This is a genomic window from Halomonas marinisediminis, from assembly GCF_004347715.1.
Classification (GTDB): Bacteria; Pseudomonadota; Gammaproteobacteria; order Pseudomonadales; family Halomonadaceae; genus Halomonas; species Halomonas icarae.
Map to the genome: position 1 here is coordinate 56,943 of NZ_SLTR01000011.1, position 57,310 is coordinate 114,252.

The following is a 57,310-nucleotide window of genomic DNA, read 5'->3' on the forward strand; positions in this document are numbered from 1 at the left end:
GGGCGCCGACATCATGACGACTGATATTCTGTCGGGCCACCGCCAGCGCCTCCTGACTGATATCGGCGAGGTCCACCTCACTGGTGGGCAGATGCAGCGCCGTGGCGATGCCGATACAGCCGGAGCCGGCGCACAGGTCGAGCACTCGGTGTGGCGGCTCCTCGGGGAACCAGGCGTCGAAGCCCGACTCCACCAGTTCGGCAATGGGCGAACGTGGAATCAGCACCCGCTCGTCGACATCGAAGGGCAGGCCGGCGAACCACGCCTCTCCCAGCAGATAGGGCAGCGGCCGCCGATGAACGATGCGGCTGCGTACCAGGGCGACGATACGACTGCGCTCCATGGGTAGCAGGCGAGCGTCGAGCACCGCCGGGTCGACATTCCAGGGGAGATGCAGCGCGCCCAGGGTCAGGGCCACCGCCTCGTCCCAGGGCGAATCACTGCCATGGCCATGAAACAGCCCGGCCAGATGGAACTCGCTGGCCGCCCAGCGCAGGCAGTCGCGCAGGGTCAGGAGCTCGGCGGCGAGCCGGTCATCGGTGAGCGTCAGAGTGGAAGTCGCGCGCGGGGCGTGCTGATCGGCCAAGGGGGCACCTGAACGTCGTGAAATAATGGGTCAATGATTGTAACCCGGCCCACCGGTTCACAGCCACGCCACGCCGGGTATACTGGTCGCCCTTCGCTACCCAGCCGATACTGCCCATGAGCCCTGCCCCTTGAGCCCTGCCCCATGAACCAAAACCGCCACCACCTGGACGATGACGAGATCAGCGCCTTCCGCCAGGCCCTGCAGCAGGCCGGCGTCAAGCCGATCAAGCGCAATCGCGCCGACCCGGGTCGCCCGCGCCGCGAGGAGGCCGCCGCCGCCGCACGGCGAGCAGCCGCCCAGTCAGCGGGTGACGACAGCGCCAGCGGGCGAACCTCGGACGGCCGCGTGGAAGCGGTGCGCCCCTCGGAATATCTCGACTTCGCCCTTCCCGACCTGCCGTGGCGTACCCGCAGCCGTCTCAAGCGCGGCGAGATGGCCTGGGAGGCGGGGCTCGACCTCCACGGCTACACCCTGGAAGAAGCCCGCGAGCAGCTGGAGGGGTTTCTGCGCGATGCTGCCGTGGAACGACGCCGCTGTCTGCTGGTGGTGCATGGCAAGGCGTGGGGCACGGACGGCAACTACCCGGTGCTCAAGAGCCACGTCAATGCGTGGCTGCGCGAGTGGCCCGGTGTGCTGGCGTTCTGCTCGGCCGTGGAGGCCGAAGGCGGCACCGGTGCCGTCTATGTGCTGCTGCGCCGGCGGGGCGAGCGCTGAAGGTTATTCGGACGACCGCGTGTCGCCCGGCAGGCGTGGCCCGACGATGATGCCACGCCCCCCCCACCCCGGGTGGCTACGTCCTTCGTAGCGATCCAGGGCCTCCACCGCCAGCTGGCGCCCCAGGGTGATCAGCGCCTCGGCGCGATGAAACTCATAGGCGCCACATACCGTCTTGGGCACTTCGATCAGCACATCCGGTGGATACCCCGCAACCTTGTACTTGGCCAACGCCGCCTGGGAGATATCGAAGGAGGCCAGCGCCATGTCCAGGCGCCCCCACTGACGGCGGCGGCTGCTCTCTTCACTCTGTTCCCCCTGCTCGCCCTCCTCCCACTCAGAGCCATTCGAGCCTCCTCCCAGACCATCGATCCAGCGCCCGGCGGCACGTTTCACCTCCTCGATCCAGGCGCCGAACTCCTTCCCCGAAGCCGTTTCGGCGACCTCGCGCTCCAGACGCGCCGCCTCGGGAGGAAGCAACTCCTCCAGGGTCACCGGTCGCGGACTGTGGGCCGTCACGTTCACCGCCAATACCAGGTCCGCCGCCGCCGAGACGGAGGGGGTGATCGGCAGCGGGTTGAGCAGTCCCCCGTCGACCAGCACCTGTTGGCCACGATGGACCGGCGTGATCACCCCGGGGACGGCGATGGAGGCGCGGATCGCCTCGAGCAGTGGGCCGCTCTGGAACCACACCTCGCGCTGGTGGGTCATGTCGGTGGCCACGGTCGTCATCTGAATCGCCAGATCCTCGATGCGGGTATCCCCCACCAGGCTCTCCAGCTTGCTCATCACCTTGTTGGCCTTCATGGCGCCCATGGCACTCCAGGAGACATCCACCAGCCGCAGCACATCGAAGTAGTCCAGGCGACAGACCCAGTCGCGATAGGCAGGCAACTGCCCCGCGGCATAGACCCCCCCGACCAGCGCTCCCATGGAGCAACCGGAGACCGCCACGACTTCGTAGCCGCGACGCTCGACCTCCTCGATCACGCCGATATGGGCATAGCCGCGCGCCCCGCCACTGCCCAGCACCAGCGCCACGCGTTTCGGTTCACCGGAGGCTGCCGCCCTGTCGTTCATATCCTTGCGTCTCCTCATCTGTCCGACGGCTCCCTGCCGCTCACCGCCCAGCTAGCAATGGTCTCGGCCACCGCCGATACCGCCTCCGGCTCCAGGTGCAGGTGGTGACCACCCGTCAATACTCGGCGCTCGAGCCCAGGCAGCGCCGCACGAGCTGAACGCGCCCGCTCCGTCTCGCCCAGGATGCCGTCCTCCCCTTCGATCAGCAGCGTCGGGCAGGCGATCTCGGCCAGGCAGGCCACCACCTGCTCGGGGGTCAGTCGCACCGGCGAGGGGCGCGCCAGACGGGGATCGGTTCGCCACCCCAGCCGCCCGTCCTCCGACTCCTCCAGGTTACGGAGCACCACGGGACGGATGGCCTCTGCACGCACCGGTGTGGCTCCCCCTTTGACGCGCGCGAACACGGCCTCCTCTTCGTCAGCATAGCGCGCCGGACGCGAGGGTGAGCGACGGTGTCCCAAGAGGCCTCGGCGCAGCTGCCGCGGGGCCTCCTCGGCCCCAGTGGTCACCGCCCCGAGCCCATCGATCAGCGCCAGCCGCGCCACCCGCTCCGGCAGGGCGGCGGCCAGCAGGCAGGCCACCCCGGCCCCCATGGAGTGAGCCAGCAGGGTCGGGCGCGTGGCGCCCAGGGCGTCCGCCGCATCGAGCACATCGTCGCAGTAGTCCCAGATGGCATAGTCACCGGGGGTATGCCATGAGTGACCGTGGCCGGCGAAGTCGATGGCGACGATGTGCACCCCCAGCTGGCTGGCAAGCACGGGGGCCAGGCGCGAGAAGCTGGCGGCACTGTCCAGCCAGCCGTGCAGGGCCAGCCACAGAGGGGCCTCCGGCTCGCCCCAGGCCAGTCCTGCCAGACGCCCTTCGGCCAGGCTCAGGATCCGTGGCGAGATCATGATGCCTTCTCCAGCAACTCGTCCAGCGCGGCAAGCAGTTCCTGGCGCACCTCGACAGGGTGCTCCATGGGAAACATATGGGTGCCAGGCACCAGCCGCAGCTTGACCCCATGGCGAATCAGCCGGCGTCGGCGGCGCGGGGTCAGCAGATCGGAATCCTCACCAGCCAGGATGGCGTGGGGCACCCGCAGCCGCCGCGGCAGGTCGCCCAGATGGTCCGGCAGGTGGCGGAAGATCTCCACCTCGATATCGGGGTCGTAGGTCAGTAGAGCCCGGCCGTCATCGAGCAGTCGAGTCCCACCCTCGATGTAGTCGTCCAGGGCCTGCTCGGTGAACCGTCGAAACAGGCCTCGTCGGCGCAGATAGTGGCGCATCGCCTTCCGGTCGGGCCAGCTGGTGCGGCGACCCAGGCTCTTGCCAGCCGGCGTCACCCGATCCACCAGCCCCATCCGCTTGGCAGCCTTCATTCCCCAGGCGTCGATACCCAGCATCAGCGGCGGGTCGAGCATCACCACACAGCGAAAGCATTCCGGCGCCGCCTCGGCGGCCATGGCCATCAGCACGCCGCCCATGGAGTGGCCCACCCCGATCACCGGGGCGGCGAACCGGGCCACGACGCTCAGCAGCTCATCACGCAGTGCCTGCCAGTTATGCCCCACCGGAAAGTCGGGATGGTGGCCGAGGCGATCCACGGGATGGAGGTCGAAACGCTCCCCCAGCGGCGCCAGGAAGCTGTGATAGCAGGCCCCGGGGAAGCCATTGGCATGGGCGAACAGCAACGTGGGTCGGTCGGTGTTGGTGGACATGGTCTCTTTCCTGTGACGGGGCAGTTCAGGCACGGATGGCGGTAGCAGGCTAACGGGATTACCATGTTTCGCCAAGTCGACATCCCTCTACCAGGAGCGCCCGTGACCGCCCGCAAGCCCCGTGATACCCGCCTTCGCAATCGACTCTTCTTCGCTACCGTGCTCGCCGCCATGCTGGTCGGCTTCTGGTTGCTACGGTGATGGAAGCCCTGGCGACCTTCCAGGCCACCCTGGAGATCACCCTGCCGGTCTTCGCCATGGTGTTTATCGGCCTGGGACTCAAACGCGCCCGCTGGATCGATTCGGCCTTCGTCACCACCGCCTCACAGCTGGTGTTCAAGGCGACCCTGCCCACGCTGATCTTCTTGAGCATCATCCGCGCCGATCTCGAGGCGACCCTCAACCCGCGGATGCTCGGGGTGTTTGCCCTGGCCACCCTGGGCAGCTTCCTCCTCGCCTGGGGCTGGGCCTGGCTTCGCGTTCCCCTGGCCGACCGCGGCAGTTATATCCAGGGCGCCTTTCGCGGCAACTGCGGCATTGTCGGCCTGGCCCTGGCGGCGGGGATGTACGGCGACTACGGTCTCTCCGCCGGCGGCCTGCTGCTGGGTGTGGTGATCCTGACCTACAACGCCTTCTCGGTGATCGCTCTGGCCACCCATCAGGAGGAGGTCACGACCGACTGGCGCCAGATGCTGATGCAGATCGTGCGCAACCCGCTGATCCTGGCGGTCGTCCTGGCCATGCCGGTGGCACTGTCGGGGCTGGGTCTGCCCGACTGGGTGATCACCTCAGGGGAGTACTTCGCCTCCCTGACCCTGCCGCTGGCACTGATCTGTGTCGGTGCCACCCTCTCGCTGGAGGCCATTCGCCGCTCGGGGAGCCTGGCGGCCGATGCCAGCATGATGAAGATGGTGACGATCCCCGTGGTTTCCACCACGATGGCCTGGCTGGCCGGCTTCGAGGGGCGCGAGCTGGGGGTGATGTTCCTGTTCTTCGCAAGCCCCACCGCGGCGGCGGCCTTCGTGATGGCCAAGGCCATGGGCGGCAACGCCGTGCTTACCGCCAATATCATCGCCCTGACCACCCTGATGGCCAGCGTCACCATCACCCTGGGCGTGTTCGGCCTACAGATGGCCGGGCTGATATAGCCTTAGCCCCTGAGCGCCAAGGGCTCCATCGCTGGGAGCCGGCTTCTCGGAAAGCCCCGGCTCCCCTCGCGTTCTGCCAAGCCCTGCCCTGTCCCCAACTCAGTCCAGTTCGGCCGGCGTGACAAACCTTGCCAGCCGCGCACAGCCCGCCGCCCAGACATCGGCCTCGAGCTCGGCCACCGCGGCGGTGGGGAAGCCCAGGCCGCCATCCTCGCGCCCCTCCACGAGCACGCCGGCCAGCGCCCCCACCAGCGGCATATGGCTGACCAGCATCAGCGGCCGCCCCTGGGGCAGCTCGAGCAGCCAGTCGGCCACCGCGTGGGGCGAGTCATCCGGCGTGATGATCGACAGGGTCTCGACCTCGACACCCAGCGACTCCCCCAACACCGCGGCGCTCTGGCGGGCGCGCCGATAGGGGCTGGCCAGCAGGCGCAGGCACGCCAGGTCGTCGCGGCGACTTAGCCACTGCGCCACGCGCCGCACCTGCTGCAGCCCCCGAGGGGTCAGTTCGCGCTCGGCGTCGGGACTCCCTGGCCCCGCCTCGCCGTGGCGCATGACCAGCAGCCGCTCAGCCATGTTCACCACTCCCCGCATCACGTTTCGGTCCACTCTGCTCGCGGTGGGCGCGCTGTACATCCTCCCGGGCCAGCACGAACTCCACGTCGCTGCTCTGCTCACCCAGCATCAACAGTCGCGCCATCTCCTGGGCCGGCACTCCCTTGAACAGTACCTGATAGAGCCCCTCGGCCAGCGGCATGTAGATCCCTTCCTCCCGGGCCTTGTCGCGCACCAGGCGTACGCTGTTGACCCCTTCGGCTACCTGCCCCAGGGCCTCCACCGCCTGGTCCAGGCTGCGTCCCTCGCCCAGGGCGTAGCCGACTCGGTAGTTGCGCGACAGCTGCGATGAACAGGTGACAATCAGATCCCCCACCCCGGCCAGCCCCAGGAAGGTCATGGGGTTGGCGCCCTGGGAGACGGCGAAGCGGCTCATCTCGGCCAGCGCCCGGGTCATCAGCATGCTGCGCGTGTTCTCGCCCATGCCCAGGGCCGCGGCCATGCCGGCGGCGATGGCGTAGAGGTTCTTCAGTGCCCCACCCAGCTCAACGCCATAACGGTCGTTGCTGGCATAGACCCGGAAGTAGTCACAGCCAAGCGCCGCCTGTACCCGGGTACGGGTCTCGGGATCGTCGCTGGCGATCACCGTGGCGGTGAGCTGCTTGTCGGCCACCTCGGAGGCGAGATTGGGCCCCGAGATCACCCCGATATGGGGGAAACCGGTCTCCTCCTCGAGAATCTGGCTCATCAGCTTGAAGCCCTCTTCCTGGATCCCCTTGGTGGTGCTGACCAGGATCTGATCGGGGCTCAGATGCGTGCGTGCCTGTCGCACCACCTCGCCGAATGCCTTGGAGGGAATCGCCACCAGCACCAGGCCGGCGCCCGGCAGCACCTCGGCCATCTCGGTGGAGGCCACCACCGCTGGATTGATGGCATAGCCGGGCAGGTAGCGTCCGTTGACATGCTCTTGGTTGATCTGCTCGGCCAGCGCCGGGTCGCGCAGCCATTGACGCACCTCGGCCCCATTGTCGGCGGCGATGCTGGCCAGGGCGGTGCCGAAGCTGCCCCCCCCGAGCACCGCCACCCGCATGCGTTCTTCTGCCATGATGCACTCCGCAGGAGTTGATTGAGTGGGGGGATTGTAGCGAAAAAGACGCCCGGACCGTGACCGGTCCGGGCGTCTCGGGATGCGGCCCAAGACGGGCCGCGGAGGGGGAACGTGTCAGTCAACCAGATGCAGCAGCGAGTCGATGCTCTCACGCGCATCGCCGTAGAACATCCGGGTGTTCTCCTTGAAGAACAGCGGGTTCTCGATACCGGAATAGCCGGTACCCTGGCCACGCTTGCTGACGAACACCTGCTTGGCCTCCCACACCTTGAGCACCGGCATGCCGGCGATCGGGCTGTTGGGATCCTCTTCGGCGGCCGGATTGACGATATCGTTGGAGCCGATGACGATCACCACATCGGTGGAGGCGAAGTCATCGTTGATCTCGTCCATCTCCAGCACGATGTCATAGGGCACCTTGGCCTCGGCCAGCAGCACGTTCATGTGCCCGGGCAGGCGGCCTGCCACCGGGTGGATACCGAAGCGGACACTCTTGCCCGCGGCGCGCAGCTTGCGGGTCAGCTCGCTCACCGCATTCTGGGCCTGGGCCACCGCCATGCCGTAGCCCGGCACGATGATCACGCTGTCGGCATCGTTGAGCGCACTGGCCACGCCGCCCGCGTCGATGGCGACCTGCTCGCCCTCGATCTCCGCCGCCGGCCCCTGGGTACCACCGAAGCCGCCGAGGATGACATTGAGGAAGTTGCGGTTCATCGCCTTGCACATGATGTACGACAGGATGGCACCGGAGGAGCCCACCAGGGCACCGGTGACGATCAGCAGGTCGTTGGAGAGCGTGAAGCCGATGGCCGCCGCGGCCCAGCCGGAGTAGCTGTTGAGCATCGATACCACCACCGGCATATCGGCACCGCCGATGCCCATGATCAGGTGGTAGCCGATGAAGAACGCCAGGGCGGCGATCAGCAGCAGGGTCCAGAAGCCGGCACCGTTGAGGTAGAGGATGGCGAGCAGCAGCGAGAGCGCCGCGGCGCCGGCATTGAGCATATGGCCGCCGGGCAGCTGCCGCGGCTTGCCGTCGATCTTGCCAGCCAGCTTGCCGAAGGCGATGATCGAGCCGGTGAAGGTCACCGCACCGATAAACACGCCCAGCACGACCTCGATCTGCAGGAACATCAGCTCGTCCGGCGCCTTGGTGGCCACCAGGCCGGCAAAGGCCGAGAACTGGTCGGTGCTCGCCTCGATGGCGCGAGCCGCCAGCACACGGCGGCGCTCCAGGTCGGCGCTCCAGCCGACGAACACCGCGGCCAGACCGACGAAGCTATGCAGCGCCGCCACCAGCTGCGGCATCTCGGTCATGTCGACCTTCTTGGCCACATAGACACCGATGCCGGCGCCGATGACCATCATCGGAATCATCCAGCCATAGGCGCCGATCCCCGGCCCGAAGGCGGTAAAGAACACCGCCACGGCCATGCCGACGATGCCGTACCACACCGCCCGCTTGGCCTTCTCCTGATTGCTCAACCCTCCCAGGGAGAGGATGAACAGCACACTTGCCGCGATCGCCGCGGCAGACACGAATCCTTGACTCAGCATGGGTTGTCTCCGCGGATCACGATTTCTGGAACATGGCCAGCATCCGGCGTGTCACCAGGAAGCCGCCCACGATATTGATGGTCGCCACCAGCACCGAGATGGCCGCCATCAGCGTTACCAGCCCGCTACCCGAACCGATCTGCAGGAGCGCCCCCAGGATGATGATCCCGGAGATGGCATTGGTCACCGCCATCAGCGGTGTATGCAGCGAGTGGCTGACGCCCCAGATCACCTGGAAGCCCACGAAGCAGGCCAGCGCGAAGACGATGAAGTGCTGCATGAAGGAGGCCGGTGCCACCTGGCCGAGCAGCAGCATCAGCGCTCCCCCGACGCCCAACAGTGTCACCTGACGCTTGGTCTGCGCCTTGAAGGCAGCATGTTCGGCGGCCTTCTTCTCCTCCGGCGTCGGCTCCTTCTCCTTGGGCTTGGGCTTGGCCGCGGCGATCGCCTTCACCTTGGGCGGCGGAGGCGGGAAGGTGACTTCACTGGCGTGAACCACCGTCGCACCACGGATGACATCATCCTCCATGTCATGATGGATCTGACCATCCTTCTCGGGGGTCAGATCGGTCAGCATATGGCGGATATTGGTGGCATAGAGCAGCGACGACTGGGTCGCCATGCGTGACGGGAAGTCGGTATAGCCGACCACCGTCACTCCGTTGTCGGAGACCACTTTCTCGTCGGCCCGGGTCAGGTCGCAGTTGCCACCCTTCTCCGCGGCCAGGTCGATGACTACCGAGCCCGGCTTCATGGCCTGGACCATATCCTCCAGCCACAGCTTGGGCGCGGGCCTCCCGGGGATCAGTGCCGTGGTGATGACGATATCGATGTCGGGGGCTTGCTCGCGGAAGCACTCGAGCTGCTTCTCGCGGAACTCAGGGCTTGAAGGCGCCGCGTAGCCGCCCGTCTCGGAGCCATCCTGGCTCTCGTCGAAGTCGAGAAACAGGAACTCGGCGCCCATGGATTCGATCTGCTCGGCGACCTCGGGACGCACGTCGAAGGCGCGCACCACGGCCCCCAGGCTGGTGGCCGTGCCGATGGCAGCCAGACCCGCCACCCCGGCGCCGATCACCAGCACCTTGGCCGGCGGCACCTTGCCGGCGGCCGTCACCTGACCGGTGAAGAAGCGCCCGAAGTTGTTGCCCGCCTCGATTACCGCGCGATAGCCGGCGATATTGGCCATCGACGATAGGGCGTCCATCTTCTGGGCCCGCGAGATACGCGGCACCATGTCCATGGCCACCACGGTGGCGCCCTGGGCGCGACACTTCTCGAGCAGCGCCTCGTTCTGGGCCGGCCAGAAGAAGCTGATCAGGGTCTGGCCCTCGCGCAGGCGCTCGGCCTCCGTCTCCTCGGGCTCACGGACCTTGATCACCACCTCGGCCTCGCTCCACAGCGCATCGGCACCGTCGACCACGGTGACGCCGGCATTGTGATAGGCCTCGTCATCGAAGCCGGCGGCCACGCCGGCGCCGCTCTCGATCAGGCAGTCGTGTCCAAGCTTCTGGATGAACTTCGCGCTGTCAGGGGTCAGCGCGACGCGCGCCTCGCCCTTGGCGAGCTCCCTGGGTGCACCAATCTTCACGTTGGATCTCCCGGTTGGTTATTGAATTCGTGCATAGGTCAGGCTTTTTATTCATACCGTACAATGCCGCATTGCACAACCGTCGATTCAACGTCGAAGGCAAGGAGTAACGCAGCATCGGAGTGACAATTGGAGAAGTGCCACGCTGACCGGAAACAGACGAAAAGGCAAGTACCCAACAGCGGTGTCCAACGCAAGCAGGCCGCCCGGAGGCGGCCTGAAGATTGGTCATTCAATGCAGAGGAATCAGGCGCTCAGCAGGGCATTGAGGCGCTTGACGTAAGCGGCGGGGTCGTCGAGATGCCCCCCCTCGGCAATGATCGCCTGGTCGAGCAGGATGCGCGCCAGGTCCTCGAAGCCGTCGCCCTCGACGCCCTCAAGGCGGGCCACCAGGGCATGCTCGGGGTTGAGCTCGAGGATCGGCTTGACCTCGGGCATCGCCTGGCCGGCGGCCTCCATGATGCGACGCATCTGGAAGCCCATCTCGTGCTCGGGCAGCACCACACATGCCGGCGAGTCGGTCAGGCGATGGGTCACCTTGACCTCCTGGACCTCGTCGCCCAGTGCCTCCTTGACACGCTTGACCAGGTCCTCCTTGGCCTTGGCGGTCTCCTCCTGGGCCTTCTTCTCCTCCTCGTCCTCGATCTCGCCGAGGTCGAGCTCGCCCTTGGCGACGTCGACGAAGGCCTTGCCCTCGAACTCGGTGAGGTGGCTCATCAGCCACTCGTCGATGCGGTCGTGGAGCAGCAGCACCTCGATGCCCTTCTTGCGGAAGATCTCCAGGTGCGGGCTGTTCTTCGCCGCATTGAAGCCATCGGCGACGATGTAGTAGATCTTCTCCTGGCCCTCCTTCATGCGCGACACGTAGTCGGCCAGCGACTGGTCCTGGGTGGCGCTGTCGGTGTGGGTGGTGGAGAAGCGCAGCAGGCCGGCGATCTTCTCGCGGTTGGCGAAGTCCTCCGCCGGGCCCTCCTTGAGCACGCTGCCGAAGGTGTTCCAGAAGGTCTGGTAGGCATCACTGTCCTTGGTCAGCTTCTTGAGCATGTCCAGGGAGCGCTTGGTCAGCGCGCTCTTGATCTTGTCGACCTGCGGGTCCTGCTGCAGCAGCTCCCGGGAGACGTTGAGCGACAGGTCGCGGGTGTCCAGCACGCCCTTGATGAAGCGCAGGTAGAGCGGCAGGAACTGTTCGGCGTCGTCCATGATGAAGACGCGCTGCACATAGAGCTTCACCCCGCGGGCGCCGTCGCGCTCGTAGAGGTCGAAGGGCGCGCGGCCCGGCACGTAGAGTAGACTGGTGTACTCGAGCTTGCCCTCGACCTTGTTATGGCTCCAGGTCAGCGGGTCGCTGAAGTCGTGAGCGACGTGCTTGTAGAAGGCCTTGTACTCGTCGTCGGTGAGCTCGCTCTTGGGGCGCACCCACAGGGCGGTGGCCTCGTTGACGGTCTCCCAGCTGACAGTCTCGCTGCCCTCGATGTCGTTGCCGTCCTCGTCCTTGGCCGTCTCGACCTTGGGCATCCGCACCGGCACCTCGATGTGGTCGGAGTACTTGCGCACCAGGCTCTGCAGGCGGAAGTCGTCGGCAAACTCAGCGGCGTCCTCCTTGAGGTGCAGCACGATTTCGGTGCCGTGGGTCTCGCGCTCGACGTCGGCGACAGTGAACTCGCCTTCGCCCCTGGAGCGCCACTCGACGCCTTCCCCCTGTTCGGTGCCCGCCTTGCGGGTGCGCACCGTGACCTCGTCAGCGACGATAAAGCCGGAGTAGAAGCCGACGCCGAACTGGCCGATCAGCCGGGCGTCCTTCTGCTGCTCACCGGAGAGCTGCTTGAGGAACTCCGCGGTGCCGCTTCTGGCGATGGTGCCGAGGTTCGCGATCACCTCGTCGCGACTCATGCCGATGCCGTTGTCGCGCACGGTGACGGTGCGCGCCTCGGCGTCGTGCTCGATCTCGATGCGCAGCTCGCTGTCGCCTTCGTAGAGGGCATCGTTGTCCAGGGCCGCATAGCGCAACTTGTCGCAGGCGTCGGCGGCATTGGAGATAAGCTCGCGCAGGAAGATCTCCCGGTTGGAATACAGGGAGTGGATCATCAGGTGCAGCAGCTGCTTCACCTCGGTCTGGAAGCCAAGGGTCTCTTCATGTTGCGTGGCAGTGGTCATGTGGCGTGAACCCCCTCTTTCGACATGACGACGGTGGACGGGCCACCGACTCGGAACTGGCAATCGATATGGGGTTTCCGCAGGGGTTTTCAAGCCCCTGGGTGGCTCACGCCTGCCCTCCTTCGGGATCATCCAGCACAAAGTGCAGCCTGGCGGTGGCCACCGGTGTGGCTTCCTCCTTCTGCCAGGCACTGACCGTGACATTGGCCAGGCGTCGCCCCTCGCGCAGCAGCGAACAGCGCGCATGGGTCGGCACCAGCCGGGCGGTACGCAGATAGTCGATGGAGATATCGACGATGCGCGGCAAGCGCGGCTCACGGGTGGCCAGCATCAGGTCCAGGGTCGCCGCGGTCTCCATAAAGGCCGCCACCACACCACCATGCAATGCCGGCAGCATCACGTTGCCGACATTGCCCGCGCGAGGGTCGAGACGGAACAGCAGGCCATCCCCCTTTGGGTCCGGAGACGTCGTGACGCCGATGCGCCGCGCATAGGGCATCAGCTCGAGCCAGGCCGACAGATCACCCGCGTCACGGGTCCTGGTCAGCCACTCCACTCCATGAATGCCTTCAGGCATGGTCGTCCTCCTCCTGGGCAAACAGCGCCTCGGCAAATGCCGGCGGGGTGTTGCGCGACCCCAGCCGCACGAAGTTGCCGACGGCACGCGCCACTTCTCCCTCGGCCGACTGCCAGACGCGCCCCTCGGTGAATACCACCGAGGCGGTAACTCGCACGACCCGGGCCTCCACCAGCAGGTCCTGGCCGGCCACCGCCGGGCGGAAGTGATCGATGCGCAGATCGAGGGTCGGGCAGACCTCCGGCGCCGGCAATGCCGGCAGGACCGCCGAGCCACAGGCGGTGTCCAGCAGCATGGTCAGCACTCCCCCATGGACCAGCCCGCGTCTGCTGTCGCCCAGCAGCTCCGCGTGCCAGGGCAGGCGCATGCGAGTGAGCCGTGGCGAGGCCTCGAGCACCTCGAGGCCCAGCTCACGCGTATGGGGGATCACGTTGACGAAACGGGTCAGGGCACGCCGCCAGTCGGCGGCGTCGGGACGGGAGTCGGCGTGCATGGGGGGCTCGGCTTGGCGTGTTGTGATAAACAGCTGACAATCAAACGATCGTATCAAACTCCGCTGGAGTTATCCTTGCTCCTGTCAACGCTCTCCTCCCGCCAGGCACGATAGGGACCCAGGGAACTATCCACCCGGGTCAGCAACCAGCCGACGATCACCGCATCATCGAGCACGCCCACCAGCACCAGAAAATCGGGAATCAGATCCAGAGGCGAGATCAGGTAGACTAGCGCCGCCAGCATCCACAGGATGGCCATCCAGGGCACCGGACGATAGCCGCCACGCAGCACATCGCCGAGCATCGGCACGAACAGTCGCAGGGCCCGGGTAATCTGGCCGATCACACGGGAACGCCCGCGCAGCCGGGTCTTCAACTTGTCGCCCTTGCCTGCCATGGGCCTCTCCTTGCCATTTGCGAAAAAAAGTCATATACGCAAAAAGGTCATGTGTGCGAAGAAGGTCATGCGCGCGAGCGCGTGACCAGGTCGTACGCGAGAATAGAACGCCACGATAAGCGATTCGATGAGACGACGACAGCCTCGACGACGCTGTCGTGGTCGGGCGACACTATCCCCTAATCATCTCATCGGCGACGATGGGGGTTTACACTCGAATCGACGCTGGAGGGTTCCCCATGTCGTTGCGCCTCTCCGTACCCTGGCGTGCCCTGGCCGCCGCCACCCTGTGCTGCCTGCCGCTGCTGGGGCAGGCCGACGACCGCAGCATGCGCGAGGCCCTGCAGGCCGCCCGAGCCGGTGACTGGCAGCGGGTCGACGAAGCCGCCATTGCCGATCATGAACTGGCCGGTTACGTGACCTATCACCGCCTGCGCGACCGCCTGCCCGATGTGGCACCCCGGAGTGTACTCGACTTTATCGAGCGTCACGCCGACTCGCCCCTCGCCGAGTGGATGCGCGGCCAGGCGATCGATCGCTACGGCCGGGCCGGGCGCCATGCAGACCTGCTCCAGGTCGCCGCCGGAGAGCCCGAGGGCACCGCTCGGCGCTGTCACTACTACACCGCCCTGCTCGACCGCGCCCCCGCCATGGCGGCCGCAGGAGGTCGCCGGCTCTGGCGAGTCGGGCGCTCCCAGCCCGAGGCCTGCGACACTCTCTTCGACACCCTGAGACGCCGCGGCGAGATCGGCGAGGAGCAGATCTGGGAGCGCCAGATGCTCGCCTGGCAGGCCGGGCAGAGTGGCCTTGCAAGCTATCTGAGGGGCCTGCTGGGCAGTCGCTGGCACTCCGCCCAGCAGGCCATGGCTCGCGTCCAGGCGGACCCCGACGCGATCACCCGAATACCCGACTGCCTGGGTCCCGAGTGCCGCGGCAGCGGCCCCTTCTTCGCTGCCGCCATGCATGACCATGTGCGCGCCGACACCGCAGCAGCTCTTGAGGCGTGGCGCAGGATTGCCCCAGGCTTGAGAATCGCGGCCGAGCATCGTCAGACGATCGAGCATGACCTGATCTTCTACTCCCTGGTCCGAGACGTACGCTCCAATCGCGCCTGGGTGGATACCACCCTTCCCCAGCTCGTCTCACCGGACCTGCTCGAGCTTCGGATACGCACGGCCCTGGCCGATCGCGACTGGCGTGGCGTGCTCGACTGGATCCAGCGCATGCCCGAAGCCACCCGCGGGGACGAACGCTGGCAGTATTGGCGGGCACGCGCCCTTGAGCAGCTGGGTGACAAGGCCGCCGCCGAGCGCGCCTATGCCGTCGCCGCCGAGGAGCGCAGCTTCTATGGCTTTGCCGCCGCCGACCGGCTGGGGCGGCCCTATGCGCTCAATATGGAGCGCAACCAGATCGACGCCGCCTACCGAGACCGGGTGTCGCGCTGGCCGGCCGTAAGGCGTACCGAAGCCCTGCTACGCATCAACGAGCCGGGACTCGCCGCCAGCGAATGGTACGCCGCGGTGCGCCGTGCCTCTCCACAGGATGCTCGAGCGCTGGGCGACTACGCCCGCCGGCGAGGCTGGCATGCCAAGCTGGTTCAGACCACCATCGTCGGCCAGCTATGGGATGCCCTAGAGTGGCGCTTCCCCGAGGCTTATCGAGAGGACTTCCTGACATGGGGTCGCCGTACCGGAGTCGACCCCTACCTACTGATGGGCATTGCCCGACGCGAGAGCGCCTACAATCCCGAGGCGGTATCGCCGGCCGGCGCTCGCGGGCTGATGCAGGTGATGCCGGCCACTGCCACCCAGCTGGCTCGCCAGATGGGCATCGCCGACCCGGGCGCCTATGGTGTCCTCGACCCCCAGACCAACATCCGTCTGGGCAGCACCTATATTCGCGATATGCTCGAACGCTACCGTGGCAATCGACTGGCCGCCACGGCGGCCTACAACGCCGGCCCCGGCCGCGTGGACCACTGGCTACAGAGCAGCGCGACAGAGGCCTTCGACCTGTTCGTCGAAGGCATTCCGTTTCGCGAGACGCGCCACTATGTGCAGGCGGTGCTGACCTACCGGGCAATCTTCGAAAGCCTGGCCAACGGGGGCAGCAGCGAGGGTGTCTCGATGCTCACCCCCGCCGAGAAGCGGGTGCGCTACGACGGCTCGCTGCTAGCCCGGCAGTAAGCTGGAAGTCAGCATGTGACCTCCAGTACCCGCGTCAAGCTTTTCTTACAGCTTCAAGCTTAAGCCCGCGAAGCGGGCGTTCTTGCAGCTTAACGCCCGGCCTTAGCCGGGCTGGCGCTCCAGCGCCAGCCTGATGCCGAAGAGGATCAATACCGAGCCAGTCAGCCCGTTGAGCCAGCGTGCGAAGAGGGGGCTGGCCAGCCACCGACCTGCCCCACCCACCATCAAGGCCACCCCGATCTGCCACAGGTTGGCGATCACGAAGTGGACGCCCGCCAGGAACAGCGACTTGGCCAGTGCCGGGTCGCCCGGGGCGATGAACTGCGGCAGGAAGGCCATATAGAAGACCACGGTCTTGGGGTTGAGCACATTGGAGAGCAGCCCCTCTCGCAGGGGCTTCCAGGCCGGAAGCACACGCCGCTCGGCGCTCACCCCGGCCACCGGCAGCCCCTGGCCGCGCCGTGCCGCCAGAAGCGCCTGAGCCCCCAGCCAGACCAGATAGATGGCCCCGGCCAGCTTGAGCACACCGTAGGCCCAGGCCGACTGCAACAAGATCAGCGAGATTCCCAGGGCCGAGACGGCGGCGTGCACGAAGAGACCGCAGCAGATCGCCAGGCTGGTGAGCACCCCATCTCGCACTCCGCCACGCGCGGTGTTGCGGATCACCAGCAGGGTATCCACTCCGGGGGTGATCGAGAGCAGGGTGATGGCCACCAGGAAGGGCCAGAACTGGGCATCGATCCACATGATGGCTGGCCTACTCCGCGCGGCGAGCGTGGCGCATGGAGATCTGGTCGTTGAGGGTCCAGAAGTCGTAGAGCACCCCCAGCCCGAACAGACCGAAGGTCAGCAGATAGACGATGCCGCTCAGCCACTTGCCTTGATAGAAACGATGCAGGCCGAAGACACCGAGGAAGGTGAGCAGCAACCAGGCGAGCGAGTAGTTGATGGGCCCCGAAGTGAAGCGCAGGTCCGCCTGACGGTCCATGGCGGGAATCAGGAAGAGATCGATGAGCCAGCCGATGCCGAGCAGGCCAAGGGTGAAGAACCAGATGGTACCGGTCACCGGCTTGCCATAGTAGAAGCGGTGGGCACCGAGGAAGCCGAACAGCCACAGCAGGTAGCCGAGCAGCATGCTGTGGGTGTCGCGGGAGGTAAGGGGCTGGGCGGTCATGACGCTCTCGAATCTGGTGGGAGAGTGGCTCCGGGCGTGCTGGACGCCTCGGGGGTTTCCAACTAGAGTGATCTTGCGGGCTCGACATAGTCTCCCTGCGTCACACAGCGTGCGCAAGCCTTGTCGGGGCACCGCAATCGATGCACTGGCAGGCGAACGGTCGACATGACCGTCCCCGCCGGGCACCGCGGCAAGAGGCGATCCACGCGCTCGCGCCGGCAACACTATCCGTATGTTAAGGAAATTGATAAATGGCAACTGGCACTGTCAAGTGGTTCAACGACACCAAGGGCTACGGCTTCATCTCCCCGGACGACGGTGGCGATGACCTGTTCGCGCACTTCTCCGAGATTCAGGCTGAAGGCTTCAAGTCCCTGCAGGATGGCCAGAAGGTTACCTTCGAGGTGACTCAGGGCAAGAAGGGCCTTCAGGCCTCCAATATTCGCGCCGCTGACTAAGCGTCGACTCGACGGAACGGCATCGCCGAACCAACGATCAAGGCCCACCGTTCGGTGGGCCTTCTTGTTCTCGTTGGTGATGGTGAAATTGCCTTTGGGCAGCAGCATGTCGAATGGACCGCCCGCTACTCCTGGCGGGTTTCTTCAGCGGGTGCCGACACTTCGCTGTCCACCGGCTCGCCGTCGAAGCCATCGAATTCGGGAACTTCCCGCTCTATCTCCTCGAACTGCTGCTCCAGTTCCCGCTGCGCCTCCTCGAAGCGGCGCTCCTGCTCCTCGATGATCGCATCGATGTCCGACCTGGCGGCTTCCTCGCCGGCCCGCGGGTCCTCACCGAGGGAGGCGTCGATATCGATACTACTCTCGATGTCGCCATCCGCCATGGGCTCGGGTGTCCCCCTTTCCTGCTCGGCTTGCTGGAACTGCTCGTCGATGCGCCGCTGGGCCTCCTCAAAACGCCGCTCATTCTCCTCGATGATGGCATCGACATCCTCACGCGTCGCCTCTCCAGGCAGGGCGGCGCCGCCCTCCAGAGGCGTGGAGGGTGACTCGGCAAGGGTCTCGGTGTCGGCGGAAACCGTCGCATCGTCAGGGGTGGCTGTGCCAGACTCATCCGGCGCCGCCGGCTCCTCACCCTGGCCCGCAGTGGACGCCCCCTCCTGATTCAGCTCATCCGGTACTGGCGCTTCCTCCGTCTCTCCCGAAGCTTCCATGCCATCTGTCTCGTCGACGGCCGGGGCCGTTTCGCTCTCGACGTCCTGCGCCGGCCGGGACGCATCGGCATCGGGCGCCTGCTCATCACCGTCACCGCAACCGGCCAGGCCCAGCGTCAACAGCATGGCCAGCAGGGCCGGTTTCCAGAGTGTGGGGTTCATCCAACGTCTCCATCACGAAAAGGCCACATTGCAGCAGAGCGCCCCACTCCTCGCAAGACGACTGAAACCACAATGATGGCGAATACGAGTCGTTGGCCCGTTGCCTCGAGGTGGCGCCAGGGACACCCACTTCAGGCAACGGCGACTGTTGCTCTCTTCACCTCTTATAACACTCTCTTCCAACACCTTCTTCTCTCACTCTCGCCTATCCCCCGCTCCCATCACCTCCTACCCTGATCTCCCCATCACCGAGGCTCCCCAGTGGCAGTGGAACCCCCAGCGTCCAGGCCACCGCACGCAGCAGCTCGGCTTCCTCCGGGTCGACCCGGCCATCCTGCTCCACGCAGCAGACCATGGCAGCCAGCAGAGGGCCACGCTCCTGGTTGCGCAGCCGCGCCAGGCGGCCCAGCGCCCAGTCCAGCTCCCGGGGATTGGCAGGCTCGCTGACCAGATCCAACGCCACGCCCAGCACCGCAGCGACTCGTTCCAGTGCCGCCCGGGCCGCATCGGGATCGGGGTGGCCAGCCAAGGCCAGCGTCGACAGCAGCCGCGACAACGGTCCGGCCAGGTCAGCAAGGCGCCGATCCCGCAGGGCTCGCCGCTCACCCTCCAGACCCGCCCTTACCAGCCGATGCAGCGCCCACTGCAGTGCCCCCGGAGCCTGCTCGGCACTCATCAGCCCATCCAGACAGGTGCGAAAGCGCGCCCCCTCAGCGGGGTTCAATGCGCGCAGCGCGGGCAACGAAAGCTCGATCAGCGGCAGTCGGTCACCGGCCGTGAGACTCGCCAGTGGCTCGGCCAGGGCGTCAAGCTCAGTCAATACCTCGGGTAGTGCCTGGCGCTGGAGTAGCTCACGCTGGGCATCACGACTCTTCGGGTCGACCCCCATCAGGATGGCATAGACCAGCGCACGGGCCCCGAAGGGGTCATGGGCCGACTCCATCAACCGCTTGTCGATGCCCGCCAGGCGGCGGCGAGCGCTGGCCAGTGCCTTATCGTCGAGACGGCCGACACTGGCCACGGCGGCGGCGGCAACGCCGGTTCCGGCAGTGATCTCCTCATTTACCACCTTGCTCGCCTCTCCGCTCGCCCCTGCGCTCACTGCCTCACTCACGGCGCTTATGGACGGCGCCACAGATGGCCTCCGTTGCGAGGCGTGCTGACGCGGGGTCGGCGCGAAGGGCTCGGGCAAGCGACCGTCCCAGCGTGGCAGCACGCGGCGAATGCGCGTCTCAAGCGGAGGATGTGTTGAGGTCCATCGGCTCAGACTGCGCACCCCGCTGCCGAAGTAGAGATGGCTGAATTCGGCGGCATTTACCGCCAGCAGGCGCGAGCCGAGACGGTAGGCGGCCAGGGTCTGGAGCGCCCCCCCGATGCCCTCGGGATTGCGGGTGTATTGCACGGCGCTGGCGTCGGCCAGGAACTCGCGCTGGCGACTCACCGCGGCCTTGATCAGATTGCCGCACAGGGTGCCGGCATACCCCACCACCATCAGCGCCACTCCCAAGCCCAGCAGCGCCACATGCCCGCCGCCTCGGCGCGAGTCTCGCCGCTGCCCCCCGGCCATGCTCCGCAGCAGAAAGCGCCCTGCCAGGCCGATCACCAGGATCCCATGCAGCAAGGTCACCAGGCGCAGGTTGAGCCGCATGTCGCCATGCAGGATATGACTGAACTCGTGGGCGATGACGCCCTGCAGCTGGTCGCGATCGAGATGCTCGATGGCGCCACGCGTGATGCCGATGACGGCATCGTTAGGATCATGACCGGCGGCGAAGGCGTTGATGGCATCGTCATCCAGCAGATAGACCGGCGGCACGGGCAGCCCCGAGGCGATGGCCATCTCCTCCACCACGTGAAGCAGGCGGCGCTCACCCGCATCACGGGTGTCCAGTGCCAGTGGCCGCCCGCCCAGCGCCTCGGCCACCGCATAGCCGCCCACGCGCAGCTGCAGATGACGCACCAGGCCGCCGAGGATCACCACCGTCATCACTCCACCGGCCACCATGGCGAGAAGACTCGGTTCGAGCGCCGCCGTCAACGGATCGCCGGTGTGCATTCCTGTCGTATCCAGCATGACCACCGCCAGCGACACCAGCATGCAGGTCAATGCCACCAGCGCCACGACGGCGAGCAGAAGCAGCAGGACAAGTCGTCCGGAGAGGCGCCGGGCGCGATCCTGGGCCGTAAAGAAGTCCATGCGCCCCCCGCTCAGAAGCTGATGCGCGGGGCGGTCTGGATCTCGGCGCTGTCCTCGAACTCGAGCAGTGCAGCATCCTGCTTGTGGCCGAAGGAAGCCGCCAGGACCACCGGGGGGAAGCTCTGCTTGTAGGTGTTGTACTGCATGACGGCATCGTTGAACGCCTGGCGGGCAAAGGCGACACGGTTCTCGGTGCTCGTCAGGGTCTCGGAGAGCTGCCGCATGTTCTCCGAGGCCTTGAGATCGGGATAGGCCTCCATCACCACATTGAGACGGCCAAGAGCGGCTCCCAGCGCTCCCTCGGCTCCGGCCAGCTCGGCCATGGCGGCGGCGTTGCCGGGGGCAGCGGCGGCGTGCTTCAGGCCAACCTCTGCGGCATTGCGGGCCTCGGTCACCGCAGCCAGTGTCTCACGCTCGTGGCTCATGTAGGCCCGGGCTGTCTCCACCAGGTTGGGGATCAGGTCGTGGCGCCGCTTGAGCTGTACCTCGATCTGGGCGAAGGCATTCTGGAAGCGGTTCTTCAACGCCACCAGGCGATTGTAGATGCTGACGGCATAGATCAGCAGGGCAGCCAGCAGCACGACTGGCAGGATCATCGAGAGGTCCATGGCATCCTCGAGTGGCGAACAGGGAGTGGGGTAGCAGCGCTTACCGGCGCCCTGCTGCTACCTTAACCGCTGCCGGGGCCGTTGACGATTTCTCTCACCCAGCGCTTTCGGCGGCGGACAGGCCGCATCACTCGACCCCGCCACGAAGTCGTGCCATTCCTCGACCGTCTTCCGTAGACTATCGTCAACGCGTGACTGAACGAACACGGAGCGTGCATGATCGAACCGGCCTTTCTTCTCGCCGCCTTCCTGGGCGGCGTTGCCGCCCTGGCCATTCGGCTACCACCGCTGGTCGGCTTCCTTGCCGCCGGCTTCGTGCTCAACGCGATAGGCTACGACAAGACCCCCTTGCTCGCGCTGGTTTCCGAGGTTGGCGTCACCCTGCTGCTGTTCACCATTGGCCTGAAGCTCGACGTACGCACCCTGCTGCGCCGTGAGGTCTGGGGCGGGACCAGCCTGCACATGCTCGGCTCATCGCTGCTGTTCTGCGGGTTGCTGGTCGGGCTCAAGGGGCTCGGCCTGTCGCTGCTGGTCGATAGTCAGTGGCATACGCTGCTGCTCCTGGGCTTCGCCTTCTCCTTCTCCAGTACGGTCTTCGTGATCAAGGTACTGGAGAAGCGCAGCGAGACGCAGACCGCCTATGGCCGACTGGCCATCGGTGTGCTGATCATGCAGGACATCTTCGCCGTGCTGTTCATCACCGCCTCAACCGGCAAGCTGCCTAGCCCCTGGGCGCTGGGTCTGGTGCTGCTGATTCCGCTGGCCCCCTTGCTGCGCCAGTTGCTGGATCGACTGGGCCACGGCGAGATGCAGATCCTGTTCGGCATGCTGCTGGCCCTGGTACTGGGTTATGCGCTGTTCGAGGCGCTGGGCGTCAAGGGGGATCTCGGCGCGCTGATTATCGGCCTGCTGCTGGCTCCCCACCCAGCCGCCCAGACCCTTTCGCGCTCGATGTTCAATATCAAGGAGTTGCTGCTGGTCGGCTTCTTCCTGAGCATCGGCCTCACCGCCATGCCGAACGCCAGCCACGTCCAGATGGCGCTGCTGCTGGTCGCTCTGTTGCCACTCAAGAGTCTGCTCTATCTGCTGGTGTTCATGCGCTTTCCGATGCGTAACCGCACCGCGGTCCTGGCCACCCTGAGCCTCTCCAACTACTCCGAGTTCGGGTTGATCGTCGGAGCCATCGCGGTATCAGGCGGCCTGCTCGACGAAAACTGGCTGGTCGTCATCTCGCTGGCGGTCGCCCTCAGCTTCGGTCTCTCCTCAATGCTCAACGCCGTCAGCGAGGGCATCTACCGCTGGCTGGAGCCGCGCCTGCCCGAGCGTGACCCAAGCCAGTTGTATCTCAGCGACCGGCCCATCGAGGTCGGTGATGCCGAAGCGGTAGTGCTGGGCATGGGCCGGATCGGGCGCAGCGTCTATCGCCGCCTGCAGAAGCAGTATGGCCTGCGTGTACTCGGCATCGACAGCAACCCGGCCAGCGTCAAGATGCTGGTCGAGCGTGGGTTCAATATCGTTGAGGGCGATGCCCTGGACTCCGACTTCTGGGACAAGCTGCTGATGTCTCCCGACGTGCGCATGGTGGTGCTGTCGATGCCTCACCATGCCGGTAATCTCTTCGCCCTCAAGCAGCTGCGCTCACGCCAGTTCGATGGCAGGATCACCGCCGTGGTCGAGTTCCCCGAGGAGATCGAACCCATTCGTGAGCTGGGCGCCAGCGCCGTCTTTCATGTTTATGACAAGGCCGGCCGGGCCCTGGCGGACAGCGCCGCCGAGGAGTCGGGGATCGAGCCGATCTCAAGCCAGCTTGGATGAGACACCATGCATGCCGTTGATGACAACCGTCGCCGGCATGCTACCTTTGGCACCTTACCGAACCACGAGGGAACCTGAACATGGAAGAGTTCTTCGCCTGGATCGGCCGCACCCTCGGCGAAGTCATCCGCTTCGTCGTCGACCTGCTGACCGGTTTCTTCGCCAACCTCGGCGCCTCCGCAAGGAGCTTCCTGCAGGAACTGGCCGGCTCGCTTGGAATCTCCACATCGATCGTCAGTCTGCTGATCCTGGTGGTGGGCCTGTGGATGCTGTGGAAGGCCTTCCGTGCCCTGACCCGCCGGGCCATCGTCGCCACCCTGGTCTGGCTATTGCTGGGCTTCGCCGTGTTGAGCTGGCTGATCTACTGACTCCCTGCAACGTAAAAGCGCCGCCCTGAAGGGCGGCGCTTTCCGTTGGTGAAGCGGGCGGATGATCAGGCCAGGGCCTTTTCCACCACCTCATAGACGTTGGGCGAGAGCTTCTCGGCACGGATGCGCTCGAGCTCCCCCTTCATCAATGCCTGACGCTGCTCGTCGAAGCGCGCCCAACGTGTCAGCGGGATAATCAGGCGAGCCGCGATCTCCGGGTTCAGACGATCTAGCTCGATCACGGTGTCGGTCAACAGGCGATAGCCCTCCCCGTCCAGACGGTGGAAATTGATGCGATTCTGACCGACGAAGGTGCCGATCAGGGCACGCACCTTGTTGGGGTTCTTCAGCGAGAAGGCGGGGTGCTCCATCAGGAAGCGGACGCGCTCGAGCACGTCGGGCTGTGGGCGACCGACCTGGATGGCGAACCACTGATCCATCACCAGCGGGTCATGCGCCCAGCGCTCACCGAAGGCCTTGAGCGCCGGCTCGCTGAGCTCATCGCGGCTGCTGTGGGTCAGCAGGGTCAGGGCATGACGCACATCGGTCATGTTGTGATCGGCCTCGAATTGTTCACGGGCCAGCACCACGCCCTCCTCGTCCTCGATCGCCATCAGGTAGGCGAGCGCCACGTTCTTCAGGCTGCGTCGGGCGATCTGCTCGGGTGTCGGCGCATAGGGCTCATCGAGCTGGTTCTCGCGGTAGACGCGCAGGAAGTCGTCGCGCAGGGAGGCCGCCAGCCCCTGGCGCATGAACTCCCGCGCCGCATGGATGGCGTCGACATCCACCAGCGGCTGCTGCTCGGCGATATAGGCCTCGCTGGGCAGGACAAGCATCTCGGCCAGCACCGCACGATCCTCGGGCTCCCCCTCGAGCAACCCGCGGAAGGCCTCGACGACCCGCGAATCCATCACCTTCTCGACCCCGTTGCGGTGGGCGGCGATCAGGTCGTCCAGGGCCAGCATGGCCAGGCGTTGACCGGCCTCCCAGCGGTTGAAGCCATCCGAGTCGTTGGCCAGCAGGAAGGCCAGATCCTCGCGGCCATAAGGGAATCGCAGCTTCACCGGCGCCGAGAAGCCGCGCAGCAGCGACGGCACCGGGGCCTCTGAGACATCGGTGAACACGAGCTCCTGCTCCGCCTCGCACAGGTGGATGACGGCGTCACTGCCAAGCGCTTCACCATCCAGTGTCAGCGGCAGGTCACGGCCGCTCTTGGTACCCACCAGCCCCAGACGGATCGGAATATGCAGCGGCAGCTTGTGGGGCTGGCCGGGGGTGGCTGGCGTGCGCTGGCGCAGGATCAGTCGATACTCGCATTTGGCATAGTCATACTCGCCGAAGGCGTCGATCTCCGGCGTACCGGCCTGGGAGTACCAGCGCATGAACTGGGAGAGATCCAGGCCCGAGGCTTCGGCCATGCACTCCACGAAGTCCTCGATGGTCACCGCCTGGCCATCGAACCGCTCGAAGTAGCGATCACTGCCCCGGCGGAAGGCCTCCTCGCCCACCAGGTTGGCCAGCATGCGCACCACCTCGGCGCCCTTCTCGTAGATGGTCAGGGTGTAGAAGTTGCCGATCTCGATATAGTGATCAGGGCGCACCGGGTGCGCGGTAGGCCCGGCATCCTCGGCGAACTGGGCGGTGCGGAAGAAGGCAACATCCTCGATGCGCTTGACCGCCGGGGAGTTGGTATCGGCCGAGAAGCACTGATCACGGAATACCGTGAAACCCTCCTTGAGAGAGAGCTGGAACCAGTCGCGGCAGGTCACCCGGTTGCCCGACCAGTTATGGAAGTACTCATGGGCGACGATGCTCTCGACCCGCTGGAAGGCGGTATCGGTGGCGGTCTGAGAATGGGTCAGCACCGCCGCGGAGTTGAAGATATTGAGCCCCTTGTTCTCCATGGCGCCCATATTGAAGTCATTGACCGCCACGATCATGAACAGGTCGAGGTCATACTCGCGACCATAGGCCTGTTCGTCCCAGCGCATGGCGCGCTTGAGCGAGGCCATGGCATGGTCGGTCTTGTCGAGGTTCTCCTCCTCGACCCAGATCTGCAGAGCCACCTCGCGGCCACTCATGGTGGTGAAGTCATCCTCGACCTTCTTCAGGTCGCCGGCCACCAGGGCGAACAGATAGCTGGGCTTGGGATGGGGGTCCTGCCAGGTGACGAAATGCCGGCCACCCGGCAGGCTACCCCGCTCCGCCGCATTGCCGTTGGAGAGCAGTACCGGCTCACGCTCGTCATCACCGATCACGGTGGTGGAGAAGGTCGCCATGACATCCGGGCGATCCGGATAGTAGGTAATTCGCCGGAAGCCTTCAGCCTCGCACTGGGTGCAGTACATGCCATTCGAGAGATAGAGCCCCTCCAGGGCGGTATTAGCCTCGGGGGCGATCTCCACCTCGGTATCCAGGAGAAAGGCCTCGGGCACTCGGTGCACCGTCAGGCTGCTGTCGCCCACCGCATACTCGTCAGCCTCCAACGGCTCGCCATCGACGGCAATCGCCTTGAGGACGAGGCCTTCGCCGTCGAGTACCAGCGGCTCGCCCGCCTCACGCTCCGGATGGCGCTCCAGATGCAGGCGCGCCTTGACTCGCGTGGCACCGGGGTCGAGATCAAAGGTGAGGTCGGTATGGGTAACGCGGTAGGCCGGGGGGCAGTAGTCGCTCAGGTAGGTCGCCTGGGGGTCGGACATGCGTGATGCTCCTGTCGAGAATTGCGACCATTGTACGGCGCCTCGCCCGCCGAGCTCAAAGCACCCTCACAACGCCGGCTCGGGACGCGTGACGATCCAGGCGCCGAGCAGCGTCAGCCCGGCGATCAGGGCAAGCTTGAGCCATAGCAGGCTGACGGTCAGCGCCAGCACCAGCATGGAGAGGACCAGCATGCCGGCGGCCAGCCACTTGGCGTGACGCGGAATGGCCCGCTCGCCCTCCCAGGCCACCACGGCTGGTCCGAAGCGGGGATGCTCACGTATCCAGCCGGCCAGGCGTGGCGAGCTTCTCGATGCCGCCCACACCGCCAGCAGCAGAAAGCAGGTGGTGGGCATCAGCGGGAGGAACATGCCGACAATACCCAGCACGAGGCTGATGCCGGCGATCGCTATCAAGACAAGGCGCTTCAACTCTGACATCCCGCGCTCCTTTCCCGTTGATACTGGTATTGAAGCGCAGCCTGCCCCGGCACGCCAATCAGAGGTGACCATGGTGACCTTGGACGAGCAGGTGCCGGATGGCGTCAGTCGCGAAAGTTATCGAACTGCAGCGGCAGATCGGGGCCCTGCTCGCCTCGCAGCAGCGCCATCACCGCCTGAAGATCATCGCGCTTCTTGCCGGTGACACGCACCTTCTCGCCCTGAATCTGTGCCTGCACCTTGAGCTTGGACTCCTTGATGCGCTTGACGATGTCCTTGGCCTCCTTCTGGTCGAGGCCCTGCTTGAGCTGCGCCTCCTGACGAGCACGCACACCGGAAAGCACCGGCTCCTGAACGTCGAGGCAGCGGGCATCGATACCGCGGGCGATCAGCTTGTTGCGCAGCACGTCGAGCATCTGCTTGAGCTGGAAGTCGACTTCAGCCTCGAGGCTAACGCTGTCACCCTCGAGGCTGAAACTGGCATCGACGCCCTTGAAGTCGAAGCGCGTCTGGATTTCGCGATTGGCCTGGTCGACGGCATTGCTGGCCTCGTGCTTGTCAAACTCGGAGACGATATCGAAGGAAGGCATGGCGGCTCCTGGCAAAGGGGATAGAAGCGGGGATTCTATCAGCCCTCTTCTTTTAGTACCTCCGTCTCCAGCGACTTCAGCATCTGCCAGGCAGCGCAACCATCCTCGTAGTACCCTGGCAGGCAGCGCTCGAGCCGAAACCCCATGCGCCGGTACAGAGCCTTCGCCACACCATTATCGGCGCGTACCTCCAACCCCAGGCGGGTGCAGCCTCGCGAGCGGGCTGCCCCCTCCAGAGTCTCGAGAAGTTGACGCCCCAGGCCGGAGCCACGGGACTCGGGGTGTACGCAGAAGGAATATAGCCGGGCTCGGGAACTGCCGAGGCGGAACAGCAGGGTACCGTAGCCCAGCAATTTCGCCGGCATAGGCGCCTCGGCGTCGCACTCCAGCGCCCACGTCTCGGCATGAGCGCGATTGAGTAGGTACCAGAGCTGGCGACGGTTGAAGCAATCACCGGTGAAGGCGCTCTGCTCCAGGCGAAAGAGAGCGTTGAGGTCATCGCCAGTGGCCCGACGCAGCTGAATGGTCATGAGGCTCTCCAGAAGACAGTTGGATGATTCTGAGCTCGCTTTAGGGTCACTGTCAGCGCCACGCCAACATGAAATCTTTTCAATCAGCCTCCACCTTGTCGTGCCCAAGAGCCAGGTGCATCCTGACCACTGTCCGGTCCCCAGCGGCCGCCCCTTGCCTGGTAGCCCCCATGTGCCCCTTGCGAATCGTTGTCGACCGCCTCGCCGACTGGCAGCCCTACTATCCTAGTGACGATCTGATCAGCGCCGAGGACTACCTGTCGCTGGACCAGCGCCAGCGTGATGCCGCCGAAACAGAGCGAACCACCCACGTGATCAACCTGTGTGGTGAGCTCGACTACCTGGGCACCGGTTACTACGTCTCGCTGCTAGCACAGGCTCGCGGCCAGCGAGTATTGCCTACGGTGGAGACGCTCAACGAACTGTCGCGCAAGGCGCTGATCGACCTGCAGCTTGATACGCTGGCACCGCTGCTCGGTCAACTAGATCGGCGCGGCCAACTGGCAGGCGATGCCGTGACCCTGCGCGTATTGTTCGGCGAATGCCATCAGCCCGGTCTCGAACGCCTGGCACGCAAGCTCTTCGAGCGCCTGCCCTGCCCACTACTGGAGGCCAGGCTAGTGCGTCGCCACGAGCAATGGCGGCTTTCCCGCCTCAGGCCGCTACGCCTGCGCGACCTGGCCATGGAAGAGCAGGACCTCTTCGCCCGTGCCCTCAACCGTCATTCACGCCAGATATGGCGAACACCGCGCGCCAGGCGTCGTTACCGCTTCGACCTGGCGATGCTGATCGATCCCGAGGAAGCGTTGCCCCCCAGCAACCGCAGCGCCCTCAAGGCCTTTATCCGCGCTGGACGTCGGCTCGGTATCGATGTCTCGCTGATCACCCGGCGCGATGCCGGACGTCTCGCCGAGTTTGACGCCCTGTTCATTCGTGAAACCACCGCACTTGACCATCATACCTATCGCATGGCGCGGCGCGCCGAGCACCAAGGGCTGGTGGTGCTCGACTCACCACGGGATATCCTGCGCTGTACCAACAAGGTCTACCTGCACGCCCTGCTCCGAGCCCGCGGGGTGCCGGCACCGGAAGGTGCTCTGCTCAAGCGAGGCGATCGCCGTCCGTTGGCCGAACGCCTCGCCAATCTTGCCTTCCCACTGGTGCTCAAGGTGCCTGATGGCTCGTTCTCCCGGGGAGTGGTCAAGGTCAGCGACCTGCAGCAACTGGAGCTCGAGGCGAGCCGTCTGTTCAAAGACTCGGCCCTGCTGCTGCTCCAGGAGTGGCTACCCACCGAATACGACTGGCGGATCGGTGTGCTCGATGGTCAGGTACTCTTTGCCAGTCGCTACTACATGGCCCGCGGACACTGGCAGATCTACGATCACTCTGCAGCCGGAGTGAGGAGCGGCGGCTTCACCACCCATGCCCCCGAGGAGGTCCCCCCCGCGGTAATCAAGGCGGCCCTCAAGGCGTGCCGCCTGATTGGCGATGGTCTCTATGGGGTTGATCTCAAGCAGGCTGGTGAGCGTGTGGTGGTGATCGAGGTCAATGACAATCCCAATATCGATGCCGGTATCGAGGACGCCGTGCTCGGCCGTGGCCTCTATGAGCGCATCATGGGCGTGTTCCTGTCACGCATGGAGGCGCTGGTACACCGGGAAGGCTGACGCCTTGCCATGGCTCGCGTATGCTATGACGCACCTTGACAAGCCTTGTACAGAATTGGAGCCCCGATGAGCGATCGCGATACCCGCCACAAGCAGTCGATGCAGAAACTCAAGAGCCACGTCGACGACAAGGTCGCCGCCGCCACCGAGCAGCGCGGCCTGATGATGGTCTTCACCGGCAACGGCAAGGGCAAGACCACCGCTGCCTGGGGCACCGTCACCCGTGCCCTGGGCTATGGCTACCGAGTCGGGGTGATCCAGTTCATCAAGGGCCAGTGGGAGTGTGGCGAGCGCGAGCGACTGATCGAGGACCCCAACCTCGAGGTCGCCATCATGGGCACCGGCTTCACCTGGGAGACCCAGAACCGCGAGACGGATACCACCGCCTGCCGTGAAGTATGGGTCGAGGCGGAGCGCATGCTGGCCGACCCCGAGGTCTATCTGGTCGTGCTCGACGAGATCACCTACATGCTCAAGTTCGGCTACCTGGATATCGAGACCGTCAGGCGTGCCATCGAGAACCGCCCCGCCGAGCAGAGCGTGATCATCACCGGTCGCAATGCTCACCGCGACCTGCTGGCCATGGCCGATACCGTCACCGAGATGCAGGAGGTGCGCCACGCCTTCAACGCGGGGGTGCAGGCACGCCGCGGCATCGACTACTGAGCCGACTAAACAAGCCGCTGAAAACGCAGAAGGCCCCGCACAAGCGGGGCCTTCTGCATATCGCCGCGGCGTGTCGCTCAGTCGTCGAACGGATTGCGCAGCACGATGGTCTCGTTGCGGTCGGGACCGGTAGAGATGATATCGATGCTGACCCCGGTCTTCTCCTCGAGGTAGCTGATATAGGCGCGCGCGTTGGCCGGCAGGTCCTCCACGCGCTTGGCGCCCAGGGTCGACTCGCTCCAGCCCGGCAGGTCCTCGTAGATGGGCTCCACGGCCTCGTAGCCCTCGGAGTCCACCGGGTTATCCAACAGCTCACCATCCTTGCTGCGATAGCCGACACAGACGCGGATGTTTTCCAGACCGTCGAGGACGTCGAGCTTGGTCAGGCAGATCCCCGAGACGGAGTTGACCTGTACGGCATGGCGAAGTGCCACGGCGTCGAACCAGCCGCAACGGCGGGCGCGTCCGGTGGTGGCGCCGAATTCGTGGCCCTTCTCGGCCAGATGGCGACCATGGTCGTCGAACAGCTCGGTGGGGAACGGGCCGGAACCGACACGGGTGGTATAGGCCTTGGTGATGCCCAGCACGTAGTCCAGATAGAGCGGACCGACGCCGGAACCGGTGGCGGTTCCCCCCGCGGTAGTGTTGGAGCTGGTCACGTAGGGGTAGGTGCCGTGGTCGATATCGAGCAGCGAGCCCTGGGCCCCCTCGAAGAGGATATTCTCGCGCTCACGACGCACGCCATGCACCAGGCTGACGGTATCGGTCACCATCGGACGCAGCTCTTCGGCCATCTGCATGGCGCTGTCGAGCACTTCCTGGAAGTCCACCGCCGGCTCGCCGTGATACTGGGTCAGCACGAAGTTATGGTAATCCAGCACCTCGCCGAGCTTGGCGGCAAAGCGCTCGCGATGGAGCATGTCGCCCAGTCTCAGGCCACGACGCGCCACCTTGTCCTCATAGGCCGGACCGATGCCACGCCCGGTGGTGCCGATCTTGGCGATGCCACGGGCCTTCTCGCGGGCCTGATCGAGGCGCACATGATAGGGCAGGATCAGCGGGCAGGCCGGCGACAGACGCAGACGATCGCGTACCGGCACGCCCTTCTCTTCCAGCTTGCGGATCTCGGAGATCAGTGCCTCAGGTGACAGCACCACGCCGTTGCCGATGACGCACATCTTGCCGGGCCACAGGATGCCGGAAGGGATCAGGTGGAGAACGGTCTTCTCGCCATCGATCACCAGCGTGTGGCCGGCGTTGTGACCGCCCTGGAAACGCACCACGGTGGAAGCGGATTCGGTGAGCAGGTCGACGACCTTGCCCTTGCCCTCATCACCCCACTGGGTGCCCAATACGACTACATTCTTGCCCATTGCTCTCTCGTCTCTCGTTGCCGCGCGGCGGCGGGCCGTCGCGCCAAGGTGGTAACCCAGTCTACAGTGTCACGGCTTGCCAGTGGCCATCATCGAGCACCAGCTGACGATCGCAGCGGTGTTCTGTGGGCCCGGTACGTTGTCCCGGCAGCGCCTGCACCACACGCTCGCCTCGAGCGCGCAGCGCCATCACGGCGTCTACCAGTCCCTCTCCCTCGGCCGGCGCCCAGATGCCATCACGGGGCGGTTCGGCGGGCGACAGCGTGGCCAGCTGCTTGAGGTCCATGGAGAAGCCGGTCGCGGGGCGAGCCCGGCCAAAGGCACGCCCGGTGTCATCATAGCGCCCACCCTTGGCCAGCGGTTGCCCGTAACCGGGCACATAGGCGGCAAACAACATGCCGGTATGGTAGGCATAGCCGCGCAGCTCCCCCAGGTCGAGGTAGAGCGATACCCCGGGGTGGGCGGCCTGTACACCGCTCAACAGGGCACGCAGCTGCTCCAGGGCGGCAGTGACGGCGGCAGGTGCCTCGGCGAAGGCTTCCTGAGCCTCGTCGAGCACCTCAACGCCACCATGCAGGCGGCCCAGCGCCATGAACATCTCGGCCAGGCCAGGATCGCCGACACTCGCCTCGACCTGGGCGGCCAGCTCGCCTGGTGACTTCCGCTCCAGGGCCGCGAACATGGCGCGCTCGGCATCCCCCTCGAGACCGGACGCTTCCACCAGACTACGGTAGATGCCGATGTGGCCCAGCGCCAGGTGAATCTCGCGGGCGCCGGCGGCGCTCAGCGAGGCCAGGGCCAGGTTGAGGATCTCCAGGTCGGCCTCGCGACCGGCGTGGCCGAACAGCTCCACCCCGACCTGCACGGGACTGCGACCGCACTGATGCTGGTCGGGCGTGGCGCGCAGCACGTTGGTGCAGTAGCAGAGTCGCACCGGCCCCTGGCGCTTGAGGGAGTGGGCATCCATGCGCGCCACCTGGGGGGTGACGTCGGCGCTGATGCCCATCATGCGGCCGGTGAGCTGGTCGGTCAGCTTGACGGTCTGTAGGGCCAGATCGGAGCCGGTACCGGTAAGCAGGGAGTCGAGAAACTCTGCGATAGGCGGCATCACCTGGTCGTAGCCCCAGCGGTGATAGAGGTCGAGCAACCCTCGGCGCAGCTCTTCCATGCGGCTTGCCTGGGGCGGCAGCACTTCGTCCATGCCGTCGGGCAGCAGCCAGCGGTCAGCGATGGTCATGTCAATCATCCTGCAAGGCAATGAATGGCCGTGTTGGAGACACTGCCGAGAGCTCGGCGAGCGTCTGACTGATGTCAGGGCTTGCGGTCAGGGCTTGCGATAGACGGCCACAAAAAAACCGGGCCACGCCCGGTTACAGGAGTCTATCACGTTTGGGCCCGGGATGAACCCCGACCGGACCCGCAGGCCCGGTCGGTCGTTCTACTCCGCGCCGGATGGCGTGGGGCTCTTCAGGTACTGGAAGAAGTCGCTGGAGGGGTCGAGGACCAGCATGTTGCCATCACTGGCGAAGCTGTCGCGATAGGCGTTCAGGCTGCGCCAGAAGGTGAAGAACTCCTCATCCTTGCCATAGGCCTCGGCGAAGATGGCTGCCGCCTCGGCATCGCCCTCACCCCTCAGGGTCTCGGCGCGCTCATTGGCCTGGGCCAGCAGCACCTGGCGCCGACGATCGGCATTGGCACGAATACGCTCGGCCTCCTCCTGACCCTGGGCACGCCACTCGCGGGCCTCACGCTCACGCTCGGAGCGCATCCGCTCGTAGACCGCCGAGGAGACATCCTCGGGAAGATCGATGCGCTTGACCCGGATATCCCGAATGGCCACCCCCAGCTCGTCGCGCAGCAGTGCGTCGAGCTCCTCGGTCGGCCCTGTCATCAGATCATCGCGACGCTCGGCGATGATCTCCTGCAGGTCGAGACGGCCGAAGGCGTTACGCAGGCTCTCGTCGACCCGCGGCTGGATCAGGCGACTGGCCATCAGCTCGTCGCCGGCCGTGGCCTCATAGTACTGGGTCGGATTGACCACCTGCCACTTGACGTAGGAGTCGACGATCACCGCCTTCTGCTCCAGGGTCAGGTAACGGCTGGGATCGGTATCCAGGGTCAGCAGCCGGGTATCGAAGGTACGCACCGTCTGGGTGATCGGCATCTTGAAGTGCAGTCCGGGCTGGATGTCCTCCTCGATGATCTCACCGAAGCGCAGCTTGACCGCACGCTCGGTCTCGTCGACCACATACAGGCTGTTGCTGGCCAACCAGGCGATGGCCGCCAGGCCGCCGACAATGAGCAGGGAACGATTATTGATCATTTAGCGGCCCTCCCTGCGGATACCACCGGTGTTGCTGCTGTTGCTGGTGTTGCTGGAAGATGACGCGGCGCCCTGCGAGCTCCGCAGGCGCTCCAGCACTCGCGGATCGAGCTCACCCTGTTCGCCCTGCGGCTCTGCGCTGCGGGGGCCGCTCTTGCCCATCTGATCCAGGGGCAGATACATCAGCGGCGAGTCATCGGCGACATCCACCATCACCTTCGGTGTGCTGCCGAAGACCTCGCTGATGGCATCCAGGTAGAGGCGCTCACGCATGATCGAGGGCGCCTCCTCATACTGGCCCAGCAGGGCGTTGAAACGGCTCGCCTGACCTCGCGCCTCGGCGACCACCGATTCGCGATAGCCCTGGCCCTGCTCGACGATACGCTGCGCCTGACCCTGGGCCTCGGGGATGATGGCGTTGGCGTAGGCCATGCCCTGGTTGATGGTGCGCTGACGATCCTCACGGGCCCGGATGACGTCATCGAAGGCATCGATGACCTGATCAGGCGCCGAGGTCGACTCGATGTTGATGGTCTGCAGACGGATACCGGTACCGTAGATGTCCTGATAGGACTGCAGGCGACTGGCCACCGAGCTGCCGAGAATCTCACGCCCAGAGGTCAGGATATCGATCATGTCGGTGCCACCGACCACGTGGCGCAGGGCACTGTCGAGCGCATTCTCGATGGAGAGCTGCGGGTTGCGCACGTTAAGCACGAAGTCACGCGGATCGGCGACCTGGTACTGAGCCGAGATCTCGACCTCGACGATGTTCTCGTCGCGGGTCAGCATCGACTGGGTCTGGGTCAGCGAGCGCACGCGGGTCACATTGACCATGCGCACGTCGTCGATCAGCGGCGGGTTCCACTGCAGACCCGGGGTGACCACTTCCTGGAACTTGCCGAAGCGCAGCACCACGCCCCGCTCGGACTGGTCGACCAGATAGAAGCCCGACGCCGCCCAGATGGCCAGGGCAACCAGCAGCAGCAGACCCGGCAGGGTGAAGGCATTGCGTGGCTTGCCACCGCCGCCCTTGCTCCCGGAACCGCCCTTCTTGCCACCGCGGCCACCCAGCATGCCGTTAAGCTTGTCCTGAAACTTCTTCAGGGCCTCATCCAGATCCGGCGGCTGGTTGCCACCGCCCTTGCCACCGCCGCCGTTTCCACCGCCACGGCGACCGCCCCCACTCCAGGGGTCGTGCTGGTTGCCACCACCACCAGGCTCATTCCAGGCCATAGGTCTTCTCCACTATGCGTTGCTGCCCCGACCGGAAGTGCCGGCGGGGGCCTCGGTTGCGATCCTGTCTTGTGCTTGTCCCGCCTACGGGGATTCTTCCCACGCCTCACGCTCGCTTAGTGACGCCGGCAGGTAGTCATCGGCCCGCTCACCGAGCCGCGCCATCAGCTGCAGGAAGTCGCGGCGCGGCAGACGTACCTGCAGGCGCGTCTGGCCCTCTTCACAGAAGCTCTCTTCACGAACCGCACCCAGCTCGTGCAGGCCGGCACGCAGCCGCCCCTGCTCGGGCTCGAGGGTCAGCGTGAAGTCGATGACATCCTCGGCCAGACACTCCGAGAGCGCCTGCTCCAGCAGCTCGATGCCTCTGCCTTCCCGGGCCGATAGCCAGACCACCTCGGGGCGCCCCTCGCCATCACGCTCGATGCGCGGCGCGCTATCGAGCAGATCGATCTTGTTCATCACCCTGAGCGTCGGCACCTCCAGGGCACCAATCTCGTCGAGCACCGTCTCGACCTGCTCGACGTTGAGCTCACGGTCGGGATCGGCGGCATCGATGACGTGCACCAGCAGGCTGGCCTCGGCGGCTTCCTGGAGGGTCGCCTGGAAGGCCTCCACCAGCTTGTGCGGCAGATGGCGGATGAAACCGACGGTATCGGCCATCACCACCGGCCCCACATCCTCGATCCCCAGTCGCCGCAGCGTCGGGTCGAGGGTAGCGAAGAGCTGGTCGGCCGCATAGACCTGCGACTCGGTAATCGAATTGAACAGCGTCGACTTGCCGGCGTTGGTGTACCCCACCAACGAGACGCTGGGGATCTCGGCACGGGCCCGCGAGCGACGGTTCTGATCCCGCTGGCCGCGCACCTTGTCGAGGCGCTTGTGGATCGACTTGATGCGACCACGCAGCAGCCGTCGGTCGGTCTCCAGCTGGGTCTCACCCGGGCCGCGCAGACCGATACCGCCCTTCTGGCGTTCCAGGTGGGTCCAGCCCCGCACCAGGCGGGTCGACATGTACTCCAGCTGAGCCAGCTCGACCTGCAGCTTGCCCTCGTGAGTCCGCGCCCGCTGGGCGAAGATGTCGAGAATCAGGCCGGTACGGTCGAGCACGCGACACTTGAGCTCACGCTCGAGGTTGCGCTCCTGGGAGGGGCTCAGGCCGTGGTTGAAGATCACCAGTTCGGCCGAGTGAACGGCGAGTGCTTCGCGCAGTTCCTCGAGCTTGCCCGAGCCGACGAAGGTGCGCGAATCGGGACGCTTGCGACTGCCGGTCAGCAGGGTCGCCGGCTCGGCGCCGGCAGAGCGCACGAGTTCCAGGAACTCTCCCGGATCCTCGCGCTCTTGCTCATCCTGAAAGTCGACATGGACGAGTACCGCCGTCTCACCGGCGTCGGGGCGTTCAAAAAACAATCACTACCTCACTCATCATCCTGCGCGGCGGCAGGGTCCTGGGCCGGAAGACGCACGTTGCGCGACGGCACCACGGTGGAAATGGCATGCTTGTAGACCATCTGGCTGACGGTATTACGCAGCAGGATCACGAACTGGTCGAAGGACTCGATCTGGCCCTGCAGCTTGATGCCGTTGACCAGGAAGATCGATACCGGGATACGCTCCTTGCGCAGGATGTTCAGGTACGGATCTTGAAGCGACTGCCCTTTTGACATTTTACTCTCCCTGGATGTGTCTCTGGAGTTGGGTTGTTGGGGTGTTATGGGGCCTTTTCAAGCGGCCCGGCCAGCGGCCAGCGGAAATCGGTATCTTACGCTAAGTGCCGAAATGGCGCACGAGTTTCAGCACCTCTGCCAGGGGGGCGCCCTCCAGGGTATCCACCCAGTGCAGTGCCTCCCAGCTGCGCATCCAGGTCAGCTGCCGCTTGGCCAGCTGCCGAGTCGCCACGATACCGCGCTGTTCGAGACCCGCACGATCGACCTCACCGTCGAGATACTCCCAGACCTGACGGTAGCCGACGCTCTTCATCGAGGGCAGCGTCGGGGTCAGGTCTCCTCGTGAACGCAGACCGGCGACCTCATCGATCAGCCCGCCCTCGAGCATGGCGGCAAAGCGCGTGGCGATACGCTCATGAAGCACCTGCCGTTGACCGGGGGCGAGCCCTATCGACAGCGTGCGCCAGGGAAAGGTTTCAGGACGCTGTTCGGCCCACAGCTCGCTAAGCGTGCGACCACTGAGTCGAAACACCTCCAGGGCGCGCAACAGCCGCTGGGGATCGTTGGGGTGAATCCGCGCCGCGGCGCCCGGATCGACGCGTTCTAGCTCCATATGCAGCGCGGCCAGGCCGCGCTGCTCGAGCTCGGCCTGAAGCTCGGCACGTGTCCCCGGGTCGGAGCTCGGCAGGTTGGCCACACCATGCAGCAGCTGGCGGAGGTACATCATGGTACCGCCCACCAGCAGCGGCACACGGCCACGGGCCGTGATCTCACGCATCTGGCGCAGGGCATCCTCACGAAACTCCGCCGCCGAGTAGGGCTCGGCCGGATCGCGAATATCGATCAGGCGGTGCGGCGCCCGAGCCAGCTCCTGCGCCGTGGGCTTGGCACTGCCGATATCCAGGCCACGGTAGACCATGGTGGAGTCGACACTGATCAGCTCCACACCGAGGCGCTCATGAAGCTCGATGGCAAGATCGGTCTTGCCGGCGGCGGTGGGGCCCACCAGCAGAATGGCGGGCGGACGCTTATCGATCATGGGTCTACTGCCCCCGCATAAAGAGGCGGTCGAGCTGCTTCATGCTCATCTCGGTCCAGGTGGGACGCCCATGATTGCACTGACCACTTCGCTCGGTGCGCTCCATGTCGCGCAGCAGGGCATTCATCTCCGCCAGGGTCAGGCGGCGGTTGGCGCGCACGCTGCCGTGGCAGGCCATGGTGGAGAGCAGCTCGTTGATATGCGCCTCGAGGTGGTCGGAACGTCCGTAGCGCTCCAGGTCGGCGAGCATCTGGCGAATCAGCGGCTCCACATCGGCATCGGCCAGCAGCACCGGTACCTGCCGTACCAGCAGGGTCTCGGGCCCGGCGACATCGAGCTCGACCCCCAGGCGGGCAAAGGCCTCCTGCTCACCCTCGGCGGTGGCCACCTCGGCGGGACTCGCCGCAAGCGATACCGGCACCAGCAGTGGCTGGGCCTCGAGTCGCCCCCCGTGGACCTGGGTCTTCATGCGCTCGTAGACGATGCGTTCATGGGCGGCATGCATATCCACCAGGATCAGGCCACGCTCACTCTGGGAGAGAATATAGACACCGTGCAGCTGGGCCACGGCGAAGCCCAGCGGCGGGGCCCGGGTATCATCCTGCTCGGGCAGCGGCTCGGGACGCGGGGCTTGTGTCGCCTGGTGCTCCGCCAGGGCCAGGCCCGCTGCACCACCTCCGGCACCGGGCGCGGCCGGCTGCGGCGTCAGCAGCGCCTCCTCGTGATCCGGGTGCAGGCGACGATAACCCTCCATGAAGGCCCTGACCCGATCCGGTGTGACCCGCTCGCCCTCGTCGCGCTCGGGCAGCGACATCGGCTGCTGCTGCCAGCGCCCGGCGGGCTCGGCCACCTGGCGAGACACGGCGTCCGCTTCGTTGCGCTCGCTCTCCTCCTCGCCAGGCTCCTCCTCCGCCTGGCCGCCGGCACGCGCCTCGCCGAGCGCCCGGTGCAGACTGGAGAACAGGAAGTCGTGGACCAGGCGACCGTCGCGGAAGCGCACCTCATGCTTGGTGGGATGAACATTGACGTCGACCACCGTCGGATCGACCTCGAGATAGAGCACGAACACCGGATGGCGGCCGTTGAAGAGCACGTCGCGGTAGGCCTGGCGCACCGCATGGGCCACCAGGCGGTCGCGCACCACACGACCATTGACGAAGAAGTACTGCTGATCGGCCTGGGCACGAGAGTGGGTGGGCAGACCCACCCAGCCCCACAGCCGCAGCCCGGAGGCCTCGATATTCAGATGCAGGGCATGCTCGAGAAACGCCTTGCCAAGCAGCGCGGCGATGCGCCGCTCGCGACTGGTCGGATCCTCCCCCGCCCGCAGCTGATGAACGGTCTTGTGGTTATGACGCAGGGTCCAGCCGATGTCATAGCGCGACAGCGCCTGGCGGCGGAAGGCCTCCTCGACATGACCGAACTCGGTCTTCTCCTTGCGCAGGAACTTGCGCCTGGCCGGGGTGTTGAAGAACAGGTCACGCACCGTCACCGAGGTGCCGCGGGGGTGCGGCGCCGGCGAGACCCGCGGCTCCATGTTGCGCCCCTCGGCCACCACCCGCCATCCGGCGGTGGGGTCATCACCGGGGTTGGAGACCAGCTCCAGACGCGATACCGAACTGATCGAGGCCAGCGCCTCGCCGCGAAAGCCCAGGCTCGCCACACCCTCGAGCTCCTCCAGGGAGGCGATCTTGCTGGTGGCGTGGCGCGACAGTGCCAGCGGCAGGTCATCCTCACCGATGCCGCTGCCATCGTCGCGCACCCGGATCAGTCGGGCACCACCGGCCTCCAGCTCCACCTCGATGCGCGAGCTGCCGGCATCGATGGCGTTCTCGAGCAGCTCCTTGACCACCGAGGCGGGGCGCTCGACCACCTCGCCGGCGGCGATCTGGTTGGCCAGGCGTGGGTCAAGGGTTCGAATGCGACGTTGTTCTGACATATCACTCCACGAAACGAAAGCCGCAAGCCGAGCTTATGAGCGGGGGATGCGCAGCACCTGGCCGACCCGGATCACATCGCCATTGAGCTCGTTGGCCTGCTTGAGGCGGCGCACCGGCACATCATGGCGGGAGGCGATCTCGGAGAGAGTATCACCCGGTTGGATGCGATACTCGTTGCCGGCGGTGCTTCGCCCGTTGTCACGCTGCCAGGCCAGCAGGCTGGCCGGGGGCGGATTGGTGCGGAAATGCTCCTCCACGCCGGCGAAGATGGCCTGGGCCATCTTCTCCTGATGGGCAGGGTCGAGCAGGCGACGCTCCTCCTGGGGGTTGGAGATAAAGCCGGTCTCGACCAGCAGCGACGGGATATCCGGCGACTTGAGCACCACGAAACCGGCCTGTTCCACTCGCGGCTTGTGCAGACGGTTGACGCGCCCCATGCGATCCAGCACTCGTCCGCCTATGGAGAGGGAGTCGTTGAGGGTCGCGGTCATGGTCAGGTCGAGCAGCACGCCGCGCAGCACCTCGTCCTTGTCCTTGAGCGAGAGGTTGCCATCCACACCGCCTATCAGGTCGGCCTTGTTCTCACTCGCGGCCAGCCACTGGGCGGTCTCGGAGGTGGCGCCACGCTGGGAGAGCGCAAAGACCGAACTGCCGTTGGGTCGCGGACTATGGAAGGCATCGGCATGGATGGAGACGAAGAAGTCTGCCTTCTGCTCACGTGCGATATGGGTGCGCTGGCGCAACCCCACGTAGTAATCGCTGTCGCGGATCATCACCGCACGGAACCCCTCGGCGGCATTGACGCGCTGCTGGAGGCGCTTGGCGATCTGCAACACTACGTCCTTCTCGCGGGTACCCGAGGGGCCGATGGCGCCAGGATCCTCGCCGCCATGGCCGGCGTCGATGGCGATGATGATATCGCGCTTGGGATGGGGCTGAGCCGGCTGGACCACCGCCTCGGGCTCGGGCACCACGGCCCTGCCGCCGAGGTCGACCTGGGCCTGGGCGCGCTTGGCGGCGATCTCCTGCTCGCGGATCATCGCCTCGATGGGATCGATGGGATCCTCCACGGCGCTCTCGCCGGGGTACTCCAGATCCACCACCAGTCGATGTCCATACTGATTGTTTGGGGCAAGGACAAAGTGGCGCGGCGCCACCTCGCGCTCCAGGTCCAGCACCACCCGTAGATCGCTCCCTTCGCGAACGCCGGAGCGGATACGACTGATGGCGCTGCCGGTCAGATCGAGCCCGTCGAGGTCAGCCCGCATGCGGCTATCGTCCAGATCGATCACCAGCCGCCGCGGGTTATCGAGGGAGAACACCTTGGCCTGGGTCGGTGAGGCCAGGTCGAAGACCAGGCGCGCATGATCCGGCGCCGCCCACAGCCGCAGGTTCTCCACCTCGCCGGCTTCAACCGCGGCAAGGGGGGCCATCATCGACAGGCTCAGCGCCAGCAGGCGATGCAGGATGGCTGGTCTCATCAGGAGGCCCCCTCCCCGGGCTTGGCCGTGCGATACCACTCGGTGACGGCGGGCATGGCGGCCAGACGAGCCAGGGCCGCTTCGCCATGGGCACTGTGGGCCTCAAGTACCGCCTCACGGCCCTCTCCCACCACGTCAAGCTCGATGCGCAGATCGGGACCGGGCAACCAGCCCTCACCCCGAACCGGCCACTCGATCAGACTCAAGGCATCATCCCCCAGCAGGTCTCGGCCGCCGATGAACTCGAGCTCCTCGGGGTCCCCCAGTCGGTAGAGGTCGAAGTGGTAGACCCGCTTGCCATCGAGCTCGTAGGGCTCCACCAGGGTATAGGTCGGACTCTTCACCGCGCCGCGATGACCATAGGCACGCAATACGCCGCGGGCCAGGGTCGTCTTGCCGGCACCCAGCTCGCCGACGAGATAGACCCGCCCACGCCCCTCCAAGGCACGCCCCAGGCACTCTCCCAGGCCCACCTGGCACGCTTCATCATCGAGTCGCAGCCGCATCGTCCTCGCCCTTGCCATTACACGTCGCCATCACACTCGGTCGAGTTGACCAGAATTCGCGCATAGGATGCCAGATCACCGGCCAGCAGACCACGCTCTCCGGCGTCGGCCGCGGCCAGATCCGCGGCCCTGGCGTGGACCAGCACCCCCAGTCGGGCGGCGATCTCCAACGGCACCCTCTGGGCCAGCAGGGCACCGAGCATCCCGGAGAGCACATCCCCCATGCCACCGCTGGCCATGCCGGGATTGCCGAAGGGGCAGACCGCAACCCCCTCGGGGCCCGCGATCAGGCTGCCCGCCCCCTTGAGAACCACCACCCCGCCGAAACGCTCGCGCAGGGCCACCACGGCCGCACGGCGGTCCGCCTCGATCTCGGCCACACGCCAGCCCAGCAGGCGCGCCGCCTCCCCGGGGTGGGGGGTCAGGATCCAGTTGTCGCGGGGCGCCATGCCCTCCTCCGCTCCGGCGAAGTAGGCGGCCAGCAGGTTGAGTCCATCGGCATCCACCACCAGCGGCTTGTCGGTCTCGAGTGCCGCCTGCAGCACACCCTGGCCCCAGCTGCCCTGCCCCAGGCCAGGCCCCACCACCAGCACATCGGCCTGGGCGGGCAGCTGGCCGAGATCGGTGGCGCCACGAATGCCATGGGCCATCACCTCGGGACGACGCACCAGGCTGGCGGCAACATGCGCCGGCGCGGTAGCCAGGCTGATCTTGCCGGCCCCGAGCCGTGCACAGGCCTCGGCGGCCAGCAGCGCCGCGCCCCCGAAACCGGGCGCGCCCCCCAGCACCAGCGCATGGCCACAGTCGCCCTTGTGGGCAGTACGGCGCCGCGCCGGCAGCCAGGCAGCCGCCAGCCGCTTGTCGAGCAGGTGCGCTGCCGGCACCAGGTCCGTCGCGGCCAGGCCCTCCACCCCCAGATCCCGAAAGCAGAGTTCGCCGACATGCTCCGCCGCCGCACCGATATGCAGGCCCAGCTTGTCGCCGATAAAGGTCACGGTGGTAGTCGCCAGCACCGCGTCGCCGAGCACCGCACCGGTATCGGCGTGCAGCCCCGAGGGAATATCGATGGCCAGCACCGGCCTGCCACTGGCATTGACCGCCGCGATCGCCTCACGAAAGGCACCGCGCACCTCGCCGGCAAGCCCGGTCCCCAGCAGGGCATCGACCATCAACTCCCCGGCGAGCCTCATGCCGGGCGTCCAGGGTTCGGCGCCCGCGCCGGCCGCCGTGGCCATCTCGGCGGCCAGGCGGGCATCGCCATTTAACTCAGCGACGGGCCTGAGCAGAACTCGCTGCACCGTGAGCCCCTCGGCGGCGGCCAGGGCGGCCAGCACATGGCCATCGCCGCCATTGTTGCCCCCTCCACACAGCACCGTAAGCGAACGAACCTCGGGCCAGCGCTGCCTGAGAACCTGCCAGGCCGCGGCACTGGCTCGCTGCATCAGGGCGAAGCCCGCGATGCCACCGGCAATGGTGCGTCGGTCCAGTTCACGCACCTGGTCGGCAAGGTAGAGCGGGTGCAGTCCTGACCCGGGCCCCTGGCTGGCATCGGTCATGCGGTGTCTCCCCGGTGGCAATGCTTTATCATGGCAGTGGTTCGATAAACGACCTTATCGAACAGTGTAAAGCCTTCGCGGCCCGCGCCAAGTAACGCGGGCCCCCTGCACGGTGTTTTCGCGATCATGTCCTCCTCGTCTCTACACGACGACGCCCCCGACCCGCACGCCCTGGCCCAGCGTATCAAGGCCTGGGGAAACGAGCTCGGCTTCCAGCAGCTTGGCATTACCGATATCGATCTCAGCGAGGATGAGGCGCGTCTGGAGCGTTGGCTGGCGGCTGGCCGGCATGGCGAGATGGGCTTCATGGCCAAGCACGGCACCAAGCGCACGCGCCCCGACGAGCTGGTGCCCGGCACCGTGAGGGTGATCAGTGTGCGCCTGGACTATCTGCCCGCCGAGATCGAGACCCTCACCACCCTGGCGAGTCCGCAGACGGCCTATGTGTCGCGCTACGCCACCGGCCGCGACTATCACAAGCTGATGCGCAAGCGCCTGGCGACCCTGGCCAAGTGGATCGAGGCCGAGGTGGGCCCCTTCGGCTACCGTGCCTTCGTCGACTCGGCGCCGGTCATGGAGCGCGCCCTGGCGCGCAAGGCGGGCCTCGGCTGGGTCGGCAAGAATGCCATGCTGATCAACCCCCGGGCCGGCTCGCTGTTCTTTCTGGGCGAGCTGTATACCGACCTGCCGCTGCCGGCGGATGAGCCCTTTGCCGGCGAGCACTGTGGCAGCTGCAGCGCCTGCCGCACCGCCTGTCCCACCGGCGCCATCGTCGAGGACCGGGTGGTCGACGCCCGGGCCTGCATCTCCTACCTGACCATCGAGCTGTTCGGTGCCATCCCAGAGCACTACCGCGTGGCCATGGGCAACCGAGTGTTCGGCTGTGACGACTGCCAGCTGGTCTGTCCCTTCACGCGCTTTACCACGCCCACTGCCGAGACGGACTTCTCGCCGCGCCACGACCTCGACCGCGCCAGCCTGCTCTCGCTATTCGCCTGGGGTGAGGAGGAGTTTCTGGAGAAGACCGCCGGCAGCCCGATCCGCCGCATCGGCTACGAGCGCTGGCTGCGCAACCTCGCCGTGGGGCTTGGCAACGCCCCCTGGAGCGAGGCCACCGAGGCGGCGCTGAGAGCACGCCTGCCCTACCCCTCCGACCTCGTCCGCGAGCATGTGCGCTGGGCCCTCGCCCGCCAGCGGGAAAAACGCCGGCAGCTGATTGCGACCAGTTGAACACTACCCCTGGAGTCGCTATATGCCGGCGACTTAGCCCTTTTGGAGGCAACAGGTACTGCCCAAGTGAGCGGCGCCGGGGACAGGGCTGTAGGGGGTCCGAAGACCAGGGATGGCTGAGGTAGCGCCCAGGGATGGGTTCACAGCGCCCCCGACCAGGCCTGTCGCCGGAAAAGCCGCGCCTTATTCTCCAGTCGCCTACTCCTCCTCGTCGCTGTGCTGTCCCGGCAGGCGCAGAAAAGTATTGCGATAGTGGGCAAGCTCGGCGATGGACTCCTTGATGTCATCCATGGCCAGGTGCACATTGCGCTTGCTGAAGCCCGCCAGGGCGCCGGGATTCCAGCGCTTGGCCAGCTCCTTGAGGGTGGAGACATCGAGGTTGCGGTAGTGGAAGAAGGCCAGCAGCTCCGGCATCTCACGCTCAAGGAAGCGACGATCCTGATGGATGCTGTTGCCGCACATCGGCGAGCTGCCGGGCTCGACATGCTCCTGCAGGAACGCCAGGGTGCGCCGCTCGGCCTCGGCGGTATCCACATCGCTCGCCTGCACGCGCGCGGTAAGCCCCGATTCACCGTGGGTTCGGGTACACCACGCATCCATCCCCTCGAGCAGGCTATCCGGCTGCTTGACCGCGATCACCGGCCCTTCGGCAACAACATTGAGCTCGGCATCGGTGACCAGGGTGGCCACCTCGATGATCCGCTCCCTGTTCGGGTCGAGGCCGGTCATCTCCAGGTCGATCCAGACCAGACGCTGGCTGCGGGGGTTCTGCTTGTCGTCTTTCACTGACGCGTTCGTGCTCATGGAAACACCTTCTCCTGCGGGGGCCGACTCGCAACCTCGCGACAGCCGGCGTCATGGATGAGTACAATGCCATCATTGTACCGAGCATCAGGGCCCCATGAGCAAACGCAAGCTGAGTCGCCAGCAACGCTGGCGTATCGAGAAGATACAGGCCGAGCGCGCCGAGCGCGCCACCCGGCACGATGTCCAGGAAGAGGAGCTGCTCACCGCCGGCGACTACGGCGCCGAGCAGCCGGGACGGGTAATGGCCCACTTCGGCCGCACCCTGGACGTGCGGCCCGACGCCGACGACGAATCGATACGCTGCCATCTGCGCGCCAACCTCGATGGCCTGGTCACCGGCGACCGGGTGATCTGGCGCGGCAGAACGGACACCGAGGGGCGCATCGTCGAGGGCGTGGTGGTCGCCCGCGGCGAGCGCGACAACGTGCTGGAGCGCCCCGACGCCCGGGGCCAGCTCAAGCCGGTGGCGGCCAATATCGACCAGATCCTGATCGTCTTCGCGGTGGAGCCCGAGCCCCACTCCAACCTGATCGACCGCTACCTGGTGGCCGCCGAGTCCACCGGCATCACCCCCGTGCTGGTGCTCAACAAGGTCGACCTGCTGCCCGACGGCGGTGGCGAGCTGATGGCACTGCTGCAGCGCTACGCGGCACTCGGCTACCCGGTGGTGGCCACCACCACCGCCAGCGAGGATGGCCTGGCGAGCCTGCTGTCGCGGCTGGCCGGCCGCACCTCGGTGTTCGTGGGGCAGAGTGGTGTGGGCAAGTCGTCACTGATCGACCGCCTGCTTCCCGACGAGGGGCTGCGTATCGGTGACCTGTCGAAGGATTCTCGCAAGGGCACCCATACCACCACCACCGCGCGGCTCTATCGGCTGCCTCGCGCCGAGGGGGCCGAGCTGATCGACTCCCCGGGCATTCGCGAGTTCGGCCTCGGCCACCTGACCGAACAGCAGGTCACCGAGGGCTTTGTCGAGTTTCGTCCCTATCTCGGCCAGTGTCGCTTTCGCGACTGCCGTCACCGCCAGGAACCGGGCTGTGCCCTGCTCGCCGCGGTGGAGCGTGAAGAGATTCATCCCGAGCGATTCGCCAGCTACCGGCGCATCCTCGACTCCCTGGAAGTGAGCTGAGCGGACCTGTCATACAAGGCTGACATACAAGGCTGTCATACAAGGAGAGTCCCATGAGTTCAGAAGCCAACCTGCTACCGCTGATCGTCGAACCGGAACAGCTCGCCGAGCACCTGGATGCCCCGTCGCTGCTGATCATCGACGTGCCCATGCGCGGCGACAGCTATACCGGGGGTCATGTCCCCGGTGCCGTGTTCCTCGACAAGGCTCGGCTGATGCGCGGCGAGGGCGAGGTCCCGAACCGCGAGCCCAGTGTCGAGCAGCTCTCGGCCCTGTTCAGCGACCTCGGTCTGACGCGTGACACCCATGTGGTGGCCTATGACGACGAGGGCGGTGGCTGGGCAGGCCGGCTGCTGTGGACCCTGGAGCTGATCGGCCATACTCGCTACTCCTACCTCAACGGCGGCATTCATGCCTGGCGTGCCGCGGGCCAACCGCTCGCCACCGAGGCCAGCGCCCCCAACCCCAGCGACTATGAGGCGGAGCTCCTCACGCCCGAGGTGCTGATCGAGCGCGACGAGATCGCCGAGCGCCTCGGCGAGAAGGGGTTCGCGGTATGGGATGCTCGCTCACCGGCGGAGTACCGCGGCAAGAAGGGCGACAACAAGCATCTCGGCCATATCCCCGGAGCGGTCAACCTGGAGTGGACCCAGGCCATGGACCCCGAGCGCGGCCTGCGCCTGCGCGACTATGCCGAGCTGATCACCGAGCTCGAGGCCCTGGGTCTGACCCCGGACATGGAGGTGGCCACCCACTGCCAGAGCCACCACCGCAGCGGCTTCACCTGGCTGGTGGGCAGGGCACTGGGCTTCGAGCGAATCCGCGCCTATGCCGGCTCCTGGAAGGAGTGGGGCAATCGCGACGATAACCCTATCGAGAAGTAGGCCACCCCCCTCGGGGTCAGACCCCGAGGGAGACACCTCCGCCCACAACATGCACGATCACAGTCCCAGCATCTCGACCGGGGTCTGACCCCAAAGGGTCGACTCCGGTACTCCCAACTCGATTCATCCCGGAGACAACCAGCCTTGTCACCTGCCAAGCTATTTGCCCTGATCCAGTACCCCGTGCCCCACCATCTGCTCTCGCGGCTGGTGGGCCGGCTGGCCGAATGTCGCCAGCCCGCGCTCAAGAACACCCTGGTGCGTGCCTTTATCCGCCGCTTCGGGGTGGACATGGCCGAGGCCGCCGAGCCCGACCCGACCGCCTATGCCACCTTCAACGACTTCTTCACCCGGGCGCTCAAGGACGACGCACGGCCCATCGGCGAGGGCGTGGCCAGCCCAGCCGACGGCCGTCTTTCGCAGTTCGGGGCCATCGAGGCGGGTCAGCTGCTGCAGGCCAAGGGGCATCGCTTCTCGGCCGAGGCGCTGCTGGGCGGCGACACCGAGGCCGCGACCCGCTATCTCGGCGGCAGCTTCGCCACCATCTACCTGTCACCCAGCGACTATCACCGAGTGCATATGCCACTTTCCGGCACCCTGACCGAGATGGTCTACGTGCCGGGCCGGCTGTTCTCGGTCAACGCCGCCACCACCGAGCATGTGCCGGGCCTTTTCGCCCGCAATGAACGCCTGGTGTGCCACTTCGATACCGAGCACGGCCCCATGGCCATGGTGCTGGTGGGCGCGATGATCGTCGCCGCCATCGAAACCGTATGGGCCGGCCAGATCACCCCTCTGCCCCATGGCGAGGTGCAGCGCATCCGCTTCGATACCCCGGTACGCCTGGAGAAGGGCCAGGAGATGGGCCGCTTCAAGCTTGGCTCCACGGTGGTGATGGCCTTCGCCGAACCGGTAACCTTCGCCGAGAGGCTCGACCCTGGCGTCAAGGTGCAGATGGGAGACTCGCTGACCGCCCCTTAACAGCGCGGCGTGGCGAAGGCCATGACCTCCGCCACGCTCTCCTTGCCCAGCGCCAGCTGAATCAGTCGGTCGATGCCGAGCGCTACACCACTCCCCTCGGGCATGCCGTGCTCCAGCGCCGCCAATAGCCGCCGATCGACCGTGACCTCGGGCAACCCGGCCGCCCGCCGAGCAGCGTTGTCCTCGGCAAAGCGCGCCGCCTGCTCCTCACCATCGGTCAGCTCATCGTAGCCGTTGGCCAGCTCCAGTCCCTCGAGATAGAGCTCGAAGCGTGAGGCCACCCACTCACCATCCTCCGGGTCGCGATGGCGCCGCGCCAGGGCCGCCTGGCTGGCCGGATAGTCCACCACCACATCGATGGCGCCCCGCCCCAGGTGTGGCTCGATCTCGAGGCTGATCAACAGGTCCAGGCAGTCGTCGCGGCTGGCATCATTCATCGCGAGTCCGCCCCTCTCCTCGGCCAGGCCGCGCAGCTCGGGCAGCGCCACACGAAAGGGGTCGATGGCGAGGTACTCACGAAACAGCTCGCGGTAGCGGCGATGACGCAATGGGCCCGGGGTATCCCCAGATTCTCGCCCCAGCACGCACCTCACCAGCTCCGCGGTCTCCTCGATCAGCCCTTCGAGGGACATGCCGGGGCGATACCACTCCAGCATGGTGAACTCGAGGTTATGGCGCCGCCCGACCTCGCCATCACGGAAGCAGCGTGCCAGCTGGAAGATCGGCCCCGACCCCGCCGCCAGCAGCCGCTTCATGGGAAATTCCGGCGAGGTCTGCAGCCACAGGCGCTCGCGGCCGGCGGGCGTGGTGGCCGCGGCCGAGAGCGAGGCCAGATGCAGGTCGGTGCTGCCGCCGTGGCCCAGCACCGGCGTCTCCACCTCGAGCACACCGCGCGCGGCGAAGAAGCCGCGCACCTCGGCCAGCAGACGAGCCCGCTCGCGCAGGGTCGCCATAGTGGCAGTAGGCTGCCAATCGATAACTGACATGGTGAGTACACCCAGGGAGGGAGGAATTCGCCTGATACGGCGGGCTCCTGCGGGTAAGGCGTTATCCCATCCGTTGTAGGAGCCCGACTTGTCGGGCGATTGGCGGAGACCGCAGCTGGTCGCCTTCGGCGCCAATCGCGCGATGAATCGCGCTCCTACGGGAGGTCGTCAACAGACGTGCCGTCGAGAGATCAAGCCCGGCTGACGTACTCGCCGCTACGCGTATCCACCTTCAGCACCTCGCCCTCGTTGATAAACAGCGGCACACGCACCACGGCGCCGGAGGAGAGCGTGGCCGGCTTGGAACCGCCCTGGGCGGTGTCGCCCTTGAGGCCGGGGTCGGTCTCGGTAACCTCGAGCTCGATGAAGTTGGGCGGGGTCACGCTGATCGCGTTGTCGTTCCACAGCGTGATGGTGTAAACCACCTGCTCCTTGAGCCACTTCTCGGTGTCGCCCAGGGCCTTCTTCTCGACCGGGTACTGCTCGAAGGAGCCGTCGGTCTTCATGAAGTACCACATCTCGCCATCGTTATAGAGGTACTCCATGTCCAGATCCAGGACATCGGCGCCTTCCAGGCTCTCGCCGGACTTGAAGGTACGCTCCCAGACGCGGCCGGTCATCAGGTTGCGCAGCTTGACGCGGTTGAATGCCTGCCCCTTGCCGGGCTTGACGAACTCGTTCTCGACGATCGAGCAGGGATCGCCGTCCAGCATCACCTTCAGACCGCCCTTGAATTCGTTGGTAGAATAGTTAGCCATCTTCACTCACTCATGGTCGAGCGCGCCCACGGAGACCCCGCGGCGCGCTGGGAAACGATTTTCGACGAGGCAGGCCAGAACGGTCAGCGCCTCGTTCGCATTGACTGGTGTAACGCATGATAACCCGAAGCCCCGCCCCTTTGCAGCGCCACGACGAGGCTGAGGAGCCCGCTATCGCGACTACCGGCACCGCCGCCCTCACCACTACCGCCGACACCACCGCAATTACCCACGTAGACGTCCCCACCGACAGCGAACACACCGCACCACTTTCGCCGCCACCCGCCTGGCAGGCGCAACTGTCTGGCGCCATCCGTGACCCGCGCGAGCTGTGCCGGCGCCTGGGACTGGATGAACGCTGGCTACCCGGTGCCGAGGCGGGTCATGCGCTCTTCGAGGTGCGCGTACCCGAGGCCTTCCTGGCCCGCATGCGCCCCGGTGATCCCGGCGACCCCCTGCTGCGCCAGGTGCTGCCGCTGGTCGAAGAGACGCAGCCCACTCCCGGCTATGTCGCCGACCCGCTGGAAGAGGCCGCCCACACCCCGGCCAAGGGGCTGATTCACAAGTATCATGGCCGCGTGCTGCTGATCACCAGCCCCGCCTGCGCGGTCAACTGCCGCTACTGCTTCAGGCGCCACTTCCCCTATGCCGAGAACTCCCCCTCCATGGCACAGTGGGAGGCCAGCCTCGACACCCTGCGTAACGACCCCTCGATCACCGAAGCGATCCTCTCCGGCGGTGACCCCCTGGCGACCAGTGACCGTCGCCTCGCCTGGTTGAGCGAGCGCCTGGAGGCCATTCCTCACCTCAAGCGCCTGCGCATCCATACCCGCCTGCCGGTGGTCATTCCCGAGCGCATCGACGCCGAACTGCTCGACTGGCTCGGCGCCACACGCCTGCAGAAAGTGGTAGTGCTGCATATCAACCATGCCAACGAGATCGACGAGGCCGTGATCGCCGCCTGTCGCCGCCTGAGCGATGCCGGCGTGACCCTGCTCAACCAGAGCGTGCTGCTGCGCGGGGTGAATGACACGGTCGAGACACTGGCCGCCCTCTCCGAACGGCTCTTCGAAGCCGGCGTGCTGCCCTACTACCTGCATGTGCTCGACCCGGTGACAGGCGCCGCGCACTTCGACGTGCCAGACGACGAGGCCCGCGAACTGGTCACGGGCCTCAGGGACGTGCTGCCGGGCTTTCTGATGCCGCGGCTGGTCAGGGAAATTCCCGGCGAGGGGAGCAAGACGCCACTCTGAGCGGGAAGAGCGTCGCTTCGCTCCTGGAAGCTTGAAGCTGGAAGTTCCCGGTTGCTTTGGAACAGGAAGAACGCCCGCTTTGCGAGCTCAAGCTTGGGGCCGGAAGAATAAAGTTCATCGCAAACTGGCGTGAATCAGTCCGGCAGTGAGTTCTGGGAGGCTGGAGTTCATTGTGGGAGGCCGGGTTTCCCGGGCGAATGGAGGCTGCAGGCCTCCCGGTAACAATCTGATCTATGCAACACCGCCGAGGCGCCTTCGGCGCCATTCGCGCGGCAGAGCCGCCCTCCCACCAGCCAGCTTCACGCTGATGTGCGAAGAATCAAGAATAAGCCCCAGCCCCACGCCGAGGAATCGGCATGGGGCTGGGGCTATCGGGGTTTCTTCAAGCTTCCAGCTTATGGCTTCAAGCTAAGGAGGCGGCAGTGACATTCGCCGCGGGCGCCTGGGTGGAGAGCTTGCGGTTGATGGCGCTCATTACCCCCTTGATCGAGGCACTGGTGATGCTCTCGTCGGTGCCCACGCCGAAGACCGATTCACCGTCGATGCGCACCTCCACGTAGGCGATCGCCTCGGCATCGGAGCCCTGGCCGCGGGAGTGCTCGTGATAGTCGATGATCTCCACATCGTGACCGGCGGCCGCCATGGCCCGGATAAAGGCGGCCAACGGCCCGTTGCCCTGCCCCTGGATGGTGCGGCGCTCGCCGTGCTCCTCGATGGTCGCCTCCAGGGTGACCGTCGGGCTATCGGGCTCCGAGGAGAGACGGTGGCTGACCAGGCCGAAGGGTGAGGTCTGCTCGAGGTACTCATCGCAGAAGGCCTGGTAGATCATCTGGGAGGTGATCTCCTTGCCGGTGCGATCGGCCACCTCCTGCACCACCTGGCTGAACTCGATGGAGAGACGACGCGGCAGCTCGATGCCGTGCTCCTGCTCCAGCAGATAGGAGACCCCACCCTTGCCGGACTGGCTGTTGACGCGGATCACCGCCTCGTAGCTGCGGCCCACATCAAGCGGGTCGATGGGCAGGTAGGGAACGTCCCAGGTGGCATCCGGATTGGCGCGACGCTCGGCCATGCCCTTCTTGATGGCATCCTGGTGGGAGCCGGAGAAGGCGGTAAACACCAGGTCGCCCACATAGGGGTGGCGCGGATGGACCGGCAGCTGGTTGCAGTACTCCACCTCCCGCATGATCGGGGTGATATTGGAGAAGTCGAGCCCCGGATGCACCCCCTGGGTGTACATGTTCATCGCCAGGGTCACGAGGTCGACGTTTCCGGTACGTTCGCCATTGCCGAACAGGGTACCCTCCACGCGGTCGGCGCCGGCCATCAGGGTCATCTCGGCGGCAGCCACCCCGGTGCCACGGTCATTATGCGGGTGCACGCTGACAATCAGCGCCTCACGGTTCTTGATATTACGGCAGAACCACTCGATCTGGTCGGCGTAGTTGTTGGGGGTGCCCACCTCTACCGTGGCCGGCAGGTTGACGATCATCGGCTTCTCGGCAGAGGCACCGAAGGTATCCATCACCGCCTCGACGATCTCCTTGGCGAAGTCCATCTCGGTGGTGGTGAACAGCTCCGGGGAGTACTGGAAGGTCCAGTTGGTCTCGGGTGCCTCCTCCATGCGCTGCTTGATGCGCGTGGTGGCGTCCACGGCGATCTGGATGCACTGGGGCTTGTCGACCCCGAACACCACGCGCCGGAACATCGGGTCGGTGGCGTTGTAGACGTGAACGATGGCGCTCTTCACCCCCTTGAGCGCTTCGAAGGTGCGATCGATCAGATGGTCGCGGGCCTGGGTGAGCACCTGGATGGTGACATCCTCAGGGATGCGGTTCTCCTCGATCAGCGAACGCACGAAGTCATAGTCGGTCTGGGAGGCCGAGGGGAAGCCCACCTCGATCTCCTTAAAGCCGATCTTCACCAGCAGGTCGAAGAGGCGCTGCTTGCGCTCCTGGTCCATGGGATCGATCAGCGACTGGTTGCCATCACGCAGATCGACGCTGGTCCAGATCGGTGGCTGCTCGATGCGGCGGTTGGGCCACTGGCGATCGGGCAGATCCACGGCGACGAAGGGGCGGTACTTGGCGGCAGGGTTATCGAGCATCATGGCGGCGTTCTCCTCTGGATATGGGGCGTCAGGCGTGCTGGCGTTCGGAAACGACAGCGCCCCGATGGCCACAAGGCGATCGGGGCGCTGTACGAAGGATCATGGGGCGACGAGCATCAACCCAGTGGGGAGATGCCGGGGCGACCGGGAAACAGGGGGTATAACAGCATGTGGTGACGGGGGTGATTGACATGGTACGACCTCTTGACGACCGGGGCTCCAGCGGGGGAGCAGTGACTCGGCGATGCAGGCGGCATCGCCAGCGCTCAGGCTAGCGCTAGTAGTCGTAGGTCGAGGTCGTACGTGGTCTGGTTCATGCCCCTAGAGAATCAGGCCTGAGGCGCGTTGTCAACTCCGCCGCTCAAGTAGTCCCTCCATGCGCGAGAGCTGCTCGCGCAATTCGCGCACATCGTCCCGCAGGCCATGGAGCTCGGCGGCCTCCCCCTCCCCGCTCTCGATCTCCATCTGCACGCTCTCCTTCTGCATCACGTCGAGCACGATGCCGATCATCATGTTGAGGAAGATGAAGGCGGTCAGGAAAATAAACGTCAGGTAGTAGAGCCAGCTCCAGGCATACACCTCCTGGGTGGCATACATCACGTCGGTCCAGTCCTCGAAGGTGGCGATACGGAACAGCGTGAGCATGGCGGTGGCGATATTGCGCCACAGGAAGTCGTCCACATCGGCGAACAGGAAGCTCCCGATGGCCGCATAGATGTAGAAGATGATGAACATCAGCAGCGCCACATAACCCATGCGTGGAATCGACTTGACCAGCGCCGCCATCAACATGCGCAACTCGGGGATCATCGACACCAGGCGTAGCACCCGGAAGATGCGCAGCAGGCGAGCCAGCAGCACCATCTCCGAGTCATCCAGCGGGATCAGGCTGGCGGTGACGATCAGGAAGTCGAAGACATTCCAGCCCTGGCGAAAGAAGTCGCGCAGGCGCTTCTCCGCGGCCATGCGAATGAGGATCTCCACCAGGAAGAACACGGTGACCGCCACATCCAGCAGCAGCAGCCACTGTTCGAAACGGCTGGTCTCCTCGTAGGTCTTGGCACCGATCAGCAGCGCCGAAAGGATGATGATGGCGATGACCGCGGTCTCGAACAGCTTGTTGGCGCGCAGTCGTTCGAAGCGGTCGCGCCAGGTTGCAACACCGGTCGCCATGGTCAAAGTTCCTTCGTCTGTGGTGGTTAACGTGCAAGGCATCGAAGTATAACGGCACTGCCGGAACGCAGACGGGCCACTGCAGAGTGCAGTGGCCCGGTCGTTACGCGTTTCGCTCGGCCTCACAGCGCCAAGCCTATTCTACTCGGCCTACTCGATGATCGTCACCGACTCATCGATCTTGAGCGTCACCTCAACGTTGTTTACCTCTGCCGTATAGCTGACAAAGCCGTCAGTATCGGGAGTGCTGGGATCACCCCATTCACTATCGAGATGCACGCTATCGTTCTCATCCCCGAGTATCTTCAGCACATTATCGTCATCGGTCATTTCGAGCACATCCTCGGCACGCAATCTGTCGCTGTCACTGCCGATGGCATTGCTGCCGGCGATGCTTAGATCCAGGGTCTCAATGTTATCGAGATTCGTCGCGAGGTCGCTGCCAATTAAGTTTTCGCCATAACGCAGCTGAATGGTGTCTTCTCCGCCACGCGCATCAATGGGGCTGCCGGTCCAGAGCAGATTGTCGTTGCCGGTGGTGGGCAGTTTGTCCGCCACGTTCACCTTGATGATGCCCGTGGTTTCCCCTGACTTGTCACCCACCAGTGTTCCGTTTGCAACGGTCGTTTCCTGAGTCCAGGCCTTGACGTTGATATCAATGGCTCCCTCTGTGCCCAGATGCAACACACCCAGACCGTCCAGCTCATCCTGGGTCAGGCCGGTAATGGTATGAGTGTTGGTATTGCTGTCAAAGCTCACCCGGTCCGCCGCCAGCTCAGTGTCATTCACATAGAACACCACCCTGGCACCATCGGGCAGGCCCTCAAGCTCCAGAGTAGTCAGCTCGGTGTGCTGATCAGAGTCGGCCGGATCTTCAGTGTTGGTGGCCACTGGATCCTTCATGGCCGCGTTCAGGTTGAGGTCGATGATATCGCCGGCATCACCGAAACTTAGGGTCGGGCTCAGCTCTACACCGTCGGCTCTGGGCGCGATGACCACTTCAAAGTCGAACGGCCAGGAGGTGGGCGTGTTGCCGGTTTCACCGCCCACCAAATACAGCTTGAGTCCCGACAGAGTACCACTCCAGTAGGCCGGCGGCTGAATGGCAAGATAAGCGGGCAACTCACCATTGCTCAGCGGGATCTGCCAGGTGCCTCCCCCGGCGTTATTGGCCAGGCCGGCACTGTTGGCGTCGCTGCCGTAATACAGGGTGAACTCCTTGGGCAGCCCCTCAATAAAGGCCGCCTGCAGGGTCTCATCCTCGTCGGGCAGCACGGTGCCATTGACCTGGATCTCCGCCTGAGTGCGGATTTCGCCATCATGCTCGGTGCCGGCTGCGCTCAGTGTGATATCCGGCCGGGTATTGGTGGCATTGACGGTCAGACCCCCGGAGCCGCTTGCCAGCTCCACCACACTGCCGGCTTCCTGATTTTGCACCCAGCCCTTGAGGGTAATAGTGCCGCTGTCATAAGCATTATTGGGCACGTAGGTCAGATCCAGTGGCGTATCCGGGCTTACTCCACCAATCACATAATACTGACCGTCATCCAGCCCCGATACGTTGGACACGTTTTCCAGCTTCAGCTCGGCATCGCCCTGCTTGAGCACGCCCGGAATATCCGTACCGTCCAGCCTGAGGTAGAGCTTGCCATCCACAATGCTCCAGTCGCCGGTCTGGTCACTGGGGTTGGACACGGTCACGCTAATGGCGACCGGCTCGCCTTCCGCGACCGCGGCCGCCGAAATAGCGACCGTGGCCGGATCGGTCACCGGGTCCAGCGTGACCTGAGGTGTAACCTGGGCTTCGCTTTCCAGACCGCTGTCATGCAGGGTCAGGGTAACATCCAGCGGCAGCTTGCCATTGAGGTTATTAGCATTGCTGTTGGCATCAGCCGGTGATGTTACGGTCACGCCAGCCAGCAAATTTTCAGCAATGGTTTGAGGATTGTCTCCGTCGTTCACCGGCACTGTCATGGTCCACAGCACCACCGTCTGACCATTTTCCACCACTTCGGTACGCAACATGCCGGCACCGGAGAAACTGGTTTCATCGTCCGGGGCGGTGCGCAGAGTCAGGGTCATGCTGTAACTGCTCTGGCTGGCGCCTGTCGTATCCACAGAGGCGCTTACCACACTGTTCAGCGCAAACCCGGTGTCTTCTGTCTGCGCAGCTTCAATCTCACTCAAACTGACCGTCGGCAGCGTCTGTTCATTGCCCCCCTTGGTAAAATCGGTGGTCAATTGCCAGCTGATACTGTCTTTTGCCGGACTGGCCGTACCATCCTGGGTGGCCACGGTAATGGTGATGGCGCTGTTGGTCAGGCCGCCGGCCTGACGCCCGACGCTGAACACCACATCCTGTGTGATGTCACCGTTAAACGCCGTGGTTACCGGCAGCAGCCACTGGCCGTCCCCGGTATAGATGCCCCCCTTGACCGCCACGCCCTCCGGCACATTCTGGATCAGAATGTGCGTTATGGCTTCACTGCCATCGTAGTCACGCTCATCATTAGCGTTATTGTCAGGTTGCTTACTGATGTTCAGGCTCAACGTCACATCGCCGGGCTGAGTCGCGGTATGCGAAATGGCCGTCTGATCGTTGACATTGCTGCCATTAATGCTGGCAACCTCCGCCAGCACGGCATCGGTAACCGGCTGCACCTGCAGTGTGTGAGATCCATCCTTGAAGTCGGCGGTTTCCACTGGTCCGGTGGTGTTATCCTGGGCGGTATCCGTGACTTTGTATTTCACAGTGAGGGGAATATCACCGCTGAAGTTGGCCGAAGCCTTGGCGTAGATGCTTTTCACCGCATCGACACCGGTAATTTCATACCAGCCATCCACCGCAGTCAGCGGCTTAGTACCCGCGGCGTCGCTGAACAGAGCAAGGCCTTCAACGGCTTGTATGCGCACCACGCTGATCACTTCATCGTTATCGCCGTTCTGGTAG

The 57,310-nt window shown here is 65.4% G+C and carries 51 protein-coding genes (2 of these 51 only partly in view); 13 read left to right on the plus strand and 38 right to left on the minus strand.

Annotated features, from left to right (window positions below; genetic code table 11):
* Window positions 1-586, minus strand: partial view of a 50S ribosomal protein L3 N(5)-glutamine methyltransferase gene (gene prmB, locus E0702_RS09595; protein ID WP_132043235.1) — the 5' portion only. Its footprint begins 368 nt before the window's first position; only the first 586 of its 954 coding nucleotides appear in the window; the start codon lies at window positions 584-586; its stop codon lies beyond the left edge, outside the window.
* A gap of 144 nt (window positions 587-730) precedes the next feature.
* On the opposite strand from prmB, the gene E0702_RS09600 reads away from it, so the two are divergent.
* Window positions 731-1,303: a Smr/MutS family protein gene (locus E0702_RS09600; RefSeq protein WP_132043237.1), complete on the plus strand. Its 573-nt coding sequence runs from the start codon at window positions 731-733 to the stop codon at window positions 1,301-1,303.
* A gap of 3 nt (window positions 1,304-1,306) precedes the next feature.
* Here E0702_RS09600 and E0702_RS09605 read toward each other — a convergent pair whose 3' ends face one another.
* The 3 genes from E0702_RS09605 to E0702_RS09615 are packed head-to-tail and all read right to left on the minus strand — an operon-like array spanning window position 1,307 to window position 4,082.
* Complete coding sequence (locus E0702_RS09605; RefSeq protein ID WP_132043239.1) at window positions 1,307-2,383, minus strand: patatin-like phospholipase family protein; 1,077 nt, start codon at window positions 2,381-2,383, stop codon at window positions 1,307-1,309.
* A 14-nt stretch (window positions 2,384-2,397) separates the two neighbouring features.
* Entirely contained in the window at window positions 2,398-3,276 is an 879-nt protein-coding gene (locus E0702_RS09610; RefSeq protein ID WP_132043241.1) for an alpha/beta fold hydrolase, read from the minus strand.
* Complete coding sequence (locus E0702_RS09615; protein ID WP_132043243.1) at window positions 3,273-4,082, minus strand: alpha/beta fold hydrolase; 810 nt, start codon at window positions 4,080-4,082, stop codon at window positions 3,273-3,275. Before E0702_RS09615 ends, E0702_RS09610 begins: the two co-directional genes overlap by 4 nt.
* A gap of 200 nt (window positions 4,083-4,282) precedes the next feature.
* On the opposite strand from E0702_RS09615, the gene E0702_RS09620 reads away from it, so the two are divergent.
* Window positions 4,283-5,230, plus strand: a complete 948-nt coding sequence (locus tag E0702_RS09620; protein WP_132043336.1) for an AEC family transporter — start codon at window positions 4,283-4,285, stop codon at window positions 5,228-5,230.
* Window positions 5,231-5,329: 99 nt separating this feature from the next.
* Here E0702_RS09620 and sixA read toward each other — a convergent pair whose 3' ends face one another.
* The 8 genes from sixA to E0702_RS09660 all read right to left on the minus strand — a co-directional run bounded on the left by sixA (window position 5,330) and on the right by E0702_RS09660 (window position 13,660).
* Window positions 5,330-5,806 (minus strand): phosphohistidine phosphatase SixA, encoded by a 477-nt coding sequence (gene sixA, locus E0702_RS09625; RefSeq protein WP_132043245.1) that lies wholly within the window; start codon window positions 5,804-5,806, stop codon window positions 5,330-5,332.
* Window positions 5,799-6,890 carry an NAD(P)H-dependent glycerol-3-phosphate dehydrogenase gene (locus tag E0702_RS09630; protein ID WP_132043247.1) on the minus strand — a complete coding sequence of 364 codons (1,092 nt, stop codon included), beginning with the start codon at window positions 6,888-6,890 and terminating at the stop codon, window positions 5,799-5,801. Before E0702_RS09630 ends, sixA begins: the two co-directional genes overlap by 8 nt.
* Window positions 6,891-7,007: 117 nt before the next feature.
* Window positions 7,008-8,450 (minus strand): NAD(P)(+) transhydrogenase (Re/Si-specific) subunit beta, encoded by a 1,443-nt coding sequence (locus tag E0702_RS09635; RefSeq protein WP_132043249.1) that lies wholly within the window; start codon window positions 8,448-8,450, stop codon window positions 7,008-7,010.
* 16 nt (window positions 8,451-8,466) lie between these two features.
* Window positions 8,467-10,038, minus strand: a complete 1,572-nt coding sequence (locus tag E0702_RS09640; RefSeq protein WP_132043251.1) for a Re/Si-specific NAD(P)(+) transhydrogenase subunit alpha — start codon at window positions 10,036-10,038, stop codon at window positions 8,467-8,469.
* A 246-nt stretch (window positions 10,039-10,284) separates the two neighbouring features.
* On the minus strand, window positions 10,285-12,192 hold the full coding sequence (htpG, locus tag E0702_RS09645) for a molecular chaperone HtpG (RefSeq protein WP_132043253.1): 1,908 nt from the start codon (window positions 12,190-12,192) through the stop codon (window positions 10,285-10,287).
* Window positions 12,193-12,298: 106 nt separating this feature from the next.
* Entirely contained in the window at window positions 12,299-12,769 is a 471-nt protein-coding gene (locus tag E0702_RS09650; RefSeq protein ID WP_132043255.1) for a PaaI family thioesterase, read from the minus strand.
* Entirely contained in the window at window positions 12,762-13,262 is a 501-nt protein-coding gene (locus E0702_RS09655) for a PaaI family thioesterase (RefSeq protein WP_132043257.1), read from the minus strand. Before E0702_RS09655 ends, E0702_RS09650 begins: the two co-directional genes overlap by 8 nt.
* Before the next feature lie 53 nt (window positions 13,263-13,315).
* The gene (locus tag E0702_RS09660; RefSeq protein ID WP_132043259.1) at window positions 13,316-13,660 is read right to left on the minus strand and encodes a YkvA family protein; all 345 of its coding nucleotides are present in this window, start codon (window positions 13,658-13,660) and stop codon (window positions 13,316-13,318) included.
* 239 nt (window positions 13,661-13,899) lie between these two features.
* On the opposite strand from E0702_RS09660, the gene E0702_RS09665 reads away from it, so the two are divergent.
* Window positions 13,900-15,846, plus strand: a complete 1,947-nt coding sequence (locus tag E0702_RS09665) for a transglycosylase SLT domain-containing protein (RefSeq protein ID WP_132043261.1) — start codon at window positions 13,900-13,902, stop codon at window positions 15,844-15,846.
* 102 nt (window positions 15,847-15,948) lie between these two features.
* Here the strand turns inward: E0702_RS09665 and E0702_RS09670 are convergent, their stop codons facing one another.
* Together E0702_RS09670 and E0702_RS09675 are read right to left on the minus strand one after the other, a co-directional pair.
* Entirely contained in the window at window positions 15,949-16,593 is a 645-nt protein-coding gene (locus E0702_RS09670; protein WP_132043263.1) for a LysE family translocator, read from the minus strand.
* A gap of 10 nt (window positions 16,594-16,603) precedes the next feature.
* Window positions 16,604-17,020: an NINE protein gene (locus E0702_RS09675; protein WP_132043265.1), complete on the minus strand. Its 417-nt coding sequence runs from the start codon at window positions 17,018-17,020 to the stop codon at window positions 16,604-16,606.
* Window positions 17,021-17,271: 251 nt separating this feature from the next.
* On the opposite strand from E0702_RS09675, the gene E0702_RS09680 reads away from it, so the two are divergent.
* The gene (locus E0702_RS09680) at window positions 17,272-17,478 is read left to right on the plus strand and encodes a cold-shock protein (protein WP_040187864.1); all 207 of its coding nucleotides are present in this window, start codon (window positions 17,272-17,274) and stop codon (window positions 17,476-17,478) included.
* Window positions 17,479-17,603: 125 nt separating this feature from the next.
* On the opposite strand, the gene E0702_RS09685 is transcribed toward E0702_RS09680, so the two are convergent.
* The 3 genes from E0702_RS09685 to E0702_RS09695 form a co-directional block, all read right to left on the minus strand.
* On the minus strand, window positions 17,604-18,353 hold the full coding sequence (locus E0702_RS09685) for a hypothetical protein (RefSeq protein ID WP_132043267.1): 750 nt from the start codon (window positions 18,351-18,353) through the stop codon (window positions 17,604-17,606).
* 205 nt (window positions 18,354-18,558) lie between these two features.
* Window positions 18,559-20,550 (minus strand): M48 family metallopeptidase, encoded by a 1,992-nt coding sequence (locus E0702_RS09690; protein WP_132043269.1) that lies wholly within the window; start codon window positions 20,548-20,550, stop codon window positions 18,559-18,561.
* Between the two features lie 11 nt (window positions 20,551-20,561).
* The gene (locus E0702_RS09695; RefSeq protein WP_132043271.1) at window positions 20,562-21,158 is read right to left on the minus strand and encodes a LemA family protein; all 597 of its coding nucleotides are present in this window, start codon (window positions 21,156-21,158) and stop codon (window positions 20,562-20,564) included.
* A gap of 216 nt (window positions 21,159-21,374) precedes the next feature.
* Between E0702_RS09695 and E0702_RS09700 the strand changes: the two genes are divergently transcribed.
* Both E0702_RS09700 and E0702_RS09705 read left to right on the plus strand, forming a co-directional pair.
* Entirely contained in the window at window positions 21,375-22,973 is a 1,599-nt protein-coding gene (locus E0702_RS09700) for a cation:proton antiporter family protein (protein ID WP_205741917.1), read from the plus strand.
* A gap of 80 nt (window positions 22,974-23,053) precedes the next feature.
* A complete protein-coding gene (locus tag E0702_RS09705) occupies window positions 23,054-23,341 on the plus strand; it encodes a hypothetical protein (RefSeq protein ID WP_132043273.1) in 288 nt (95 codons plus the stop codon).
* Between the two features lie 65 nt (window positions 23,342-23,406).
* Here the strand turns inward: E0702_RS09705 and pepN are convergent, their stop codons facing one another.
* From pepN to E0702_RS09725, 4 genes are all read right to left on the minus strand, one after another.
* Window positions 23,407-26,040, minus strand: coding sequence for an aminopeptidase N (gene pepN / locus E0702_RS09710; RefSeq protein ID WP_132043275.1), 2,634 nt, complete (start codon window positions 26,038-26,040; stop codon window positions 23,407-23,409).
* A gap of 66 nt (window positions 26,041-26,106) precedes the next feature.
* Window positions 26,107-26,478, minus strand: coding sequence for a YbaN family protein (locus tag E0702_RS09715; protein ID WP_132043277.1), 372 nt, complete (start codon window positions 26,476-26,478; stop codon window positions 26,107-26,109).
* Between the two features lie 104 nt (window positions 26,479-26,582).
* Window positions 26,583-27,068, minus strand: coding sequence for a YajQ family cyclic di-GMP-binding protein (locus tag E0702_RS09720; RefSeq protein WP_132043279.1), 486 nt, complete (start codon window positions 27,066-27,068; stop codon window positions 26,583-26,585).
* A 38-nt stretch (window positions 27,069-27,106) separates the two neighbouring features.
* Complete coding sequence (locus E0702_RS09725; RefSeq protein WP_132043281.1) at window positions 27,107-27,598, minus strand: GNAT family N-acetyltransferase; 492 nt, start codon at window positions 27,596-27,598, stop codon at window positions 27,107-27,109.
* A 170-nt stretch (window positions 27,599-27,768) separates the two neighbouring features.
* On the opposite strand from E0702_RS09725, the gene E0702_RS09730 reads away from it, so the two are divergent.
* A complete protein-coding gene (locus E0702_RS09730) occupies window positions 27,769-29,265 on the plus strand; it encodes a RimK family protein (protein ID WP_132043283.1) in 1,497 nt (498 codons plus the stop codon).
* A 66-nt stretch (window positions 29,266-29,331) separates the two neighbouring features.
* Complete coding sequence (gene cobO / locus E0702_RS09735; protein ID WP_132043285.1) at window positions 29,332-29,931, plus strand: cob(I)yrinic acid a,c-diamide adenosyltransferase; 600 nt, start codon at window positions 29,332-29,334, stop codon at window positions 29,929-29,931.
* 77 nt (window positions 29,932-30,008) lie between these two features.
* On the opposite strand, the gene E0702_RS09740 is transcribed toward cobO, so the two are convergent.
* The 11 genes from E0702_RS09740 to E0702_RS09790 all read right to left on the minus strand — a co-directional run bounded on the left by E0702_RS09740 (window position 30,009) and on the right by E0702_RS09790 (window position 43,049).
* On the minus strand, window positions 30,009-31,304 hold the full coding sequence (locus tag E0702_RS09740) for an adenylosuccinate synthase (protein WP_132043287.1): 1,296 nt from the start codon (window positions 31,302-31,304) through the stop codon (window positions 30,009-30,011).
* A gap of 61 nt (window positions 31,305-31,365) precedes the next feature.
* Window positions 31,366-32,541 (minus strand): ATP phosphoribosyltransferase regulatory subunit, encoded by a 1,176-nt coding sequence (locus tag E0702_RS09745; protein ID WP_132043289.1) that lies wholly within the window; start codon window positions 32,539-32,541, stop codon window positions 31,366-31,368.
* A gap of 201 nt (window positions 32,542-32,742) precedes the next feature.
* Entirely contained in the window at window positions 32,743-33,627 is an 885-nt protein-coding gene (gene hflC / locus E0702_RS09750; protein WP_132043291.1) for a protease modulator HflC, read from the minus strand.
* Window positions 33,628-34,863: an FtsH protease activity modulator HflK gene (hflK, locus tag E0702_RS09755; RefSeq protein WP_132043293.1), complete on the minus strand. Its 1,236-nt coding sequence runs from the start codon at window positions 34,861-34,863 to the stop codon at window positions 33,628-33,630.
* An 84-nt stretch (window positions 34,864-34,947) separates the two neighbouring features.
* Window positions 34,948-36,270, minus strand: coding sequence for a ribosome rescue GTPase HflX (gene hflX / locus E0702_RS09760; protein WP_132043295.1), 1,323 nt, complete (start codon window positions 36,268-36,270; stop codon window positions 34,948-34,950).
* An 8-nt stretch (window positions 36,271-36,278) separates the two neighbouring features.
* Window positions 36,279-36,527: an RNA chaperone Hfq gene (gene hfq / locus E0702_RS09765; RefSeq protein ID WP_132043297.1), complete on the minus strand. Its 249-nt coding sequence runs from the start codon at window positions 36,525-36,527 to the stop codon at window positions 36,279-36,281.
* Window positions 36,528-36,627: 100 nt separating this feature from the next.
* Window positions 36,628-37,566, minus strand: coding sequence for a tRNA (adenosine(37)-N6)-dimethylallyltransferase MiaA (gene miaA, locus E0702_RS09770; RefSeq protein WP_132043299.1), 939 nt, complete (start codon window positions 37,564-37,566; stop codon window positions 36,628-36,630).
* 4 nt (window positions 37,567-37,570) lie between these two features.
* Complete coding sequence (gene mutL, locus E0702_RS09775) at window positions 37,571-39,505, minus strand: DNA mismatch repair endonuclease MutL (protein ID WP_132043301.1); 1,935 nt, start codon at window positions 39,503-39,505, stop codon at window positions 37,571-37,573.
* 33 nt (window positions 39,506-39,538) lie between these two features.
* The gene (locus tag E0702_RS09780; RefSeq protein ID WP_132043303.1) at window positions 39,539-40,987 is read right to left on the minus strand and encodes an N-acetylmuramoyl-L-alanine amidase; all 1,449 of its coding nucleotides are present in this window, start codon (window positions 40,985-40,987) and stop codon (window positions 39,539-39,541) included.
* Window positions 40,987-41,493 (minus strand): tRNA (adenosine(37)-N6)-threonylcarbamoyltransferase complex ATPase subunit type 1 TsaE, encoded by a 507-nt coding sequence (gene tsaE, locus E0702_RS09785; RefSeq protein ID WP_132043305.1) that lies wholly within the window; start codon window positions 41,491-41,493, stop codon window positions 40,987-40,989. Before tsaE ends, E0702_RS09780 begins: the two co-directional genes overlap by 1 nt.
* A 17-nt stretch (window positions 41,494-41,510) precedes the next feature.
* A complete protein-coding gene (locus tag E0702_RS09790; RefSeq protein WP_132043307.1) occupies window positions 41,511-43,049 on the minus strand; it encodes an NAD(P)H-hydrate dehydratase in 1,539 nt (512 codons plus the stop codon).
* 126 nt (window positions 43,050-43,175) lie between these two features.
* Here E0702_RS09790 and queG point away from each other — a divergent pair, with 126 nt between their 5' ends.
* A complete protein-coding gene (gene queG, locus E0702_RS09795) occupies window positions 43,176-44,279 on the plus strand; it encodes a tRNA epoxyqueuosine(34) reductase QueG (RefSeq protein WP_132043309.1) in 1,104 nt (367 codons plus the stop codon).
* A gap of 198 nt (window positions 44,280-44,477) precedes the next feature.
* Here queG and orn read toward each other — a convergent pair whose 3' ends face one another.
* Entirely contained in the window at window positions 44,478-45,083 is a 606-nt protein-coding gene (gene orn / locus E0702_RS09800; RefSeq protein WP_132043311.1) for an oligoribonuclease, read from the minus strand.
* A 97-nt stretch (window positions 45,084-45,180) separates the two neighbouring features.
* Here orn and rsgA point away from each other — a divergent pair, with 97 nt between their 5' ends.
* The 3 genes from rsgA (at window position 45,181) to asd (ending at window position 48,080) form a co-directional block, all read left to right on the plus strand.
* Complete coding sequence (gene rsgA / locus E0702_RS09805; RefSeq protein WP_132043313.1) at window positions 45,181-46,215, plus strand: small ribosomal subunit biogenesis GTPase RsgA; 1,035 nt, start codon at window positions 45,181-45,183, stop codon at window positions 46,213-46,215.
* Window positions 46,216-46,268: 53 nt separating this feature from the next.
* Complete coding sequence (locus E0702_RS09810) at window positions 46,269-47,099, plus strand: sulfurtransferase (RefSeq protein ID WP_132043314.1); 831 nt, start codon at window positions 46,269-46,271, stop codon at window positions 47,097-47,099.
* 144 nt (window positions 47,100-47,243) lie between these two features.
* Window positions 47,244-48,080 (plus strand): archaetidylserine decarboxylase, encoded by an 837-nt coding sequence (gene asd / locus E0702_RS09815; protein ID WP_132043316.1) that lies wholly within the window; start codon window positions 47,244-47,246, stop codon window positions 48,078-48,080.
* Here the strand turns inward: asd and epmA are convergent.
* Both epmA and efp read right to left on the minus strand, forming a co-directional pair.
* Window positions 48,077-49,066 (minus strand): EF-P lysine aminoacylase EpmA, encoded by a 990-nt coding sequence (gene epmA / locus E0702_RS09820; protein ID WP_132043318.1) that lies wholly within the window; start codon window positions 49,064-49,066, stop codon window positions 48,077-48,079. The genes asd and epmA overlap by 4 nt on opposite strands.
* A gap of 191 nt (window positions 49,067-49,257) precedes the next feature.
* Complete coding sequence (gene efp, locus E0702_RS09825; RefSeq protein ID WP_132043320.1) at window positions 49,258-49,824, minus strand: elongation factor P; 567 nt, start codon at window positions 49,822-49,824, stop codon at window positions 49,258-49,260.
* A 116-nt stretch (window positions 49,825-49,940) separates the two neighbouring features.
* Here efp and epmB point away from each other — a divergent pair, with 116 nt between their 5' ends.
* Entirely contained in the window at window positions 49,941-51,077 is a 1,137-nt protein-coding gene (gene epmB, locus E0702_RS09830) for an EF-P beta-lysylation protein EpmB (protein WP_132043322.1), read from the plus strand.
* Between the two features lie 403 nt (window positions 51,078-51,480).
* Here epmB and leuA read toward each other — a convergent pair whose 3' ends face one another.
* From leuA to E0702_RS09845, 3 genes are all read right to left on the minus strand, one after another.
* Complete coding sequence (gene leuA, locus E0702_RS09835) at window positions 51,481-53,187, minus strand: 2-isopropylmalate synthase (RefSeq protein ID WP_132043324.1); 1,707 nt, start codon at window positions 53,185-53,187, stop codon at window positions 51,481-51,483.
* A gap of 348 nt (window positions 53,188-53,535) precedes the next feature.
* Window positions 53,536-54,360 carry an ion transporter gene (locus E0702_RS09840; RefSeq protein WP_132043326.1) on the minus strand — a complete coding sequence of 275 codons (825 nt, stop codon included), beginning with the start codon at window positions 54,358-54,360 and terminating at the stop codon, window positions 53,536-53,538.
* A gap of 150 nt (window positions 54,361-54,510) precedes the next feature.
* Window positions 54,511-57,310, minus strand: part of the annotated coding region (locus E0702_RS09845; protein ID WP_205741918.1) for a DUF5801 repeats-in-toxin domain-containing protein (this coding region is incomplete at its 5' end). The annotated region continues 5,488 nt past the right edge of the window; 2,800 of its 8,288 annotated nt are in view.

Bases quoted from the DNA above. Each gene is read 5' to 3' on its own strand.
- E0702_RS09600 (WP_132043237.1), top strand. From the start codon at position 731: ATGAACCAAAACCGCCACCACCTGGACGATGACGAGATCAGCGCCTTC.
- E0702_RS09605 (WP_132043239.1), bottom strand. From the start codon at position 2,383: ATGAACGACAGGGCGGCAGCCTCCGGTGAACCGAAACGCGTGGCGCTG.
- E0702_RS09610 (WP_132043241.1), bottom strand. From the start codon at position 3,276: ATGATCTCGCCACGGATCCTGAGCCTGGCCGAAGGGCGTCTGGCAGGA.
- E0702_RS09615 (WP_132043243.1), bottom strand. From the start codon at position 4,082: ATGTCCACCAACACCGACCGACCCACGTTGCTGTTCGCCCATGCCAAT.
- E0702_RS09620 (WP_132043336.1), top strand. From the start codon at position 4,283: ATGGAAGCCCTGGCGACCTTCCAGGCCACCCTGGAGATCACCCTGCCG.
- sixA (WP_132043245.1), bottom strand. From the start codon at position 5,806: ATGGCTGAGCGGCTGCTGGTCATGCGCCACGGCGAGGCGGGGCCAGGG.
- E0702_RS09630 (WP_132043247.1), bottom strand. From the start codon at position 6,890: ATGGCAGAAGAACGCATGCGGGTGGCGGTGCTCGGGGGGGGCAGCTTC.
- E0702_RS09635 (WP_132043249.1), bottom strand. From the start codon at position 8,450: ATGCTGAGTCAAGGATTCGTGTCTGCCGCGGCGATCGCGGCAAGTGTG.
- htpG (WP_132043253.1), bottom strand. From the start codon at position 12,192: ATGACCACTGCCACGCAACATGAAGAGACCCTTGGCTTCCAGACCGAG.
- E0702_RS09650 (WP_132043255.1), bottom strand. From the start codon at position 12,769: ATGCCTGAAGGCATTCATGGAGTGGAGTGGCTGACCAGGACCCGTGAC.
- E0702_RS09655 (WP_132043257.1), bottom strand. From the start codon at position 13,262: ATGCACGCCGACTCCCGTCCCGACGCCGCCGACTGGCGGCGTGCCCTG.
- E0702_RS09660 (WP_132043259.1), bottom strand. From the start codon at position 13,660: ATGGCAGGCAAGGGCGACAAGTTGAAGACCCGGCTGCGCGGGCGTTCC.
- E0702_RS09665 (WP_132043261.1), top strand. From the start codon at position 13,900: ATGTCGTTGCGCCTCTCCGTACCCTGGCGTGCCCTGGCCGCCGCCACC.
- E0702_RS09670 (WP_132043263.1), bottom strand. From the start codon at position 16,593: ATGTGGATCGATGCCCAGTTCTGGCCCTTCCTGGTGGCCATCACCCTG.
- E0702_RS09675 (WP_132043265.1), bottom strand. From the start codon at position 17,020: ATGACCGCCCAGCCCCTTACCTCCCGCGACACCCACAGCATGCTGCTC.
- E0702_RS09680 (WP_040187864.1), top strand. From the start codon at position 17,272: ATGGCAACTGGCACTGTCAAGTGGTTCAACGACACCAAGGGCTACGGC.
- E0702_RS09685 (WP_132043267.1), bottom strand. From the start codon at position 18,353: ATGAACCCCACACTCTGGAAACCGGCCCTGCTGGCCATGCTGTTGACG.
- E0702_RS09690 (WP_132043269.1), bottom strand. From the start codon at position 20,550: ATGGACTTCTTTACGGCCCAGGATCGCGCCCGGCGCCTCTCCGGACGA.
- E0702_RS09695 (WP_132043271.1), bottom strand. From the start codon at position 21,158: ATGGACCTCTCGATGATCCTGCCAGTCGTGCTGCTGGCTGCCCTGCTG.
- E0702_RS09700 (WP_205741917.1), top strand. From the start codon at position 21,375: ATGATCGAACCGGCCTTTCTTCTCGCCGCCTTCCTGGGCGGCGTTGCC.
- E0702_RS09705 (WP_132043273.1), top strand. From the start codon at position 23,054: ATGGAAGAGTTCTTCGCCTGGATCGGCCGCACCCTCGGCGAAGTCATC.
- pepN (WP_132043275.1), bottom strand. From the start codon at position 26,040: ATGTCCGACCCCCAGGCGACCTACCTGAGCGACTACTGCCCCCCGGCC.
- E0702_RS09715 (WP_132043277.1), bottom strand. From the start codon at position 26,478: ATGTCAGAGTTGAAGCGCCTTGTCTTGATAGCGATCGCCGGCATCAGC.
- E0702_RS09720 (WP_132043279.1), bottom strand. From the start codon at position 27,068: ATGCCTTCCTTCGATATCGTCTCCGAGTTTGACAAGCACGAGGCCAGC.
- E0702_RS09725 (WP_132043281.1), bottom strand. From the start codon at position 27,598: ATGACCATTCAGCTGCGTCGGGCCACTGGCGATGACCTCAACGCTCTC.
- E0702_RS09730 (WP_132043283.1), top strand. From the start codon at position 27,769: ATGTGCCCCTTGCGAATCGTTGTCGACCGCCTCGCCGACTGGCAGCCC.
- cobO (WP_132043285.1), top strand. From the start codon at position 29,332: ATGAGCGATCGCGATACCCGCCACAAGCAGTCGATGCAGAAACTCAAG.
- E0702_RS09740 (WP_132043287.1), bottom strand. From the start codon at position 31,304: ATGGGCAAGAATGTAGTCGTATTGGGCACCCAGTGGGGTGATGAGGGC.
- E0702_RS09745 (WP_132043289.1), bottom strand. From the start codon at position 32,541: ATGACCATCGCTGACCGCTGGCTGCTGCCCGACGGCATGGACGAAGTG.
- hflC (WP_132043291.1), bottom strand. From the start codon at position 33,627: ATGATCAATAATCGTTCCCTGCTCATTGTCGGCGGCCTGGCGGCCATC.
- hflK (WP_132043293.1), bottom strand. From the start codon at position 34,863: ATGGCCTGGAATGAGCCTGGTGGTGGTGGCAACCAGCACGACCCCTGG.
- hfq (WP_132043297.1), bottom strand. From the start codon at position 36,527: ATGTCAAAAGGGCAGTCGCTTCAAGATCCGTACCTGAACATCCTGCGC.
- miaA (WP_132043299.1), bottom strand. From the start codon at position 37,566: ATGATCGATAAGCGTCCGCCCGCCATTCTGCTGGTGGGCCCCACCGCC.
- mutL (WP_132043301.1), bottom strand. From the start codon at position 39,505: ATGTCAGAACAACGTCGCATTCGAACCCTTGACCCACGCCTGGCCAAC.
- E0702_RS09780 (WP_132043303.1), bottom strand. From the start codon at position 40,987: ATGAGACCAGCCATCCTGCATCGCCTGCTGGCGCTGAGCCTGTCGATG.
- tsaE (WP_132043305.1), bottom strand. From the start codon at position 41,493: ATGCGGCTGCGACTCGATGATGAAGCGTGCCAGGTGGGCCTGGGAGAG.
- E0702_RS09790 (WP_132043307.1), bottom strand. From the start codon at position 43,049: ATGACCGATGCCAGCCAGGGGCCCGGGTCAGGACTGCACCCGCTCTAC.
- queG (WP_132043309.1), top strand. From the start codon at position 43,176: ATGTCCTCCTCGTCTCTACACGACGACGCCCCCGACCCGCACGCCCTG.
- orn (WP_132043311.1), bottom strand. From the start codon at position 45,083: ATGAGCACGAACGCGTCAGTGAAAGACGACAAGCAGAACCCCCGCAGC.
- rsgA (WP_132043313.1), top strand. From the start codon at position 45,181: ATGAGCAAACGCAAGCTGAGTCGCCAGCAACGCTGGCGTATCGAGAAG.
- E0702_RS09810 (WP_132043314.1), top strand. From the start codon at position 46,269: ATGAGTTCAGAAGCCAACCTGCTACCGCTGATCGTCGAACCGGAACAG.
- epmA (WP_132043318.1), bottom strand. From the start codon at position 49,066: ATGTCAGTTATCGATTGGCAGCCTACTGCCACTATGGCGACCCTGCGC.
- efp (WP_132043320.1), bottom strand. From the start codon at position 49,824: ATGGCTAACTATTCTACCAACGAATTCAAGGGCGGTCTGAAGGTGATG.
- epmB (WP_132043322.1), top strand. From the start codon at position 49,941: ATGATAACCCGAAGCCCCGCCCCTTTGCAGCGCCACGACGAGGCTGAG.
- leuA (WP_132043324.1), bottom strand. From the start codon at position 53,187: ATGATGCTCGATAACCCTGCCGCCAAGTACCGCCCCTTCGTCGCCGTG.
- E0702_RS09840 (WP_132043326.1), bottom strand. From the start codon at position 54,360: ATGGCGACCGGTGTTGCAACCTGGCGCGACCGCTTCGAACGACTGCGC.